Origin of the sequence: uncultured Microbacterium sp. (assembly GCF_947488465.1) — a bacterium.
Lineage (GTDB): Bacteria > Actinomycetota > Actinomycetes > Actinomycetales > Microbacteriaceae > Microbacterium.
The window spans coordinates 168,730-222,139 of record NZ_CANKZA010000006.1 but is presented as its reverse complement, the minus strand read 5'-3'; the positions used below and the strand labels follow the sequence as shown (position 1 = coordinate 222,139).

Genomic DNA, 53,410 nt, shown 5'->3' with positions numbered 1-53,410 from the left:
AGGGAACCTAGACAGCTCCAACTCGACTACGGAGGTCTCCCCTACGTCAACAACGATCCGGGTCAGTACACCTAGGCTGGGAGCATGCACGGCGAATTCAAGGTTCCTGGCGGCAAGCTCGTCGTCGTCGATCTCGAGGTGCGCGATGGCAAGATCGCCGATTTCCACCTCGCCGGCGACTTCTTCCTCGAGCCCGACGACGCGCTGCTGGACATCGACGCGGCGGTGAACGGCCTGCCGGTCGAATCGGATGCGGGAGCCATCGCCGCCGCCGTCCGTGCCGCACTGCCCGAGGGTGCGCAGCTGCTCGGGTTCACGCCGGAATCGGTCGGCACCGCCGTGCGCCGCGCGCTGGTCACCGCGCCGGGATGGCGGGACTTCGCCTGGGAGATCGTGCACGAGAAGGCCATGTCGCCGCGGATGAACCTCGCGCTCGACGAAGTGCTCACCACCCGCGTCGGCGATGGCCGACGCAGGCCCACGCTGCGGATCTGGGAATGGGATGAGTCGGCCGTCGTGATCGGCTCGTTCCAGTCGTACCGCAACGAAGTCGATCCGGAGGGGGCCGCACGGCACGGATTCGACGTCGTCCGCCGGATCTCCGGCGGTGGCGCCATGCTCATGGCAGCGGGGTCGATTATCACCCACTCGCTGTACGTTCCGGCATCCCTCGTCGCGGGGATGACCTTCGCCGACTCGTACGCGTTCCTCGACGATTGGGTGCTGCAGGCGCTGCGCTCGCTCGGGATCGACGCCGTCTATCAGCCGCTCAACGACATCGCGTCGCCCTCCGGAAAGATCGGCGGGGCCGCGCAGAAGCGGCTCGCCAACGGCGGGGTGCTCCACCACGCGACCCTGTCGTATGACATGGACGGTCAGGTCATGACCGAGGTACTGCGCATCGGCCGGGAGAAGCTGTCAGACAAGGGAACGACGTCGGCCGCGAAGCGCGTCGACCCGCTGCGGTCGCAGACCGGGCTGTCGCGCGAAGCGATCATCACCCGGTTCACCGACACGTTCGCGCGGTTGTACGCGGCCGAGCCGGGGCGCATCAGTGACGAGGAATACGCCGAGGCGGAAGCCCTGGTCGCCTCGAAGTTCGCGACCGACGCGTGGCTGCACCGCGTTCCGTGAGCTCCGGCCTCCCGCCCGCCGCTCATGTCCCCATTCCGGCGGGGCGTGTCCCGATTTCGGCAGAGCATGTCCCAGTTCTGGCTGCTTTCGCACCCGCACATCAGCCACAAGTGGGACATGGACCCGTGGCGCCAGGCCGCGTCGAAATCCACCACAGCGACAATCTCACTGTCGCGCGCGGCTTCGCCGACGCCTCGTTCACCCTGATCTATCTCGATCCCCCGTTCAACACCGGCCGCCGGCAGGGCAAGGCGATCGAGTCTGCCGCCCGCCCCTCGGACCGTATTCAGTCTGCACGCGGTGGCGATGAGCCTGCACCCGCGGAAACACGCGGCGACGCCGCCGCGGCGGAGGCGCGCAGACTGAATACGGCGCCCGGGGTGCCGAATACGGCACGGGGTGGGCGGGTGAAGACCGGCTTCCGCGGGACGGCGTATGAGCGGTTGCGCGGGGATCTGCGGCAGTATGACGATCGATTCGATGACTACTGGGACTTCCTCGAGCCGCGGCTGCGCGAAGCCTGGCGGCTCCTCGCCGACGACGGAACGCTCTACCTGCACCTGGACTACCGCGAGGCGCACTACGCGAAGGTGCTGCTCGATGCCCTATTCGGGCGTGAGTGCTTTCTCAACGAGCTGATCTGGGCGTACGACTACGGCGCGAAGAGCAAAAGCCGCTGGCCGACCAAGCACGACACGATCCTGGTCTACGTGAAGGATCCCACGGCGTACTGGTTCGACTCCGACGGTGTCGATCGCGAGCCGTACATGGCCCCCGGGCTCGTGACCCCCGAGAAGGCTGCGCGCGGAAAGCTGCCCACCGATGTCTGGTGGCACACGATCGTGCCGACCTCGGGACGCGAGAAGACCGGCTATCCGACGCAGAAGCCGGAGGGGATTCTCCGCCGGATCGTGCAGGCATCCAGCCGTCCGGGCGACCGCGTTCTCGACCTCTTCGCTGGCAGTGGGACGACCGGCGCGGTGGCCTCGGCGCTCGGCCGCGACGCCGTGCTCGTCGACGACAATCCCGAGGCGATCGCTGTCATGCAGCGCCGGATGCCGCACGCCACCGTCGTGGGGTGACTCCGACGCGTGGGCTCGACGCCCGCAGCACCCACCGTGCCGATATCACCGAGTGCGCTGGTTGCGCGCGTGCCGGGACCAGCGCACTCGACGCGAGCCAGCGCCTTCGGGACGCTGCCCCCGCTCACTCCGCGAGGAACGCCAGCAACGCCTGGTTGACCTCGTCGCCGTGAGTCCAGAGGAAGCCGTGCGGCGCGCCCTCAATCTCGATGTAGGTGGCCTCGGGGAGAAGCTCACGGAACTTCCGCGCGGTCTTGTCGATCGGCAGGATGTTGTCGGCGGTGCCGTGCAGGATGAGCACCGGCACCGTGATCGCCGGAATGTCGCCCCGGAAGTCCGTGGCCCACGTGAGCGGCGCGGCGGCGATGGCGGCATTTCCGGCCCGGCGCGCAGACGCGACGGACGCGTCGACCGCCTCTTGCGAGATCCGCTGTCCGAGTGTGTCGTCGAGGTTGTAGAAGTCACGGAAGAACCCGGTGAGAAACGCGTGCCGGTCGTCGCGGACGGCCTGCGCCGTGCCGTCGAAGAAAGCCTGGTCACCGGCGCCATCGGGGTGCGCATCCGTGATCAGCAGATACGGTTCGAGCGATCCGAGGAACGCCGCCTTCGCGACGCGGCCCGCGCCATACCGGGTCAGATAGCGCGCGATCTCACCGGTGCCCATCGAGAACCCGACGAGCACGGCGTCCTGCAGATCGAGGTCGTCGATCAGGGCGTGCAGGTCTGCGGCGAACGTGTCGTCGTCCGATCCGGATGCCGTTTTCGTCGATGATCCGAACCCACGCCGGTCGTACGCGATGACGCGGTACCCGGCATCCAACAGCGCGGCCTGCTGCTTCCCCCACGACTCCCCGTCGAGGGGGAAGCCGTGGATCAAGACGACGGGCTGCCCCGCACCCTGGTCTCCTCCCGGTCGCGGACGGATGCCGCGGCTCGCCCCCGACGTTACGACGGTCGCCTCCGCGACTCCACCCCGTGACAGCGCCGGCTACCCGACGTTCACCGAAGGCGCGGGTCAGGCGTCGCGGCGCGCGCCCCCGGAGGGATGCACGGTGAAGATGTTCGGCGCGGTGAAGCCGGCATCCGCGAACGCCGTCTCGACCGCGGCGCGCACCGCATCGACCTGCGCGTGCTCGACGAGTGCGATGGCCGAGCCGCCGAAACCGCCGCCCGTCATCCGCGCGCCGATCGCGCCGGCCGTGCGGGCCGTCTCCACCGCGAGGTCGAGCTCGGGAACCGAGATCTCGAAGTCGTCGCGCATGGATACGTGCGAGGCGTCGAGCAGTGCGCCGATCGCGCGGGGGCCCTCTTCTCGGAGCGTCCGCACCGTGTCCAGCACGCGCTGATCCTCGGTGACGACGTGGCGGACACGGCGGAACGTGACGTCGTCCATCAGCTCTTCGGCGCGTGCGAGGTCACCGACCGACAGATCGCGCAGCGCCGGCACGCCCATGATCGCGGCGCCCTGTTCGCACGACGCACGGCGCTCACCATAGCCGCCGGTGGAGTGCGCGTGGCTCACGCGCGTGTCGATCACGAGGATGTCGAGACCCGCGGCGGTGAAGCCCAGCTCGATCACCTGCGCCTCGAAGCTACGGCAGTCGAGGAAGATCCCGGCGTCAGCCTGGCCACGCATCGAGGCCATCTGGTCCATGATCCCGGTCGGCGCGCCGACCGCTTCGTTCTCGGCGCGCCGTCCGGCCTGCGCGAGCGCGATCCGGTCAAGGCCGAGGTCCCAGACATCGTTGAGGGCGGATGCCGTGGCTCCCTCGATCGCGGCGGACGAGGACAAGCCCGCACCCACCGGAACGTCGGACGCGATCGCGATGTCGACGCCGGCGAACGCCGCGGCGTCACGGCCGTCGAGCAGGGCCCAGGCGACGCCGAGCGGGTAGCGGGCCCACTCGACGATCTCGTCGCGGCGGGCGGGGAAGAACGCATCCAGGTCGGCGAGGGCGACCTCGACCGGCACCGGGTCGAAGGTCGAGACGACCCGGATGCGGCCGTCGCTGCGCAGGCCGAGGGCGACGACGGTGCGGAAGTCGATCGCGAACGGGAAGACGAAGCCGTCGTTGTAATCCGTGTGCTCACCGATGAGGTTCACGCGACCGGGGGAGGACCACCGGCCCGCGGGCTCGGTACCGGTCAGTTCCTGGAAGAGGCCCTCGGCCTGCTCGGCGGCGGTCACAGCTGTACTCCTTCGATGGCGACTCGCAGACGGTCTGCGGCGGTTTCGGGCGGGACATCGCCGATCCAGGCGCCCATGGCGGCTTCGGATCCAGCGAGGAATTTGAGCTTGTCGGCAGCGCGGCGGGGCGACGTGATCTGCAGGTTCAGGCGGACGGTGTCGCGCCCGACGTTGACTGGCGCTTGGTGCCAGGCGGCGATGTAGGGCGTCGGCGAGTCGTAGACAGCATCCAGGCCGCGCAGCAGGCGCAGGTAGAGAGGGGCGAGTTCGTCCCGCTCCTCGTTCGTGAGGGCGGCGAAGTCGGGAACGTGGCGGTGCGGCAGCATGTGGATCTCGATCGGCCACCGGGCCGCGAACGGTACGAAGGCGGTCCAGTGCTCGCCACGCAGGAGCACACGCGGGCCCTGTTGTTCGAACTCGAGGATGCGCTGGAACAGGTCGGGAGCGGTGCGGTCGATCGAATCGAGCAGGCGGGTCGTCCGCGGCGTCACGTACGGGTAGGAGTAGATCTGCCCGTGCGGGTGCTGCAGAGTCACACCGATCGCCTCACCACGGTTCTCGAACGGGAACACCTGCTCGACGCCGGGGAGGGCCGAAAGCGCGGCCGTCCGGTCGGCCCACGCCTCGATCACGGTACGGGCGCGGGTGACCGACTGCGTGCCGAACGAGCCTTCGCGCTCCGGGGAGAAGCAGACGACCTCGCAGCGACCGACGCTCGTGCGCGTGCGACCGAGGCCGAGGTACTCGAGATCGTTGAGCCCGCGCGGCGGGTCGGTGGCCTCCGGTGCATCCCCGACGGCCTCGGCGAGGGCGGGGCCGAACGAGGGCGACTTGTTCTCGAAGACGGCGACGTCGTACAGCGAGGGGATCTCGGAGGGATTTGTCGGCGTCTGCGGAGCAAGCGGGTCGAGCTCGGCCGGCGGCAGGAACGCGCGGTTCTGGCGGGCGGCGGCGATCGAGACCCAATCGCCCGTGAGGATGTCTTGCCGCATCGTGGCGGTCGCCGGGCGCGGCTCGATCTCCCGTGCGTCGACGGCGCGCTCTGCGCCGAGAGTGGTGTCGGGGTCATCGAAATAGATGAGTTCGCGGCCGTCGGCGAGGCGTGTGGTGCGCTTGATGACGCCGGCGCCGAGCGTCTGCACGTCGGCCGCCGTGGGGGCGGGGGACGGGGTGTCGGGGTGCATCGTTGCGTGCTCCTTCGCAGGTGGTGACGCCTCCAGGCTACCGCGTTTGCGTGTTATCGTCAACACGAGCGGAAAGACCGGATTCCTGCCCATAGGATGGCGGAATGACGCGACGTGTTTCCATGGCCGATGTCGCCGCCGTCGCCGGCGTCTCCGCACAGACCGTTTCGCGCGTCGTGAACGACAGCCCCCGCGTCGATCCTGCGACGCGAGCGAACGTCGAGGCGGCCATGTCGCAACTCGGCTATCGCATGCACCGTGCGGCGCGGGCGCTGCGCACGGGGCGTACCGACACGATCGGTCTGATCGTGGCGAATCTGTCGTCGGTCGGCAACTCGCGCATGCTGCAAGCGCTCGCTGATCACGCTGCCGAGCGGGGGTTCGCGCTCACGGTCGTCACGGCATCCGGTCGTGAGGCGGTCGCCGACGCGTTCGCGCGACTGAGCGACCAGGGGATCGACGGTGCCGTGATCCTCAACGAAGCCACGGCACTCGCTCGCGGACTCGACGTGCCGCCGGGGCTCGCCCTCGTCGTGGTCGATTCACCCGCCGATGACCGCTTCGCCGTTGTCCAGACCGACCACGCCGCCGGGGCACGCGAGGCGACTGCGCACTTGCTCGGTCTCGGCCGGGGGCCTGTGCATCACCTCGCTGGCCCCGTCGGGTCGTTCGCGGCAGCCGAGCGCGAACGCGGCTGGCGGGAGGCCCACGAGGCAGCGGGTGTCGCGGCGCCGGAACTGCTCCGCGGTGACTGGACCTCGGCATCCGGTCACGACGCCATCGCTCCCGTCGCGGGGGAGATCACGGCGCTGTTCGCGGCCAACGACCAGATGGCGCTCGGAGCGCTGCGCGCGCTCGCAGAGGCGGGACGGCGCGTGCCCGACGATGTTGCCGTGATCGGGTTCGACGACGTGGAGGATGCCGCGTCCTACTTCCCGCCGCTGACGACCGTCCGACAGGACTTCGACGAACTGGGCGGGGCTGCGGTCGCCTCACTCGTCACCCTGATCGGGCGCGGCGAGGCGACGCCGGTCGTGCTCACGCCGCATCTCGTACAGCGCGCGAGCGCCTGACGGGCTGGCTCAGAGCGCGGCGCGGCGCGCTTCCCAGCCGGTGCGCACCATCTCGTCGACCGTGTAACGGTTCTGCCACTCGAGGTCACGCGCGGCGAGTTCGCCGGTCGCGACGATCCGATCGGGGTCGCCCGCGCGGCGGGGCCCGCTCTTCGGAGTGAAGGGGATGCCGGTCACCCGGGCCATGGCATCCATGATCTCGCGGACGCTCAACCCGTTCTGGGAACCGAGGTTGTACGCCGCCTCGACGTGTTCGCCGGCCGCGAGGCGCTGGGCTGCGACGACGTGTGCGGCAGCGATGTCGCCGACGTGGACGTAGTCGCGGACGTTCGTGCCGTCCGGAGTCGCGTAGTCCTCGCCGTTGATCTGAGGGACGTCGCCGGCGAGGAGCTTCTCGAACACGATCGGGAACAGGTTGTGCGGGCTCGTGTCGTAGACCGTGGGATCGGCGGAACCGACGACGTTGAAATACCGCAGCGAGGTATGGCGGAGCGGATGCTCGGAACCTGCTGTCGCGATCGCCTGGTCGCGCAGCAGCCATTCGCCGATGAGCTTCGATTCGCCGTACGGCGACGCGGGACGCTTGGGCAGATCCTCGGTGACGAGGTCGACGTCGGGCGTGCCGTAGACGGCAGCCGAGGAGGAGAACACGATGTTGTGGACGCCGGCATCCGCCATCGCCTGCAGGACGATCCGCGTCGCGTCGACGTTCTGCTCGTAGGTGTGCAGCGGCCTCGTGACCGAGACGCCGGCGTACTTGAATCCCGCGACGTGGATGACGCCCGTCACGCCGTGGGTGCGCATGGTGTTCTCGAGCAGGGCACGGTCGAGGATCGTCCCCTGGACGAACGGCACGCCTTCGGGCACGAAGCCCGCGTGACCGCTCGACAGATCGTCGATCACGACCGGGTCGATGCCCGCCGACGCCAACGCGCGCACGACGTGCGCTCCGATGTATCCCGCTCCACCCGTGACCAGCCAACTCATCTTTCGCTCCTCGCGTCGGGACCACTCTACGCGGTCGGGTTTCCCGTCATGTTTACGTCAACATGGTAGTCTCACGACATCCCCAGCGGCGCGGAGAATCCCCGAGCGCCGACGCACGGCAGGAGCAGCATGACCAGTCACACGTTCGAGATCGGCGCCGAGGACTTCCTCCTCGACGGACAGCCGCACCGGGTGATCTCGGGGGCGCTGCACTACTTCCGCATCCACCCCGATCAGTGGCGCGACCGCATCCGCATGGGGCGGATGATGGGGCTCAACACGATCGAGACCTACGTCGCGTGGAACGAGCACGCGCCGACGCGCGGTGAGTTCGACACGACGGGGCGCTTGGACCTCGCGCGATTCCTGCGGGAAGTGCAGGAAGAGGGGATGCACGCGATCGTGCGCCCGGGTCCCTACATCTGCGCAGAATTCGACGGTGGCGGATTCCCCGCCTGGCTGCTCCGCGACCCGGCGGTCGGCGTCCGCACGCTCGAGCCCCGGTATATGGCGGCCGTGAGCGAATACCTGCGCCAGGTCATGGAGATCGTCGCGCCGCTGCAGATCGACCAGGGCGGCCCGGTCATCATGCTGCAGGTCGAGAACGAGTACGGCGCCTACGGGTCTGACCACGCGTACCTGCGTGCACTGAGCGACCTGTTCCTCGAGACCGGTGCCACGGTGCCCTTGACCACGGTCGACCAGCCGATGGCGGACATGCTCGCAGCCGGCAACATTCCGGGCCTCCACGCGACCGGGTCGTTCGGCTCGCGCGCGACCGAACGCCTCGCGGCGCTCCGGCGCCAGCAGCCGACGGGGCCGCTCATGTGCTCGGAGTTCTGGTGCGGCTGGTTCGACCACTGGGGCGCCCACCACCACACGACCGACCCCGCGGTGTCGGCCCGGGAGCTCGATGACCTTCTGGCCGCCGGAGCGTCTGTCAATATCTACATGCTGCACGGCGGCACGAACTTCGGACTCACCAACGGCGCGAACGACAAGGGAGTTTGGCTGCCGACGATCACGAGCTACGACTACGACGCGCCGCTGGATGAGGCCGGCCGACCCACCGAGAAGTTCTGGGCCTTCCGCGAAGTCATCTCCCGCTACGCTCCGGTGCCCGAGTACGCGCGGCCGGATCGCCCGCCGTTCACGGTTCCGGAGACCGCGCCGCTCCGCAGCGTCGGCACGCTCAGCGACGTCGTCGCCCCCGACTGGCAAGAGCACAACGAGGTGCCGACGATGGACACCCTGGGGATCTCGCGCGGGCTGGCCCGCTATCGCGTGCAGCTCGATCGCGGCCCGGCGGCGGGTGTCCTCGCGTTTTCCGAGGTGCGCGACCGCGCCTGGGTGAGCCTGGACGGTCAGCCGGTGGGGGTGCTCGCCCGCGAGGACCACGCCTGGTCGATCACCCTCCCGCGGGGCGAGGGGCTGCTCGAGCTGCTGGTGGAAGATCAAGGCCGGGTGAACTACGGCCCGCGGATCGGCGAACCGAAGGGTCTGATCGGCCCAGCGACGTTCGCCGGTGAGTCGCTTGCAGGCTGGAATGCGTCTGCGGTGCCGCTGGAGCCCTTCGAGAACGGGTCCAGCCTGCTTTCGTCACACGGGGAGGCGCCACTCACCGCCGGCGCACACGTGTTCGAGGCGACGGTGGCGCTCGAGGCGCCCGCCGACCTCGCGCTGTCGACCGACGGGTGGGGCAAGGGGCTCGTGTGGGTCAACGGCTTCTGCCTGGGCCGCTACTGGCGATCGGGGCCGCAGCGCACGCTCTTCGTGCCCGCTCCCGTGACCCGCGCGGGCGAGAACCTCATCACGGTGCTGGAGTTCGACTCCCTCGGCACGCCTACCGTGCGCTTCGCGCCCGACATCGACCTCGGCCATACCGAGTTCTGACCGCACTGCGGTTCGGTCGACAGGAGATTCTGCGCCGAAGGGGCCGTGACGACCGGAAATCGCCCTCCGCGTGCAGAATCTCCTGTCCGCGAGACGGGCTCAGCGGCTCAGGCGCGCGGCGATGCGCGCAAGGGTGAGAGCAGCGGCCGGCCCGTCGGGCCGGTTGAGGAAGCCGTGGTCGGTGCCGGGCTCGATGCGACAGTCGACCTCGCGCCCCGCCGCGGCGAGGCTCGCGGCGAAGACCTCGGCCGACACGCGCAGTTCGTCGACCTCGCCGTTGATGATGAGCGTCGGCGGGTAGTCGGCGAGCTCCGCCGCCGTGGCCAGACCCGGCGCAGCCTCGACGGACGCCGTGGCTGCCGGAGCGCCGAGGTAGTTCTCGTACATCTCGCGAACGACCTGCGGTCCGAACCGGTCGGCGACCGGGTGATCGTCGAGAGCCTGGCGGAGGGGGGCATCGGGCACGGGCTGAATCGCCAGCAGGGTCGGATAGGCCAACACCACGAGATCCGGTGCCGCCGCGGTTCCCGCCAGACGGAACGTAGCCGCCGCGGCCAGGTTGCCGCCCGCGCTCGCCCCGCCGATCGCGAGCCGATCGATCCCGAATTCTGCGCGGCGCGCGTGGGTCCACCCCCACGCGCTCACGACATCGTCGAGAGGCACGGGAAAGTGGATGCCGCCGACCGCCAACCGGTAGTCGACACTCACAACGGTGGTTCCGGCGGCGGCCAGGGTGCGGGCCACGAAGTCGGCCTCAGGCATGTCGAGGTCACCGCCGGCGAACCCGCCGCCGTGCGCCCAGACGAGACCGGAGCCGTTCGGCGCGCTGGCCGGATAGACACGCACGAGTTCCGTGCTCATGTGGGGTCCACCCGTCGCCAGCTGCCGCGCTCGCGGACGACGACGGCGTCGAGAGCACACAGTTGTTCCGTCCCGATGCGCGCTCGTGCGGCCGCCGGAAGCCCGATCGTCGTCCGCGCGGAGAGCGGGAGGACATGCAGCGTGACGTTGCTGCCGGGGTGGATCCCGGCATCCACGACCGACACCGACCACCGCTCGCCGTCCCAGAATCGATCGTCGACCGTGTGCCCGTCGACGCGAACCTCGGCGACATCCCCCGCCCAGTCGATGTCGATCACGGCGTCGGCGTCTGGCGAGAGGGCACCCTCCGGCAGATCGAGCGAATACACCGCCGCGAATCCATCGATCGTGGGGCGGCTCGGTGCGCAGTGGCGTCTCTCGCGGAACCCGTGGTCGGTTGCAACGGCGTGCGGGTCGGTGACCAGCCGGGGCGTGAGGGCGAGGGATGCGGGCGCCTCAGCGGCGGGGAGCGCGAGCGCGCGCCACGCTCCGACGGCACCATCGAACACCTCGACCAGACGAGCACCACGATGCAGCAGCGCATTGCTGGACCAGGCGAGTTCATCAGCCGTGCGCAGCAGCGCGCGGCCCTCGGGCGCATCGCGCACCCACAGCAGGCCGGCGTCCGATTCCGGCAGGACGAGGATGCGTCCGCCCTCGGCGTCGAACATGCCCACGCCGGTATGAACGTCACCGTCGATCGAGACCCGCGGCTCGATCCCCGACTCAGCGACCAACACCAGAGTCGGGACGGCTCCCGGTAGCTCGGTCAGGAGCGACGCCGTCGCCCACTCGATCCGTGACCCGCCGACGCGCCACGCCACCGGCCACCGGGCGATCGTCCCGCTCGGAATCGTGACCGGCGGAAAGACCACCTCGGCGGAATCCAGGGTGACCCGCAGGGCGGCATCCACCGCCGAGACGGGCTCGTGCGGCTGATGCTGCGAGATCACGACGACACCCTGATCGCCGTCGGATCGTAGAGCCCACCGCAGGGTCGACCGGTCCGATTGTCCGTCCGGAAGCTCGTCGGGGAGCGTCGAGGTCATCTCGGCGAGCCGGTCGCCGAACGCGGCGAGGAAAGCGTGCTGCGCGCGCAGCGGCGCGGCCGAGGCGTGCAGGTCGCCGGACTGTCCGATGGGCGCGTGGAAGTCATACCCGAACTCGGGCATGTCGTTGGGGTACGCCGTCGCATGGCTTTCCTGCAGGTCGGGAGCGGGATTCACGCCCCCGACGTACATGAAATAGCCCTGCCACGCCGAGCCGTTGCCGATCGTCACATTGGCCAGCGCCGCGATATCGTTCGCGTCGAGGACGGGGCGGCGGTGGTAGGCCGTCGCCATCCCCGAACCCAGCTCGCAGGTCGCCGGCGGAAATCCGTGCAGATCGGTCTCGATGGCTCCGCTGTCGGCGAAGCCCTGCGTCGCGCGGACGTCGGCACCGACACCCGGGTCGTCCCATTCGTGCGAGAAGAAGAAGTGCGCACGAAAGCTCGGGTGCCAGTCGTCCTCCGGGTCGGCCCAGAACCCGTCGGCATAGCCGCTGAAGAGCGGGAACACCTCCCCGTCCGGCAGTTTCGCTCCTCCCCACGCCGTCGCTGTCCACAGCGGCGCCGACATGCCGGCCTCCCGGGCGAGCCGTTTCAGAGTCACCAGGTGCTCGGGCCGGTCGTAGAGCTCGTTCTCGAGCTGGATGCCGACGATCGGGCCGCCGGGTCGGGCGCGCCCGGCGAGGGCGCCGGCCAGCTGGTCGAACCACTCCGTGACGAGCTCCAGGTAGGCCGGGTCATCGCTCCGGTGCTCGATCGCGGCATCCTGCACCCAGTCGGGGAATCCGCCGTTGCGGACCTCGCCGTGCACCCATGGGCCGATCCGGAGGATGAGCTCGAGTCCCGCAGCCTCGACCTCGTCGACGAACGCACCGACGTCGAGGTTGCCGGCGAAGCGCGCGTCTCCCCGCGCGGACGAGTGATGGTTCCAGATGACGTACGTCGACGCCAGAGTGATGCCCGCGGCACGCACCTGTCGCAGCCGCTCTCCCCATCGTGCCCGGGGGAGTCGGCTGTAGTGGAGCTCCCCGGAGACGGGGACGAATCCGACGCCGTCGCGCAGCACCGCGCGATCGGTGACGGTCAGACCGCGAGCGGCTTCGCCCGGGGCGGGCATCGCTGCAAGCCCTGCGGGAGAGGTCCAGCCGCGATGCCGGACAGTGGTGCTAGACGAAATGTTCACGATGCCATTCTCCCCGCCGACACCACTGCGTTCGCGCGTGCGGTGTCGCTCACCGCTCTCGCGGGGAGCCCTGAAGCCTCGCTCGCAGAGCCCGCCCGCTGGCTCACCGAAGCCGGCGCCGCTCTGGCCGCATCATCGGGACTGGCACACCGGGACCATTGACCGGCCCGGGAGAACCTGCTCCGGCGTACCGTATTCAGGACCGTCGCCCGCGCGGGCGCGCTCTTACCGCGGAATACCGCGGAAGTGCGGCGCCGCCTCCGGCGTGCGTCCTGAATACGGTACGCGATCGTCGGCGCAAGGCCGGATGCCCGCACGCCGGACGGTGGGGGCATCGACCTGTGTCGGCGGACGCGTGGATGGCGGGCCGGCGGGGTCAGATCTCGCTGACCTGCACAACTCCTGCAGCAGCGAGAACCTCGCCAGCGTGCCACCGCGCAGCTCGGCGGATCGAGCGCCGTGGGACGCGAGCCGCTCCCCCCTCGCGCAGGACGTATTCAGGTCGCCGCCGATGTCGCCGCCGATCCCGCCGCCGGTGGGTCCGGATCACACCCCGCCGAGCGCCTCCGCGACGACGGCGCGCGCCTCGGCCTGCACCTCGCGCAGATGCTCCTCGCCGCGAAGCGACTCGGCGTACAGCTTGTACACGTCTTCGGTGCCGGACGGGCGGGCCGCAAACCACGCGTGCTCGGTCTGCACCTTGAGCCCGCCGATCGCCGCGCCGTTCCCGGGCGCGTGCGACAGCTTCGCCGTGATCGGTTCGCCGGCGAGCGAGGTGGCGGTCACCGCATCGCCCGAGAGCTTCCCGAGCGCTGCCTTCTGGGCTGTGGATGCCGGGGCATCCACCCGCTGGTACGCCGATGCACCGTAGAGCTCCTCGAGCTCCGCATACCGCTGCGACGGCGTTTTGCCCGTCACCGCGAGGATTTCGGAGGCCAGCAGGCACAGCAGGATGCCGTCCTTGTCGGTCGTCCAGACCGAGCCGTCCCGTCGGAGGAACGAAGCGCCCGCCGACTCTTCGCCGCCGAACGCCACCGAACCGTCGATGAGCCCCGGCACGAACCACTTGAAGCCGACGGGAACTTCGACGAGGGTCCGCCCGAGAGCGGCCACGACCTTGTCGATGATCATCGACGACACCAGGGTCTTGCCGACGCCGGCATCGGCGGGCCAATCCGGGCGGTGCGAGTACAAGTAGTCGATCGCGACCGCGAGGAAGTGATTCGGGTTCATGAGCCCGGCATCCGGGGTGACGATCCCGTGCCGGTCGGCATCCGCATCGTTGCCGGTGAGGATGTCGTACTCGTGCCGGCGCGCGACGAGCGACGCCATCGCCGAGGGCGACGAGGGATCCATCCGGATCTTCTCGTCCCAGTCGAGCGTCATGAACCGCCAGGTGGGGTCGACTTCGGGGTTCACGACCGTGAGGTCGAGACCGAATCGTTCCCCGATCAGCGCCCAGTACTCCACCGACGCCCCGCCGAGCGGGTCGGCGCCGATCCGGACGCCCGCCGTGCGGATCGCGTCGATGTCGATGATGTTGACGAGGTCGGCGACATATCCCTCGCGGAAGTCATAGGAGCCGTACGAGCCGGTCGGGATGTCGGCGAAGCGCGTGCGCGTGACGCCCTCCAGGCCCGCCTCGATCAGCGCGTTGGCCCGATCGGCGATCCATCCGGTCGCATCGGTGTCGGCCGGGCCCCCGTTCGGCGGGTTGTACTTGAAACCGCCGTCGCGCGGCGGATTGTGCGACGGCGTCACGACGATGCCATCGGAGCGGCCCGGGTCGGCCTCGCCGAGGAGCCGGTTGTACGTCAGGATCGCGTGCGAAAGCGCCGGAGTCGGCACCCACGCATCCCGTGAATCGACGCGCACATCGACGCCGTTCGCGACGAGCACTTCGATCGCGCTGCGCTCCGCGGGCCGGGACAGGCCGTGCGTGTCGCGGCCGAGGAAGAGGGGACCGGCGATCCCCTGCGCCGTGCGGTAATCGACGATCGCCTGCGTCGTCGCGAGGATGTGATCCTCGTTGAAGCTCGTCGACAACGACGACCCCCGGTGCCCGCTCGTGCCGAAGGCGACGCGCTGATCGGGGATCGCGGCATCCGGCTTTCGGTCGTAGTAGGCGGCGATCAGCTCATCGATGTCGATGAGGTCGGATGCTTCTGCGGGCTGTCCTGCGCGGCTCATGAGCCCAGTCTGCCCCGTTCGGGCCTCTGTGTCAGGTTGATGTCAGCGGTGCAGGGTCGTCGTGACCGGTGCGTCGCCGACAGAGCTGGTCAGGACGAGGGTCGAGGGAGAGCAGGTGAAGGTGGCATTCGCCAGCGGAGCGCCGCCGATCTGGTCACCGATCGTGCCCGGGTCGGTGGCGACACCGGCGATCGTCGCGGAGATCTGCAGATTTTCGGTGGAGTCGTTCTGCGTCGCGATCGTGTCGCCCCTGACGGTGTACGACCCGTCGATGGAACCGGCGATGTCGATGAGGATCTGAGTTCCGGCGACATCGGCCGTCAGTTGCACGTCAGGCAGCCAGGAATAGGTACCGTCGGCGCGCATCGACAGGCCCGCGCTGCCGACAGGGGTGAAGGTCGCGCCCGCCCCGGCGAGCGCGGCGTTGACCTGGTCGTAGTACGCGACCAGGTCGGCTTCGCTCGTCGTCCAGTCTCCGATGACGCAGTCAGCGGCGGATGCCGGGGCGCTCGCGCTGGGTGTCGCGCTCGGCGTCGCACGTGCGGTTGCAGAAGCGGTCGCCGACGCCGATGCGCCGGGCTCCGGCTCGGGAACGCAGCCGGTGAGTGTGAGGGCGCCGAGGGCGAGGAGTGCCGCGACGGTGCGGCAGGTGCGGAACGCGGGCATGAGGGGCTCCTTCGTGCGGGGGCAGGCGGTGCACGGCCAGCGTACGCGACGGCCCGCCGCCCATCCGCCCGCACTAGGCTTGTGCCCCGTGAGCCTTGATCCCGGTGTGCCCGTTCGTCGCACCTACAGCTATTTGGGCCCTGCCGGCACGTTCACGGAAGCGGCACTGAGCCAGGTGCCCGAGGCGCGGGATCAGATCTGGCGTCCCGTCCGCAATGTGGGCGAGGCGCTCGCCGACGTCGTCGAAGGCCGGTCGGATGCCGCCATGATCGCGATCGAGAACTCGGTCGACGGCGGAGTCTCCACGGCGCAGGATGCCTTGGCCACGATGCCCGGGCTCCGCATCATCGGTGAATATCTCGTGCCGGTGAATTTCGTCCTCGTGGGGCGGCCGGGCACACGCCTCGCGGACGTGTCGCTCGTCGCCGCCCACCCCGTCGCCTACGGCCAGTGCTTGCAGTGGCTCTCGTCGAATCTGCCCGAGCACGCGCACCTCCCGGCGGCGAGCAATGTCGCTTCGGCGGTCGGGATCGTCGACGGGGTGAGCGAAGCGGATGCGGCCATCGCCCCGCCCGGCATCCTCGAGCACTACGACCTCGAACTGCTGGCCGAAGATATCGGCGACAACGCGAAGGCGGTCACGAGGTTCGTGCTGGTCAGCCGCACGGTCGCGGCCCCTGCACCGACGGGCGCCGACAAGACGTCGTTGATCGTCGAGCTTCCCGAGGAGTATCCGGGCGCACTGCTCGAGCTGCTCGAGCAGTTCGCGACCCGAGGGATCAACCTGTCGCTCCTGGCCTCTCGTCCGATCGGCGACGAGTTGGGCCGCTACCGTTTCGTCATCGACGCGGATGGACACGTCGAGGATGAGCGCATGGCCGATGCCCTGCTGGGCCTGCGGCGATTCAGCCCCAAGCTGATGTTCCTCGGGTCATACCCGCGCGCGGACCGCGCAATCGTGCGGTACCCGGATCGCTATTCCGATGACGTGTTCGTTGAGGCTCGCGATTGGCTGCGCGGCCTGATCTCGGGCGAGCCCGAGGTCTGATCCGTCCGCGGCTGTTCCCTCGGGGTCCGTGCGATCCCGCGCACCTGAACAACTCCTGCGGCTCGCCGCGCGCTGACGCCGCGACGCGCACTCGGACCACGAAATCGCGCGGCTCCTGCGGCGGCCGGATGAGCGGCTTCAGGAGTTCCTCAGGACGCCGCGCGGACACCGTGAGCCGGGGCGCCCCTCAGGCGACGAGATGCTCCAGCGTCTGGATGCGGCTGTCGGCGCGGTCCATCGGCTCGGAGTCGTACGCGCCCGCGACCGGCGAGACCATGATCTCGTCGACGTTGAAGCGTGCGGCAAACGTCGCGAGCTGTGCGCGGACATCAGGGCCGGTCCCGACGAACGAGCGCGAGCGCATGCCGTCGAGCACCGGTGCGGCCAGTCCGTCGTTCGCCTCGGCGGCCGCGGCCTGCTCGACGGTTTCGAGCGCGACGAGGGGCCGTCCGCCGCGCAGGCGCGCCATCATGCGGGCTTGCGGCAGCATCCGCTCTTCGGCTTCGGCGTCGGATGCCGCGGCGATGACGTTCGCCGTGAGGAACGTCCGCGGTGCGGCCAGGTGCTCTGACGGCTGGAACTGAGTGCGGTACAGATCGACGGCGCGCTCGAGTCCCTCGCCCGAAAAGTGATTCGCGAAGACGTAGGGGAGTCCGAACGCGGCCGCGAGTTGCGCCGAGTAGTCGCTCGAGCCGAGCAGCCAGACCTCGGGGGTGCCCGTGGCGGCCGGCGTGGCGTGGACGTCGTAGGTGCCTCCGGACGTGAACCTCAGGGTCGCACCTTCGCCCGAGAGGAGTCCGATGATGTCGCGGATGTGCTCGGGGAACTTGTCGACGTCGCTGGTGGTGCCGCTCATCCGGAGGAGCTGCGTGATGACGGGGTCGCTGCCGGGAGCGCGGCCGATGCCGAGGTCGATGCGTCCGGGGGCGATCGCCTCGAGCGCGGCGAACTGTTCGGCGACGACGAGGGGGGAGTGGTTCGGGAGCATCACGCCGCCGGATCCGAGGCGGATGCGGGTAGTCCGCGCGGCGGCAGCGGCGGCGAGCACCGGCGGCGTCGTCGACGCGACGGCGGGCATGTTGTGGTGCTCGGCGAACCAGTAGCGGTGATACCCGAGGCGGTCGGCGCGGACCGCGAGGTCGAGCGAGGCTGCGACGGCCTGCACACTGGTCTGCCCCGTGCGCACGGGAACGAGGTCAAGGACAGAGAGTGCGGGGGAGGTGCTCATCCCCTACCCCAACGCCCATTCCCTCTCGCCCATTCCCTCTCTGCCATTCCCTCTCTGCCATTCCCGCGAGTCGCCCCTTCCGCGCGCCCCCACCGCCGCGTCGCCCTCTCCCCCGACCGCCACCGCCACCTCCCCGGCTTGCTCCCGCCCACCCGGTCCGTATTCAGTCTGGCCGCGTCGGCTGGCGCGGCCCCGCCGCGAGATTCCGCGGCCCGGCTCGCGTCAGTGCGCGCTCCAGACTGAATACGGCACGGGGGTGTGCCGCGCTTCCTCGTGGACCGCGCGGGCGCAGCCGGCCTCCGTACCGTGTACAGGATCGCTGCTGCGGTCCGCGTGCGCACGCCGCGTGATTTCAGGGCCGCACTCGCCTCGGCGAGTGATTCATCCTGCGCACGGTACGGTGGCGCGTGGCCACACGCCCCCGATTCCCGCAGGAGGGCTCACGCCAGCCGGCTCAGGACCGGCCGCCCGCCTTCACGGCCTCGTAGGCCGCGAGCGCAGCGCGTCGCGTCTCGCCGAGGTCGACGACCGGCTCGATGTTCGCCGAATCGGGCGCCCACGCCCCGATGTACTGCCCGTCACCGTCGAACTTCTTCGCCTGCAGCTCTGGATTGAACACGCGGAAGTACGGCGCGGCATCGGCCCCGGAGCCGGCGACCCACTGCCAGTTGAAGGGATTGCTGGCCGAATCAGCGTCGACGAGCGTGTCCCAGAACCATTCCTCGCCGCGGCGCCAGTCGATGAGCAGGTTCTTGACGAGGAAGGATGCCGTGACCATGCGCACCCGGTTGTGCATGAAGCCGGTGTGCCAGAGCTCGCGCATGCCGGCGTCGACCAGCGGCACCCCGGTCTGCCCCCGCTGCCACGCGTGGAGGCGGTCCTCGGCGAGCGGTGGCCAGGGGAAGGCGTCGAAGGCCGGCCGCAGATTCTTCGCCGCGAGCTCGGGAAAGTGGAACAGGGTGTGCCACGCGAACTCGCGCCACCCGATCTCGGAGAGGAACCCGCCGATCGGTGCCTCCGACGACATCGCAGCGTCCCACACGGTGAAAGGGCTCAATTCACCCCAGCGCAGGCGGGGCGAGAGGAGCGACGTCGCGCCGGCGGCCGGTTCGTCGCGCGCCCGGTCGTAGGTCGCGGCGTCCTCCTCGAGGAACTCGCGGAGCCGAGCTCGGGCGGCCACTTCCCCCGGGGCCCACCGCTCGCGGAGTCCGGCTGCCCAGTCCGGTCGGGTCGGCAGAAGCCCCCACATGGCGAGGTCGTCCCCGTCGAGCACCGGCCCGGGAAGCGCGCGCGGTTCGGCGAGCGGCGCGCGCGGCGCGGGCAGCTGCCGGCATGCCCGCCAGAACGGGGTGAACACGCCGTAGGGCGTTCCGGCTCCCGTCTTCGCCGTCCACGGCTCGAAGAGCAGCGACCCGGCGAACGAGGCGACGTCGACCCCGTCGCCGCGCAGTCGGGCCTTCAGATCGGTGTCGATCTCACGCTCGGGGCCGCCGTAGCGGCGGTTCCAGAACACAGCGGTGGCGCCGGCATCCCGCGCGACGGAAGGAACGACGTCGGCCGCCGGCCCTCGCCGCAGCACCAGCGTCCCGCCCTTCGCGGCGATGCGCTCGCCGAGCTCGGCGAGGCTGTGGTGCAGCCACCAGCGCGCGGCTCCGCCGAGCGGGCGGATGCCCGGCGATTCCTCGTCGAGGACGAACAGCACGACGATCGGTTCCCCGCGGTCCGCCGCGGCGCGCAGCGCGGGGTTATCGGCCAGGCGAAGATCGTCGCGCAGCCAGACCAGAGAGGTCACGTGGCGGCTCCGGGGTGTCCCTTCGGGACCGCGATGAGGAGTCCGCCGGCGACGATCCGGCAGGTCATCGCGGTGCCTTCACCGAACTCGTCGCCGTCGAGCTGCACGTGCTGGGGCTCGTCGGTCGAGAGCTCGAGCCCTCTGCCGCGGGCGTAGCGCACCGAATTGTCCTTCGTGCGCAGTCGCAGCACGCGCCGCCCGGCGCGCGTCTTGTTCAGCACGCTGTTGTCCCACGCGACGCGTCGCCACACGGCGAGCCAGCCGAACGCGCTCTTCGGCTGGAAGATGACGACGTCGAGCTCTCCGTCCGACACCGACGCCTCCGGGATGAGTTCGAGTCCGGCTGGCAGTGAGCCGCAGTTGGCGACCAGCACGCTCTGTACGCGCGCCCGGTGGAACCGGTGCCCGGGCACCCGGTAGTGCACGAGAAACGGCTTCGCGCCGACGAGGGAGCGTGCGGCGCCGCCGATATACGCGAGCCATCCGACCTTCTTCTTCAAGTCGCCGCTGGTGTTCGCGATCATGGCCGCATCGAGCCCCATCCCGCCCATGACGACGAAACCGTGCTCGGCAGACTCACCGTCGACCCGGGTGATGCGCGCGAAGCCGATGTCGATCGGGCGGTGCTCGCCGGTGAAGGTCGCTTCGACCATCGCGTCGGGATCGGCGAGGGGAAACCGAAGGTTCCGCGCGAGGAGATTTCCGGTGCCGCTCGGCACGATCGTCAGCGGGATGCCGGACCTGCTCATCGCCTCGCTCACCGCGCGCACGGTCCCGTCGCCGCCGGCGACGAGAACGGCGGTCGCGCCTTGCGCGAGAGCCTCGCGGGCCAGGCCGTTGCCGGGCTCCTCGACCGTGGTTTCGAAGAAGAGGGGTTCTCCCCATCCGGCGGCGGCGCTGGCGTCGGTGACCGTCGAGCGGAGGGCCTCGGCATCCACTTTGATCGGGTTGTAGACGAGCGCGGCGCGCTGCGAGGCGGGGGAGTCGGTCATGAGGCTGAGGATACCCGGCGCTCTAGACTTGACCGGTGATCGATCTCGCCTTCCTCCGTGACCAGCCGGACCTCGTCAAGCGCTCGCAGGAGGCCCGCGGCGAGTCGCCCGACACCGTCGATGCCGCCCTCGCCGCCGATCGGGAGCGCCGCGCAGCCATCACCACGTTCGAAGAGCTCCGTGCCGCACAGAACGCGCACGGCAAGACGGTGGCTCAGGCTCCGAAGGAGCAGAAGGCTGCGCTCGTCGCGGAGGGCAAACAGCTCAGCGAGCGGGTCAAGCAGGCGCAGGCGATCGCCGCTGCCGCCGAGGAGGTCGCCGAAGCCGCGCTCAGCAAGATCGAGAACATCGTGATCGACGGTGTTCCCGCCGGCGGTGAAGAGGCTTTCGTGACGCTCCGCACGCACGGCGAACCGGCATCCTTCGATTTCGAACCGCTCGACCACCTCGAGCTCGGTGAGAAGCTCGGCGCGATCGACATGGAGCGCGGCACGAAGGTCTCGGGGAGCCGCTTCTACTTCTTGACCGGCATCGGCGCGCGTCTCGAGTACGCCCTCATGGCGCTCGGGTTGCAGAGGGCGGTGGATGCCGGGTTCATCCCGATGATCCCGCCGACGCTCGTGCGGCCCGAGGTGATGAAGGGGACCGGGTTCCTCGGTCAGCACGCCGATGAGGTGTACCGCCTGGAGGGCGAGGACCTCTATCTCGTCGGCACGAGCGAGGTGCCCCTCGCCGGCTACCACATGGGCGAGATCATCGATCTCGAGGCCGGACCCAAGCGCTACGCCGGATGGTCGACGTGCTACCGCCGCGAAGCCGGCTCGTACGGCAAGGACACCCGCGGGATCATCCGCGTGCACCAGTTCAACAAGCTCGAGATGTTCGTCTACACGGCCCCGGAGGATGCCGAAGAGGAGCACCTGCGCCTCGTCGCCCTGCAGGAGCAGATGCTGCAGGATCTCGGTCTCAGCTACCGCGTGATCGATGTCGCCGCCGGTGACCTCGGCTCGAGCGCCGCGCGGAAGTACGACGTCGAGGCCTGGGTGCCCACGCAAGGTGCGTATCGTGAGCTGACCTCCACGAGCAACTGCACGAGCTACCAGGCGCGCCGTCTCGATGTGCGCTACCGGCCGGACGGGGGCAAGACCGCACCGGTCGCGACCCTCAACGGCACGCTCGCGACGACGCGCTGGATCGTCGCCCTGCTCGAGACACACCAGCGTGCCGACGGCTCGGTCGTCATCCCCGAGGTGCTCCGCCCGTACCTCGGCGGCATCGAGGTCGCGGAGCCGATCGGATGAGCTCTACCCACCTCCCCGCCACCGGGTCGATCGAGATCGTCCCGGAGGCTCAGGCTGCCGCGCTGGTCGAGGACCTCGCCGACGAGGCGGAGGATGCCGGGGCGCCCATCGAGCGGTTGCTCATCGCGCTCGATGTCGACGGCACGGTGCTGCTCGAGGACGAGACCTTGAGCCCGGGCGTCGTCGAGGCGATCGCCCACGCGCATCGCGCCGGCCACGAGGTCATGCTGGCGACCGGCCGGGCGTGGGAGAGCACGCGCGGCATCCAACGGGTGCTCGATCTCGCGCCCGACTACGCCGTGTGCTCCAACGGTGCCGTGATCATGAAGCGGATCGACGGGGACTTCGCTGAGGAGCTGCGCTACGAGCGTTTCCACATCGAGACGTTCGACCCTGCCGAAGTGCTGACCCTCCTCGGGGAGCACCTGCCGGACGCCAACTACATGGTCGAGCTCGCCGACGGACGTCGCCGCTACACCGGTGAGATGGACGACTGGAATCTCGCTCACGCACAGCGAGTGAGCTTCCACGAACTCGCCTCGCAGCCGGTCTGCCGCGTCGTCGTGGTCTCGCCGGAGGACACCGACGAGGACTTCGTCGACCTGGTCGCCCGCATCGGATTGAACAAGGTGTCGTACGCGGTGGGCTGGTCGGCGTGGCTCGACATCGCCCCGCAGGGTGTCGACAAGTCCACCGCGCTCGAGCGAGTACGCACGTGGTTGGGCGTCGATCCTGAACATGTGCTCGTGATGGGCGACGGTCGCAACGACGTCGGGATGTTCCGCTGGGCGCGCGAGCACGGGGGGCGCGCGATCGCCATGGCGCAGGGGCCGGACGAGGTGCGAGCTGCGGCATCCGAGACGACAGCATCCGTCTACGCGGGCGGAGTTGCGGAGATTTTGCGAGGTCTATAGGGGTTTTCAGCCGGTCCACAGGCGCTTTCCGTGACAATGGGGAGAACGCGGTCGACTAGACTCAGCGCTGTTCGACGGATGCTTCGGCCTCTGTCGGGAGGGTTGTCCGAGCGGCCGATGGACCTGGTCTTGAAAACCAGTGGGCAGCAATGTCCCGTGGGTTCGAATCCCACACCCTCCGCTGGTTGGGAGGGGGCCCCGGAGGGGGCCGCCTCGCAACCAATTGGGGCTGAGGTTCGAACCTTCAGGTGGGCCCACGCCGTCAGAGGCTCCGATGAGCGCGCAGCGATCATCGGAGAGACGGTGGGGACGAATCCCACACCCTCCGCTTTCGAAAGGATCCCCCGTGAGTTCACGCCCCGAGGGTAAGGCGTCTTCGCGCCGTCAGCCCGTCGCGCGTCACGGAATCCTGCGGTCCCCGAACCCGTTCGTGCAGATCCTCACGATGCTCGGCGCGATCGTCGCCGTCGTCGTGGTGAGTGTCGCCGCGGTGGGTGGCTTCTACCTGTGGGATGCCGCGCGCGCCGTCGCCGATTCCGGTGTCTCGATCGGTGAAGACGAGGCTGCTCTGCCGCCGAGCATCGGCGAGATCGAGGGCGGCGTGAACATGCTGCTCGTCGGAACCGACTCGTGCGAAGGGCAAGACCTCGCTCTGTTCCCGCGGTGCGCCGCGGCGGATGCGGAGGGCGAACGCAACGATGTGACGATGCTGATCAACATCAGCGATGCTCCGCGACGAGTCACCGTCGTCTCCTTCCCGCGCGACATGATCGTGTCGATCCCGTCGTGCACGGGCGAAGACGGCACGCAGTATTCGGCGATGAGCGCCCAGATGATCAACGTGTCGTACATGTATGGCGGGCTCGCCTGCAGCGTGCTGACGGTCGAGAAGCTCACCGGTGTCGACATCCAGTTCGCCGGCGCGATCCGGTGGACAGGCGTCATCAACATGTCCGACGCGATCGGGGGTGTCGACGTCTGTCTCTCCGATGACATCAGCGATATCCACACCGGTCTCGATCTGGCCGCGGGGCAGCACACACTCGTCGGCGCCGAGGCGCTGCAGTTCCTCCGCATCCGCCACGGCATCGGCGACGGGTCCGACCTCGGTCGCATCTCGAACCAGCAGCAGTTCATGAGCTCGATGGTGCGAAAGCTCCAGTCGGACGGCGTGCTGGCGAACCCCGGCACGCTTCTCAACCTCGCAAACACCGCCGTCAAGCAGGTCACGAGCGGGCAGTTGGTGCTCAGCGACACGCTCGCGAATCCGCAACGGATGGTCCAGATCGCGATGGCGGTGCGGAGCGTGCCGTACGAGGACATCGTCTTCGTCCAGTATCCGACGGCGTACGCCGAGGGTGGGCTGCGGGTGCTTCCCGTGACCTCTGATGCGGATGTGCTCTTCGCTGCGCTCGCCGCAAATCAACCGCTGCAACTCACCGGATCGACGAGTGACGGCAACGGCACGGAGGTCGTCGGCGAAGCCACGGCTCCCACGCCGACCCCGACAGCGACGCCGGCGCCGGGATCAACCGAGGCGCCGCCGGTCGAGCCCGCACCGACCGAGACCGCGGTCGCGTTGCCGAGCACCGTGACTGGCCAGACCGCCGCGCAGGTCACCTGCACGGTCGCCGAGCGGTAGGCCGGCTCGGTTCGGCAGATCCCGCCGAAGCAGTTATGATTGCCGAGTGCATCCGCGCCGTTTCGCGCGGATGTTCTGGAGACGTCGCATAGTCCGGCCTAGTGCACCACCCTGCTAAGGTGGAGTTCCCTTTTGGGAACCGAGAGTTCAAATCTCTCCGTCTCCGCCACTCAGAACATGGCTCGAAACCCGCGGAATTCCGCGGGTTTTCTGCTAGTTCGGCGATGCGCTGAAAGCGCTTCTGCCACATTTCTGCCACGAAACAGTCAAGACCTCCCGCCGCAGCTCGCGGACAGCCTCCCCGGCATCATTCGGGACGCGACCCCATGCGAGGATGACGATAGGCATTTCGACCGCCCGAGGGCGGGTGCCGAGTCGCCGGCCGGCGTAGGTAAGTTCAAGGAGGAACCAGTAGTGGGGCTGATTCAGGGAAAGACATCATCACCTCCGGGCCGTTCGATGAGCGAACCGTGGTGGCGCCCGGACTTTTCCGTCAGAGCAACACGGGTCGCGGGGTAAACCGCCGCGGTTCCGCCGATGTCATCTCAAACGGGTCGAAGATCTTTGTTCCAGAGAACACTGCGGCGCTGATCTTCGGCGAGGGCGGGGTCGAGGAGATCGTCACCGAACCGGGTGGATACGAGTACCTGTTTGGCCAAGCCAGCGTTTTCGCGGGAGACGGCGTCGTCGAGTCCGTCTTCCGGCAAGCCGCCGAGCGCTTTGGCTACGGTGGCCAGACAGCCGATCAGAAGTGGGTCTCGTTCGTCAACCTTCGTGAGTTGCGCGGATTGAAGTTCGGAACTCGGGCGCCGATGGCGTATCACGACCTGTTCTACAACGCCGATCTCGAGCTCACCGCCTTCGGCTCGTTCGTCCTCCAGGTCGTCGATCCTGTGACCTTCGTGCGGAACTTCTTGCCCGCCAATAGTCGGCACTACAGTTTTGACAGCCCAGGTGCTCAGGAACAGATCTCGGCGGAGTTCCTGCAAGCGTTCATCACCGCCGTCAACGCGCTTTCGCGAACGCGTCGACTTCCCGAGATGCCCGCGCACGCTGGAGAGATCGCACATGCGATGGCGGACGACAGTGGCGTGCTGGGCTCCTGGATCACCCGATACGGACTCGACCTTGTCAACGTCGGCATCGAGAACATCGAGTTCTCGACGGCTTCGCGAGAGCTCGTCCGGCAGTTCGCATCCAACCGCCTAAGTGTGTCTGCGTACGAAGGCGTCTCCCAACAAGCGTCGAACGTCCTGGCCCAGCAGAAGATCGCCCAGGGCATCCAGGATCACGGGTTAGGAGACGCCGCGGGACTCGCGGTCGGACTGGGGGTAGTGACTGGACTCAACCCCATGAACGCCGCGCCGGTCGGGTCGCCCGTTGACTCCGGGGCAACCTCAGCTCCTGCGCCAGCGTTGTCAGTTGATGAGCAGACTGAGACCGTCAAGAAGCTGAAAGAACTCGCCGACGCTGGGGTCCTCACCGATGATGAGTTTCAGGCAAAGAAGAAGCAAGTCATGGGCTTATGACGCGGCTCGCCGTTTACGCGGGCAGAGGCTGAGTGCAGTACGGACATGCGCGAGTAATGCCGACGATCACTTCAGAGCGGGCGCCGCAACTTGGACAGGTCGCAACAGTCTTGTGGGCACGCTCTGGCGTGAACTTCTTACCGACCTTGGCTCAGAGGTCGCATCCATCGAGCGAGGCCCGCAGGCGCGGACCGTCGCCGAGTTGACGGATTTTGCCGTCGAGGTGAATGAGCCCAGACGCGCTGCATTCTCGATCCGCGGCGGGGCTCGGAAGCGCAAGTTCCCCGCGATGGCAAACATGCCCGCGTTTGTGAGCAAGATACCCGAGTGGTCCACCAAGTTCGTCGCGCAATGGGGAGCGGGCCAGGGGAGAAACCTCGCGGACTCTTCGGGGACGTTTGGACATACCGCTGTAAAGGGGCTCGCATCCCGACTGGGGATCAAGTTGAAGCCGTGGCAGGCCGTGAAGACTGCGGACAAGGTGGGGCGGGTCGCCAAGCACGCGAACAAGATCGGCGTGGCGCTAAACATACTCGAAGGGGGCAAGGTCGCTATTGACGAGATTGCCCAGCTCCAGGCTGAGCGCCGGCGGCAATCGCGCCGCCGGACTGTCGTGAACGGGGTCATGTCAGAGGCCGAGCGCGCGGCGACAGACCTGCACGCTGATGTTCGTGCCCAGATTGACGCAGAGTTTCGGCCGTACATCGCGGAGATTGACGGGCTACGAGGCCAGGTAGTCGCAGCGCAGGAGAACCGTAGTGCGGCGTCTCTCGAACTCGAGCAGATCAGCCGCGCCGCGAGGGATCTGCTCGATGCGTCGAGTTGAATTACTCGATCGGGATGGCAGGTTATCGCATCACCCACTCGTTTAGCAGCCGCGGGTGGTTTGCGAGCGCTGTTGCCCGACTACTGAGAGTCTGCGGCTTCGACGCGGTTGAGCAGCTCTCGATATCCGACAACGGATCCAACAGGTAGTAGGTGCTCGCGCTCGGCATTCCATTCGATGGCCGCAACGCAGATGTCGCTGTCGTTCGACGACAGGTGAAGTGGGGCGGTCGATCCCGTCGTGTGTCGCGCGTATACCGCTAGATCAATCGTGCGTGCCACTCGCTTGAGGTCGCGCTTCCAGATGTGTGATCGAAGTCCAAATGGCAGGTGGTGACTAGCAACCACGGCCACCGCCGTCCGTGCCAACTCTAGGTCGCCAACGTCGTCGAGTACGAGATGATGTTGTGTCTCGTTCTCTCCCAAGCTCATCACCTTTTCCCCACGCAGGTCGACGAAACATTCTACGCTGGCCACCGCCGTTCGCTCCAGAGTTACACGGATGTAGTTTGCGCTTCGCCTGGCGCTATGCTAGCGATCTGAGTGAATGGCCACGTGGAGGACTGGGGGTGTGTCACTGGTGGGGAACCGCGAATCCGAAGCGGCAGCACTAGCGGCGGCAGTGCACGGACTCCAGGAAGCAAGATCCATGCTCACTGGTCTTTGGCAACGCAGCGCGCAGGTCAGCGATGGACCCGAATGGCGGGCGCCTGACGATGTCGACTCCTACTTCGACAAGTTGGTCATCAAGGTCGCCCCTTGCTGCGCCAAGATCGTTGATCGCTATCGGGGTGCCTTTCGAGCGGGGGCAAGTCTTGATGCTTGTTACTCCGTCTTGAAGCGCGAACACCTCAGCGGCGAAGCTTGGCGCGACGAGGTAGATATATTCGCGGAGCTTTTCCCTCACCGTAAGCATGATGTTTGGCGTGTCCCCGGCCGTGCGCGCAGGTCAATCCGTAAGCGCACGCGTCGCGGGCTCGATCGAGTTCCCATTGAGACCAGCGAGGAACTCATTGCGACTCTCGATTGGATTCGGAACGAGATCAAAATCCATCTCGGCGAGCGTAAGTCACGTCTTCGCAAGAAGCGACTCCGTCCTGCGGCCCGTGCGCTCGATGGGGTGCTCATTCTCGTTCGGAACGGGAGCGCGCCAGGCGTCGGGACGTTCCGCTTCTCGTACTCCATCATGGCGGGCCACGTCGTGGGCGCCCGGGCTATCGAGTGAACTTTGATCCGGCCGTCTTCGGCTCCGTCGCCGCTTACCTCGCCGTAGCAGTCTCGCTGTTCAACACGTTTTGGTTGGTGAGGAACCAGAGACTCGACAATCGACGTGCAATTGCGGCGGCTAAGCATGCGGTCCTCGTTGAGGAGGGGGCCTCCACCTTCGCCGTCCAAAATCACGGAGAACATGCGATCAGTAAGGTGCAACTCCTGGATCGGAGAGGTCGTTCCACAGAGTTTTCCTATATTGCCGTGCCGAGCGGGGGCCGCCACACATTTCAGGTCTCTTGGGCGGCGCTGGAGGACGATCGGCGGCCCGCCGGGCTGCGCTACGAGGACTATCAGGGTGTGAGTTGGGTAAAGATGGTTGACGAGGACCCGCGTCGTGTCAGGGACTTCTATAACCGGCTGGAACGCACGTGGCATATCCTCAAGAGGCGGGTTGGCATGGGAGGTCACTAGTCATCTTGTAGGATGGCGCCGTTTCGGGACCATGGACGCGGGGGCCGTGCGTGAAACCCGGTCGTCGATAATCCGGTCGAGCGGGCAGCATACGGGCTGCCACGTTTCTGCCACGAATCGAATCGAACTCACCTGATCGAGGAGCACATCCGCGACTTCAGAACCTGCGGAATCATGCGGTTTCGATCAGCTCGATTGGCATCGGCGCGATTTCAAATCCCTCCGTCTCCGCTCTGAAAATCCCTGATCAAGGGCTAATTTCTTCCGCTTCTGCCACCAAATCTGCCATTTCTGCCACGTTTGCGGCGTGGTTGGCGTTGGGCAGTCTTGCGGTTGTGCGGGAGTCCGCTGAGCGTTCTGCTCGCTTGGCGCGTGCCGGTCGCGTGGTTGCAGCCGCATGAACGGAGGACCGAGAGCGCAAATCCCTCCGTCTCCGTTGGTGCCGCAGCCCGCGTCTTCTCCTCCACAGGGAGAACCTCACGCGAGTTGTCCCCAGGCGGTCGCTGAGCGTGAACATGAACATGCCCCGACCTCGATGCTTGAGACATGGGAATCCGCTACTACGCATATGCCTTCGACGCCGAGCGTGCTCAGCAGGCCATCGATGACCCAGACAGCATCTTGTCGAGCGATCCGCTCGCGGACGCCTGGGGGATGGAGCCTCACGCGAGCGTGAGCGTCGCCACTTTCGAGCAGGTGTCGCCGAAGAGCGACATGCTCTACCTCGACAAGGCGTGGTCGGCTCTGCAATCGCTCACCCGTCCGATACCGGATGCTCGCGAAGAGGCCCCTGCTTACAGCATGTTCGAGGGACGCGTCACGATGCGTGGCATGGGCTGGGACCCGTGGGTCAGGACGGTCCTCCCCGAGGAGATCCCGGCGATCCGCGACGACCTCTGTGCGTTCGACGAGCCAAGGGTACGCGCGTGGGCGGTCGGATGGCGAAGCCCGTTCGGCGCGGACGATGGGGATGAGATCCGCTACGTGCTCGACTTCCTCGAGCGCGCCAAAGAGTTCGTCAAGGCGCTCGCCGATGACGGGCGGGGAATGGTCTACATGATCGGCTGAACCTGCCGAAAGGTCGCCGCGGGTCACGATGTCGTCTGATGTCGGGGCACTCATACAGAATGGACCCGTGCCCGCCGTCGCTCAGGTTCTCGAGCTCGCCCAGCTCGTCGAGCGCGACGCTGCGTGGAAGCTTCTGCGAGCGGACAGCGCGCCCACCATCGCTGGTCTTCTGGGCATTCACCTGGGCGGGGATGAGCGTCGCGTCGATGCCGAGGAGTTGTACGAGCGGATCGACGCCGACCTCGAGCGACTGCGCGCGCAGGGCATCGCCCTGCCGCTGACGGCGAAGGGGTACTGCGGGCAGTGGCGGACGGCCGGATTCCTTGTGCGTCGGCCGTCGTCGGAAGCCCGAGGTGAGACGCTCGAGCTGTCGCCGGACGCGATTGCGGGCATCCGATTCCTCCAGGGACGCGCCGCGCCGCGTTCGAGTGTGACCGAATCGCGGCTTGCGAGCCTCGCCGCGCAAGTGCGCCGCCTCGCGATCGACACCGATCCGGACGTCTCAGCACGCATCGCACTGCTCGAGGAGGAAATCGAAGCGATCGAGCGCCGGATCGAGAGCCTCCGCTCGGGCGACGAAGCGGCGATCGATGAAGACCGGGCGCTCGAACGCGTTCGCGATGTGCTGGCGCAGGCTGCGGACGTTCCTGACGACTTCGCTCGGGTGCGTGCCGAGTTCGAGACTCTGAACACGTCGCTGCGGGCGAAGATCGTCGAGTCCGATGTCTCTCAAGCATCGGTCGTCGACGAGGTCTTCCGCGGCATCGACCACATCTCCGATTCGGACGCCGGCCGCAGCTTCGCTGCCTTCTCCCAACTCGTCCTCGACCCTGCGCTCGGCGCAGCCTTCGCGGCCGACGTCCGCCGAATCCTGGATCGCGGATTCGCTCGCGACCTCACCTCGGATGAGCGCCGGGTGCTGCGCTCCTTCCTCACGACGCTCAAGGGCCGAAGCGCCGAGATCCACGATGTCATCACGCTCTTCGCGCGGGCGCTTCGCCGCTACGTGCAGTCGCAGGACTATCAGCGGGACCGGGTCTTGAGGACACTGCTGCGCGACGCTCAGCACGCAGGCGTCGCAGCAGCCTCGCAAACGCGGCCATGGCAGTCGACGTCGCTCACCCTGGATCTCTCTGCTGTCGCCTTGTCGAGTGTCGGTGCGATCGACCTTCATGATCCCGCCGAATTCGCCGCCACCGAAGAGGTCGTCACGCAGACAGCCTCGCTTGCGAGCCTCGAAGAATTGCGTGCGATCGCTCGCGAGACGGAGATCGACTTCGACGAACTCACTCGCAACGTGAACGACCTGCTCGCAGAGGTAGCCTCGTGCACCGTCGCGGAGGTCCTTGCTCGACACCCCGCGACGCAGGGGGTCGGAAGCGTGATCGGGCTGCTGTCGATCGCCGCCGAACAGGGAACCATCGACGATGAGCCGGAGATTCTGGCGTGGCAGGGCGCCGACGGAGTTCCGCGCGCGGCAATGGTCGCCGCGCACCGATTCACAGGAGCGGTGATATGACCGAACCGTTCACAGCGGATGTCATCGACGATGAGCACATCGGACTCTGGCGTGGCGACGTCGGTGAACTTCCCGATCGCACGCGCCGCGTCTTGCTGCGTCTGGTGCGCGGCCCGTATCTTTCCGGAGCGCGCGAGGCGCAGCTGTGGGGTGTGTTGCTCACCGACGAGGCCGTCATCCGATCGCGGCTCGCCGATCTTTTCCTCGAACTGGTCATCGATCGTGACAACGAGTTCGCGTTCGTCCGCAATGCGCCCGCCGACGACGCACCGAAAGCCGTACGGTCCGAGTCGCTCACGTTCCTCGACACCGCGATGCTGCTCATCCTGCGCCAGACCTTGCTGAGCGAGGAAGGGAGAGGCCGCGTCATCGTCGGGCAGGTGGAGGTGTTCGAACAGCTCGCCGTGTTCCGCACCCCGGATCGGGACGAGAAGGACTTCGCGAGCCGCGTCAACTCATCGTGGAACAAGATGCAGAACAAACTGCGCGTGCTGCACGCCGTCGGCGACGACCGCGCCGAGATCTCACCTGTGTTGCGTCTGCTCGTCGACGCCGACCAGATCCGCGCGATCGCGGCGGAGTACCAGCGGATCGCGCGCGAGGGTGCGGGCGATGTCGCCGCCGTATCGCAGGATGACGAGGACGAAACCGAATGACGATGCTGAGCTTCCCCGTCGACGAGCCGGAGACCGATCCGACCAGGCTCGGACAATGGCGCCTCGCCCAGATTGAAATCGTCAACTGGGGCACGTTCGCCGGCCACGTCGCCGTGGGCGTCGCGCGTGCCGGACATCTCTTCACGGGCGCATCCGGCTCGGGCAAGTCGTCGCTCCTCGACGCGATCGCCGCCGTCTACACCCCGGACCGGTGGCTGAGGCTCAACGCCGCCGCTCAAGACGGCGCCTCTCGGAACAGCGATCGCACCCTCATGAGCTACGTGCGCGGCGCGTGGAGTAAGGAAGCGGACGAGACCGCCGATCGGGCCGCCACGAGCTATTTGCGAGCAAAAGCGACGTGGAGCGGAATCCTGCTGCGATACGAGAATCTCCGTGACGAACCCGTCTTACTGATGCGGGTGTTCCATGCCCCCGGCACCCGCACCGAACCGACCGCGCTGAAGGATGCGCGGATCTTCGCTCGCGGTCAGGTGCGGCTGCTTGACATGAAGCCGCACGTCGAGGGCGGCATCGACGCTCGCCGCATGTCGAAGGCCTTCCCAGATGCGCTGATCACCACGGGTGGTCGGCACGGGCGCTTCCATGAGCGAGTCATCCGCGAGTTCGGGTTCCGGGGGGACGCCACTCTCCAGCTTCTGCACAAGACCCAGTCGGCGAAGAATCTCGGTACCCTCGACGCCCTGTTCCGGGGATTCATGCTCGACCAGCCGGGCACCTTTGCGCGCGCCGAGACGGCCGTCGAGCAGTTCACGGAGCTCGACGCCGCACACCGGCACGTGGTCGATCTGCGGAAGCAGGCCGATTCGCTGCGCAGGGTGGACGAGGCGATCACGGCGTTCGACCTGGCCGGTGCGGAGACAGCAGCGATCTCTGAGCTGCACGATGCCGTGGAACCGTTCACTTCGGTACTCAAGCTACGGCTTGCGAAGGATGCCGAGGCGCCGGCGCGGGCCGGGCTGGCGCGCGCCGACAGCGAGTTGAGCGACGCTGTGCGGGAACAGCGACTGGCCGCCGAAGCGCTGGAGAGCGCAAAGGCGCGCGTCCGGGACGAGGGAGGAGCGCGGGTCGAGCTGCTGCAGGAGCGGATCGAAAGCGCGCAGCGCGACGAGGACATCACCGGGCAATACCGAGCCCAGCTCGTCGCCGAACTGGCGCGCATCGGAGCCCCGCTGCCCGAAGACGCCGAGCAGTTCGCGGAGATGCTCGCGGCCGCCGTCACAGAAGCCGCGCGTGACATCGCAGCAGTACCGCATGACGTGCGCGACGCCGCAAGCCAGACGCGCAAGGCGCTGGAGCACGTCACGAAGCAGATCCAGTCGCTGAGAGATCACCGAAGCAACATCGACGAGAGGCTGTTGAGCGCCCGGCGGTTCATCGCCGATGCGATCGGCGTTCCGGCATCCGCGCTGCCTTTCGCGGGCGAACTGATCTCGGTCGCCGAACAGCACTCTGCCTGGCGTGGCGCAGCCGAGCGTGTGCTGGCTTCGCTCTCGACAACGCTGCTCGTCCGCGACGAGCACCTCGCAACGGCACGCCGCGCTGCCGACTCGCGCACACTCGGTGTGCGGCTCGTCATCGAAGCGGTGCCGCACACCGTCGACGAGCCGCGCCGCCCCAAGGATGCCCGGTCGCTCGTCCACCGGCTCGCGGTGAGCGACGGACCGTTCGGCGCCTACCTCCGCAGGCGCCTGGCCACCGAGTTCGACTACGCCTGCGTCGTGCACCCCGACGAGCTCGAGGGCATCGAGCGCGGTGTCACGATCGGCGGCCTCGTCAAGCGCAACTCGCGCAGGTACGAGAAGGACGACCGTCACGATGTCGGCGACGCCACACGATGGGTGCTGGGCGGCGACACCGAAGCGCGGCTCGGCGCGCTGCTCGCGCGTCATCGCGACGCGACGGCCGCGATGGAGCGGGCGGCAGCCCGGGATGCCGAGGCCGACACTCGTCGGCAGGACGCACACATCCGCCGCGATGTCTTCGCGCGCGTGTCGTCCTTCACCTGGACGGACATCGACCTCGGATCCGCCGCGGCGGTCACCGCCGCCCGGCGCGACGAGCTCCGAGCGCTCACAGAGGAGTCAGTCACCCTCCGCGAGGCGCAGGAGGTCGCAGAACGGGCGACGCAACGGCGGGAGGACGCGAACGCCGCTCACGCCCGGGCTGTCGGCGACCACGCGGTGGCTCGCCAGCGAGTGGAGGCCATCGCGTCGCAGATCGCGGAGCTCCAGGCGACCGCGCCCGAGGCGGTCGATGAGGTGACCGTAGATGCCCTGGACGCTCGCTTCCGAGCCGAGCGGCGCTCCGTGAGCCTTGAGACGGTCGACGAAGTCGCACGAAAGGTGCAATCGGCGCTCTCGAAGGAAAAGGATGCCGCGGCAGCTCGCGCAGCGGACGCGGAGGCGGGGTTCGCCGGACGCGCCGCCGAGTTTCGGCTCGGGTGGCCGGCGGCATCCGCCGAGCTCACCGCCGACATTCGCGATCGCTACGGCTACCGCGATCTGCGCGACGGCATCCTTGCCCGCGGGCTGCCGGAGAAGGAGACCGAGTTCCGGAAGCTCTTGCGCGAGCGATCACAGGACGTCGTCGCGCATCTGCTCAGCGACCTCCGTGACGCCCCGGGACTCATCCGCGAACGGATCCTCCCCGTCAACGCCTCGCTCGGGCGGTCGCCGTTCGAGGGTGCAGACCGGTTCCTCGAGATCGATGTGAAGACGATGCGCACCCCGGAGGTCGAAGACTTCCTCGGCGACCTCCGCCGCATCGTCGAGGGCAACTGGTCGGACGAGTCGGCCGCCGGTGCGGAACAGCGCTTCGCCGTCCTGCAGCGGGTGATAGGCCGACTTGGATCCAAAGACCGCGTCGACGCCGACTGGCGGGTGCGGGTGCTCGACACGAGGCTTCATGTGAGCTTCCTCGCGAGGGAGAAGGACGTCACCGGCCGCGTCACACGCGTGTACGACTCTGCTGAGGGTTTGTCGGGCGGCCAGCGGCAAAAGCTCGTCATCTTCTGCCTCGCCGCAGCGCTGCGTTACCAGCTGACCGAAGAGGAGGACGACGTCCCGAAGTTCGGGTCGATCGTGCTCGACGAGGCGTTCGATAAGGCCGACAGCCACTACACGCGAAACGCGATGGAGGTGTTCCGCGAGTTCGGCTTCCACATGATCCTCGCCACACCGCAGAAGCTGCTGCAGACCCTCGAGCCTTACGTGGGCGCGATCACGTCGGTGTCGAACCCCGACCGCAGGGCATCGCGGCTCGCAAACGTCGTGTTCTCCGTCGAAGAGCCTGACACACAGGCCTCACCGCACGCGGAGCTGCACGCGTGACCACGTACGTCTCTCCGTCGGATGTGCGCGCGCGAGCGAAGAAGCTCTTCGACCGTGATGCGCGCATGTGGGCTGCTGAGCAGCAGACCGCCGTCGTACTCGACGTTCCGCTGCGTCCGCCGACCGAACGCGAGGCGCTGGGTGACCTCGAGCGGGTCCGCGAGTGGGTGGACGCCTGGCGAGGCCTGGATGAAGGCTCAGGGATAGAACTCGAGTGGGTCGTCCGCAACTGGTCGCGCATCGGGTCGCAGGAAGTCCCCGTCCGTGCGGTGCTGCGCGGGGCGGAGGCGATCGCTCGCGTCGCCGGCGAGACGGAAGGCTGGCGCGTTCTGGTGGCGAGACTCCATGCGCTGCGGGAGTCCATTGGATTCGACGTGAGCGGCGTTCTGCGTGCACATGCGCGCGCCATCGCCGACCTCGACGATGACGACTTCGGGCGACTCGTCGATGTGCTCGCGTGGTTGCGCGAGCATCCGGGATCGGGTCGCCTGGTCCGCGAGCTGCCGATTCGGGGAATCCACACCAAGTGGATCGAGACTCGTCGCGGGCTCGTGGAGTCCTTGCATCGAGCGGGAACCGGCGCGCTCAACCTCGGCTTGCGTGAGTCGTCACCGCTCGTACGGGTCCGCGTACTCGACCCGTCGCTGTCCTTCCACGGACTCACCGATGTGTCGGCGCCGGTCGACGACCTTGCAGCGAATCTGATCCGTCCCGAGCGGGTGTTCGTCTTCGAGAACCTCGCCACCGTGCTCGCGATGCCGGACGTCCCCGGAGCAGTCGCCGTCCACGGAGGTGGGCACCGCGTCGATCTCGTGGCTCGCCTCCCCTGGGCCCAGGCGGTGATGTACTGGGGGGACCTGGATTCGCATGGGTTCGCCATCCTCAACCAACTCCGAGCCGCGGGAGTGGACGCGACGTCGGCGTTGATGGATATGGATACACTGTTCGACCACCGCGACCTGTGGGGCATCGATCCAAGTCCGAACGTCGGCGTACTCGATCAACTCACGCGTGGTGAACGCGCGACGCTCCAGTCGCTGAGCGCCGAGGGGAACATACGCCTCGAGCAGGAACGAGTCCCGTGGGACTACGCACTCGCGCGGCTCGGGGTTCAGCGACTCCCGGATGACGCGGATCATTGAGCAGCCGACAGCGATGTAGCGACGACCTCAAAGTGGGGCAAAGGATAAGGGGCCTCGGCTTGCGCCGGGCCCCTTATGTGTAAGCACCGATCCGCGAAGCGTCCGGTGTTTGTGCGTCTAGTCTAGCCTGTGTGTCGCCGATCGAGCCTGTGAGTTCCCGATTCGTCGGCGACGCTCGACTGCAGCGGATTCTCGATGACGCCGGTGGTGACATCACTCGCGCGCACGAACTGTTCGAGTGGAATGTCCGCGCATCGGGCGCTGCGATGGAGGCGATCCACGTCTTCGAGCTCGTCCTGCGCAACGCCATCGATCGCGAGCTGCGTATCTGGAACGACGGGATGGCCGGGACGCCGCACTGGCTGTTGCGCCCGCACCCCTACCTGCTGCGCGCGCTGAACCAGACTGAATTGTCGAAGGGGGCAACGCGAGCTAGACGCATCGCCGCGGACCACGACCGGCCGGTGAGTCACGATGACGTGCTGGCGCAGATGTCGCTCGGCGTGTGGCGCTACCTCCTCCCGTCCAAGGCGAACAAGTCGAAGCAGAAGCTCTGGACCGTCGCCATCAAGAACGCGTTCCCGGCCTGGCCGGGTGACTGGTCAGCCGAAAGCATCGTCGCCCGCGTCGCCAACGTTCACGACCTCCGCAATCGAGTCGCCCACCTCGAACCCCTCCATCGATACGATCTCCGCAAGGTTCGTCGAGACATGCGGAGCGTGTGTCACGCGATCGGCCCCGATGCGGCTCGCTTCTTCGTCCAGATCGAGAGGTTACTGCCCGTGATCGAGGCCAACCCCGCGATCCACGAGCTGTGAGGGCCTGAAGATTTGTGCCACGTTTCTGCCACGAATCGAACCGGATCGACCTGATCGGAGCGGATGTCGGCGACGTCAGTACCCTCGGAATCGCGCGGTTTCAGTTGACTTCGATTGACAACGGCGCGATTTCAAATCCCTCCGTCTCCGCAGAAAAATCCCCGGTCAGCCGGGGGTTTTCTCGTTGGGCTCAGTGGCAGGAATCGCCTGGGAGATGTGGCTAGGGTCCCCCAGGGGTCCCCCGCGGGGACCTCTGGGGGACCCCTGAGTCGGTTTCGACGCTCCCGCGAAGGCGCATGACGCCTGGAATTCCGCGTGATTCCGCGGGTAACGGGCGTTGCGAGTTCGCGGAGGACTCCACCCCGCGAAGGTGGAGTCCTCCGCGGCCAATGAACGGCGCTGGTGTTCGTCGTTTAGGTGGCCGCCATCGTGCACTTCATCGCGCCGGTCCAACCGACGTCTACGGGGTGCCCCCGGCAACCTTGGCGGCCTTCGACGTCGCGTCGGCGCCCCTGGAAACAAGATCGACAATCTGGTTCAGCTGTTCGTTCGTGGGACCAGCATGCTTCGCGGCGTCGCGGCTATTGAATCGCGACAGCGTGTTCTTGATGAAGACGGTGTCTCCGAGAGCGCGACGCACTTCCGCTCGCTCGTCGTCGGCCGCGCCCGCGTAGAAGGGCTCGAGGGCGGCAAGCGCGAGCTTTACGTCTTCGGCGCTGTCGGCCCCGCGGAAGTGCCTGCGCGCTTCGATCGTGAGAAACGACCCCACGCCAGCGAGTGCGAGGACGAGGGCGCCGCGGAGAACGCCATCTCCGACCGTCAGGGTGAGGTCCTTGTCGATCGCGATCCATAGCACCCACGCTCCAACGACCACAGCGAGTGCGAAGAAGACGAACGACGCCCAACGCAGACCGTGGGCGTTCCATCGCTCACGCTTGGCACGCCCAGCCCAGTCGGCGGCGGTGAGATGACCCGCTGCCTGCTCTACCAAGCGGCGGCCCGTCAAGGCAGCGGTCGCGAGCAACTGAATGTGGGTAGCCATTTCCTCATCAAGTGATGCATCGCGGGTGTCTCGGTCTTTCTTCCACGCTGTGAGGTCTGCCTCCCACTCCCTGCGAAGCTGCTCGTCCGCTGTGCTGACGACCTGGCTGATGGTCGCGGCGTCGGCTGTGAGCTTGTCGTGCTGTGCGTCGACCTTCTTGGTGAGGGTCGCCAGCTCGGTCGTCTTCGCCACGACTTCATCGTTGAGCGCCGACACAGCCGACTGAAGTTCAGCGAGCTCATCTTGGCGGGCCTCGATCGCCTTGTCGAGCGCCACAACATAGCTCTCGTTGACCTGGCGAGGTGGCGGGCCAGGTAGATCACGTACCCGGGCTCTCAAGTCGTTCATGTACGACTGCTGCGACCAGGATCGGAACTACTGCTCGTCCGTGGCGAGCTGATTCAAGTTGTCGCGGATGATGTCGAGAATGTCGTCGTAGAGCGTCGGTTGTGGGTTCGACCTAGACCGTGCTGCGGCCTCGAGCATGGTGATGACCTCGAGGCGGTGCTGCTCGAGGGCCTGTTGGGAGTACTTGACCGTCTCGAGCGCGCCGCGCTTGAGATCGATCACGTCCCACACCTCATGCTGTCGATACCGCTCGATCTGCGTCTGTGCCATAAATGGAATGTATCGGCCGCCACCGACGCCACGAGCAGGCCGTGTGGGCAAACGGCTTGCATCACGACCGGAATTTCTCTGCGCACGTGGAATCTCTCTGTGCACGGCAACGTCCCTCAATCGCGCAGTACCCGCATGGGGATCGGGCGCAGTCGCTCACCGAGTCATTCTCGTCTGGTGGATACCGGACGTCGTGGCGAGGAATGCCGCTGCATCGGACGTCTCGATCGCAGTGAGTGCCAAGTCGCCGCGCAAGTTCGCTTTGAGGCCTAATCCAAGAGGCCGCAGTGCCGCCGCCGCTACTCTCGAACCGTGACAGATAGGGACCTTAACGAATCGCCGCGTCCACGAGTACTGGTAATGCTGCCTGGGGGTGATCCCGAGGCTGCTGTATCCGCGCTTGAAGGGCTAGCCGGGAGTACGCGAGTCATCTCGTCGATTGATGAAGTGCACGCAAGCGAGTGGGACGCAATCGTGCTGTCCTCGCACCTCGGGCGGCGCTTCTTCGGAGGCTCGGGGGATGGGTTCACCCGTCGAGACGCTCCTGTGCACCTCAACGCAATTGTTCTTCTGACAGGTGACGGAAGCTTCCAGGACGTCCTGGAAGACGGGAGCAAGACGTACATTCGAGCACTCGGACCACACTTCGCGAAGGGCAGGAGGGCGACCATTTCAGACGGCCTCGCGGACGAGCTGGAGTTCCTAGTCCGGCAACAGCTGGTTCCGGCAGTCGCTGCGCGTGACGAGCAGCACGGGCTCAAGACGACGGGCTCCGGACCAGGTCTCGGCGGCGACGAGGACACCCTTCAGCCCTTCTTGATCGGCCCCGACGATATGGTGTACGCCGCCAAATACGAGCGCGTTCCTGGCTCCTCAGTGTGGGTCGTACCCGATGACGTACCAGACATTCGCCCGTGGTTCCGGTTGGCATTCGCCGAGTGGCACCGACTCGACCCGGAGACCTACTTCGGTGCGCCCGACTGGTTCGACGCCGACAAGTGGTTCACTCCCGCGGAAACGACGAAGTCCGCGCAGATCGCAGCCGAGCTGGACGATTTCGCGGCGGCGCAGTTGGCACACGAGGAGCGCCTGTCGGCGCTGGAGCGCGACCTGGCTGCTCTGCGCGCGGCCACTGCGGAAAACGAGCGTCTATTGATAGCTGGCCAGAACCTCGATCTTCAGGCGCAGGTCCGCGACGCTCTCGTGGAGCTCGGTTTCGATGTGGAGGACATGGACCTTCAGTGGGACCCGCGTGAGCCTCGGGAGGATTTCCGCATTCGAGACTCCGCCGATGCGACCTGGATGGTGATCGGCGATGCGACCGGCACAACGAAAGGCGTCAAGGGCGTCAAGCTGATGACGACGGAGCGTTTCGTGACCAAGTATGTCGCGGACAACCCCGGTCAGCCGATCCCGAACTTCTGGCTGATCGCCAACCACTTCGCGGAGCGCGATCCGGACTCCAGACCTGCTGACCTCGTCCGCGGCGACGAACTCGGGCTGGTCGAGGCATCCGGAAGTCTCGTCCTCGACACAGTCGCCCTATTCCACATGCTTATGGCAGCACGCGTCACCCCGACCCTCAAGGCCAGCATTCGAGGAGTGCTTCGCTCGGCGAGGGGCCAGTTCACAGCAAAAGCTGCGCTGGACTGGATCGAGGCCAACGCCGCAGAGTAGCCCCGGTCCGCGTGGACCACCCGCGCGTTACTGGCGGGGCCCGCGATCCTTCCAAAGCCGCATACGTTGACGTCACCCGGTCCTGAGCGGCGGTTTCTCGTTTAGGTATCTTCACCGGGCAGCGCGCGTAAGAGGGATCGCGGTGAGCACGAGCCGCCCGGTGATCTAGGTTGGTCGGATGACCGAAGTCGCGCTCGCCGGCCAGCTGGTATGCGCCTCGCCCGCGGAATCGGAAGTCGTGGAGGCCTTGCTTCCTCAGCATGTTCTGTTGACCCGCGCCGAACCTGGATGTCTCCTATTCGAGGTCACGCGCCGCGGGTCGTCGCCCGTGTGGGATGTCGCAGAGCGATTCGACAACGAAGACGCTTTCCGCGCGCACCAGGCGCGAGTAGCGGAGAGTGTGTGGGGAGCGGAGACCGCCGCGATCAGGCGGGTCTACACCGTCACTGGCCTCGCCGCTGAGTAGGCGGAGCAATGCGCGCAAGTCCGTGCCGCTTGCGGGAATTGCTCGTACGGGGATCCGCTGGCGGGCGCCCCGGTCCACCCTGGTCGTTGCGAACGGTGCGCGCCTAGAATGGTGGGGCACAGCGTTCTATCGGAGGTGAGTGGGCATGGCGAAGCAGGTTACTCGTGAGGCGCTTCGTCGTGCCGTGGAGAAGTCCACTCGTTCCAGTGCTGCGCTCGAGCGTCGCTCGGTTCCGGCAGGTCACGTGCGTTCGGAGAAGGCGGCGCGGTTTCTCGCGGCGCGCCACTCTGCGTGACTTCTCTCGACCCTGGGTATGGGGAGACTCCGCTCGAACCGGACGAGGCCGACGCGCTGACACCGACTGCGCGCGCCCTGTTGGGTGATGACCCTCAGCGTGCCGACGTGTACGACGTCGAGCAGGAGATCAGTGACGAGGTGAGCCTCGCTCTGGCTGCCGTCGTCGTCGAGGGGCGGGTGGCGTTGTCGGAGCTACTCACGGACGGGTTCATCCGTGAGGTTCATCGCCGACTGTATGGAGACATCTGGACCTGGGCGGGCGTGTATCGACTCACGGAGAAGAGCGTCGGCATCGACCCGGTCCAGATCGCCGTCGAGTTGCGGCAATCTCTGGACACCATCGTGTATCGATGGGAGCACACCGAAGATTGGTCGGCTCGTGAGCTGGGTATCGCCGTCCACGCGGAGGCGGTCCGGATTCACCCCTTCGTAGACGGCAATGGTCGCGTGACCAGGCTGCTGGCGGATCTGGTGTTCTTTGCTGCGCAGGATGCCTCCGACGGGCTTCTCACGTACGACTGGAACGTCGAGAAGCGTCAGTACATCGACCTGCTCCGCGCGTACGATCGGACTCGTGACCCCAGAGAACTCGCCTCGTTCATCCCTGTTATGGAGGTGGACTGACGTGGGCGATCTGATCGACGACCAGGGGTCCCCCAGGGGTCCCCGAGCACTCGGGGCAGGGGGTATTCCAGCGCAGATGGAGTGAATAGAGTGCGTCACGTGCGACCGGCCGGGGGGCAGGAATCGCCAGGTAAAGCAGGAGATCCGCGGTATTGCGCGGCGGGACCGTCGTCGGAGTATCCGGGTCCCAGAAGGCCAATTTGACCCTGCTAAGGTGGAGTTCCCTTTTGGGAACCGAGAGTTCAAATCTCTCCGTCTCCGCCACAAAAGCCCTGACCGGGAGCTATTAGCTTGATCCACCTTCGATGGTGTTCGCGTCGCTCAGTGGTTCCGCTTCTGCGTCAGGTGACCCCCAGGTGACCCCCGGCTGATTCAGTTGCTCTTCTCGCGCTAGCCGATCAACGTGGGCGCGACGCTGACCCTCGCCGAGAATGAGGTTGACCCCTGATTCCGGACACTGACCAGGCGGGATCCGCGTGATTGCGGTCTTGCCGGGGAGGATGTCCGTGATGGGCACGAAGAGCAGGAAGACGTATACGCCGGAGTATCGCCGTGAGGCGGCCCGGCTGGTAATCGACACGGGACGGCCGGTCGCGGTCGTCGCGCGCGAGATCGGGGTCGGTGAGCAGCTGCTGGGCCGGTGGGTGCACGCGGAGCGTGCGCGCACCGATCCTGGGGAAGCGCCGCTCGGGTTGGACGAGCGTGCCGAGCTGGAACGGTTGCGCCGCGAGAACCAGGAGCTGCGGATGGATAACGAGTTACTGGGAAAAGCGGCGGCCTTCTTCGCATCGAAGCAGAACCCGAGGAACGGTTCGCGGTGATCGAGGCGGAGAAGGCCAACGACACGATGATGACGATCAGCGGCATGTGCCGGCTCCTCGGCGTCGACCGACGCCGGTTCTACGAATGGCGTGCCCGACTGGCTGCGGGCCCGTCGCTGCGGCAGCAGCGGGCCGCGGAGCTGACCGTTCAGATTCGTGGGTTTCATGCCGCCTCTGACGGCACGTATGGGGCCCCGCGGATCCTGGCGCAAGACGGTCGCGAAACTTATGCGGTCCGACGGAATCACGGGCATCAGCCCGCGTACCTGGCATCCGCCGACCACCGTGCGTGGCGCCGATCCGTTCCCTGTTCCCGATCTCGTCGAGCGTCAATTCGACCAGGGCGGGCGGGATCTTGCCTGGTTCAGCGACATCACGTATCTGCGGACCGGTGAGGGGTGGGCGTACCTGTGTGTCGTGAGGGACGGTCATACCCGTCGGTTACGGAGGCCCTTCGCCGGTGGCTCGCGTGCGCGTCCGCCCCGTCTGATGCGCCCAGATGGCGATTTCGACGCGGTTGCGGGCGCCGAGCTTGGTCATGAGGCTCGCAATGTGTGTTTTCACCGTGCTGAGGGTGATGTACAGCTCGCTCGCGATCTCGCTGTTGCTCAGGCCGAGCGCGACTTTCGTGAGCACCTGCTCCTCACGGTCGCTGAGAGGCTCGACCGGCTGCGGCGGAGGTGCGGCGGGCTCCGCTCCGGCGAAGGCCGCGAGCAGCCGGAGCGTGACGTTCGGGGCGATCAGGGCATCACCGCTCGCGGCAGCGCGGACCGCTTGGGCAAGCAACGCCGACCCGGCGTCCTTGAGCAGAAAGCCCTTCGCGCCCGCGCGCAGCGCCGCGAAGACGTACTCGTCGAGGTCGAAGGTCGTGATGATCACGACCGCCATCGGGTCGGCCACGCCCGGGCCGGCGAGCACCCGAGTCGCCTCGATGCCGTCGAGATCCGGCATCCGAATGTCGAACAAGCAGACGTCCGGTCGCAAACTGCGGGCGAGGGCGACCGCTTCGTTGCCGTCGACTGCCTGACCCACGATCTCGATGTCCGGCTGCGCGCCGAGGATCATGCTCAGCCCGGTGCGCACGAGCTCCTGGTCGTCGGCGATGAGCACGCGGATGGTCACGGTGCCCATCCAACACGAGGGAGCACCGCGGTGACGGTCCAACCGCCGCCGGGTGCCGGGCCGGCCTGGCAGGTGCCGCCGAGCAGGGCGGCACGCTCCATCATGCCGATGATGCCGAATCCGGGCGCCTGAGACGCCGCGACGTCTCCGTCGTTCACTACGCTCAATCGCACCCCGCCCTCGTCCGCCTCGACGAGCACGTCGACACGGGTGACATGCCGCGCGTGACGGAGGGCGTTGGTCACCGACTCCTGCGCGAGACGGAATACCGCGGCGGCCACGGGGGGCGGGATGCCGGCGTCGTCGCCTGCGACCTTCACCGTCACTGTCGCGCCGTCCGGCCTCGATCCGGCGAGTTGCTCGATGTCACCCAGACGCGGGCTCGGTGCCAGCTCCGCCGTCTCGCCCTGCCGCAGCACCCGAACCATCGACCTCAGCTCGCTGAGGGTCTTCGCTGCTTCCACCTCGATCACACCGAGGGCATTCTGCGCTGCGCGCGGGTCTCGCTCCGCCACCGCGAGGCCCGCCTGCGCGCGGATCGCGATTGCCGAAACGTGGTGGGCGACGGTGTCGTGCAGGTCACGGGCAAGGTGCTCGCGTTCCAGCATCCGGATGCGATCGAGCCGACGTTGCTGAGAGCCCGCGCGGTAGCGAAACGCGATGCCGAGCAGCGACACCGTGAGCAGCAGCGCAAACCCGCCGATCAGGTCGTCGAGACCGCTTCCGCGAACGAAGAACAGTCCGAGGCTCGCGAGAAGAATGGCCGACGCGATCACCAAGTCGCGCCCGGAACCCCATCGAAACAGTGCGTAGATGATCACTGTGACGAACAGGCTCGTGTAGAGAGTCGAGTCGGGCAGGAGCACGTCGGTCGGCACCGTCACGACGAACACGATCACGAGCATGAGCAGCGGCCGGGTGCGACGCCACAGCACGGTCGGCACCACGGCGAGCAGCGGGATCACCGCGAGCATCGGCTGAGAGTGGTCGGTTCTGAGGATGCCCTCGACGACCGCCAGCACCGCGAGGAGTGCCACGAGAACCCAATCCCGCCAGACGCGGCGGGGCGGAGGGGGCGCGGCACTCGGCGCATTCCACACGGAAAGCCAGAGCCCGGTCACCCCGTCAGAGTACAGGCGCACCCCGGCGCACGACTCCGCTCATCCGCCGGCGGGACCGCCGCCAGATGAGCGATTCGGCGACGACACTGTTGATGACGAAGGCCGTGGCAACAAGCCATGTCTCGCCGAACGCGTCGACCTCGCCGATCGGGATCGTCCACAGCGCGAAGACGAGAGCTTGGGTTCCGCCGGAAACAGCGACCGCGTAGGCGCGCGTCATCCATGCTCCGTGCGCGACGAAGTCGCGACGAGTGATCGCGATCACTCCCCGCACGAGAAACACCGTCATCCCGACGGCGAAGACGAGGCGGACCATCGCAAGTGCGAGCTCATCAGCCGGGCCACCGAAGAAGACCGCGAGCCAGACGGCGGACAGTGCCGCGAGGAATCCCGCGGGGATCAGTGCACGGCCGGCGATGCGGTGCCAACCACGCCGAGTTCGCAGTACCGGAGAGAACTGGAATGCGCCGAGAAGGCAGTACACGCTCATCGCCACGATGTGCGCAACCATCGCCACCGCTGAGGCCGAGAGCAGTGTGCTTTCGGAGCCGGCACTCACCTCTCGCAGGCTGAGCACACCGCCGAGCACAGGGAGTGCACTGAGCAGCAGGAGACCGGTGATCGCGAGCCATCCGCTCCTCGGTCGATGCCGCTCCTTCTTCTGCTCGGCAATCGTCCCCGTGTCCGTCCTTTGATGCGACATGCCTCGATGCTCGCCTGACCGAGCGCCCCACACATCGGTCCTCAGCACGGATTCAGAGCGGTACTTTCGGCTGACCCAATCCGGGCCTCCTGGCCGATGACGCGCATCCCCGAACCGGCGAACATCGAGTTATGACAACCCACACGACCATGACCGCGGCCGTCGACCGCCGCTTTGGCGCACCGAATGTCGTGTGTTTCGGGCAGCGCGGCGGTCGCAGCCGGCGACCGCGGACAAACCAATCCTCACTACATCGAAGGAGTATCCGATGAGAAAACGTCAACCCACCACCGCACTGCTGGACCAGGGTGTGCCGGTTCAAGCCAAGCTCGCCGCCGCGTGGACGAGCTTCGTGTTCCTGTACGTCTATGTCGACATCCTCGCCTTCTACAAGCCCGGCGTAGTCGATGACATCCTTATCGGCGTCGTCTGGGAGTTCGACATCACCCCGACGTGGGCGATCACGGCGCTGACTCTCCTGGCGATCCCGATCTTCATGGTCGTGCTGTCGATGACGCTGCCCGCCCGGGCCAACCGCATCACGAACCTCATCGTGGCCTCGCTACAAGTCCCCTTCGCCGCCTTCAACGCAGTGGGCCAGCTGGGCGAGTCGTGGATGTACTTCTACCTCCTGGGTGTCGCACTGGAACTGATCCTTCTCGCCCTCATCCTGAGATACGCCTGGACCTGGCCCCGCACCGCACCGTCGGCGATCATGACGACCAGCCCGGACCGTGAGGCCGCTCGGACCCCGCAGTAAGCGTGAACTCAAGAGCAGTCCCTGGCCCGTCCACAGTCATACGCGTGGCGCGCGGACACGCTCCCTGATGCGAGACACAGACGACAACTGCGCCGACCGGTGGGGCCTTCCACGGCCCCACCGGTCGGTCTGGCTGATCGGCCGGGTGGCCGGTCGCGCACACTCCGTCGTGACCCGGGGTCACGCACAGCAGCAGCTGGAGAGCCCGCTCGCTCCTCAAATCGTCACTCGTCGGCGGCGCAGTCGTGTCGCCTGAAAGAAGCAAACCGTGAGATCCACAGATCAGGCTGAGTCAGTCTGTCGCGGCGCCGGGTCCGCTGGAATCGAGAATCCGATACCGCAGCTCACCCTCGTCGGCGTGATCGGAGTCTGGTCGGCGGCTGCTTTTCCGATGGCCGTGCTTGCGTGGCTGATCGCGCCGTGGCTCGCAGCCGGCTGGGGCTCACCCCTCGCCCTCGCGCAGACCCTCATCCTGCTGTTGACCGCGGGACTGGTCTGGCAGTTCGCGCTGGTTCTGATCCTCGTCTACCGAGAGCAGCGAACCCTGAAGTGGTCCGTCGTTCGAGACGTTCTCTGGCTGCGCGCACCCCGTAACCCCAAAACCGGCCGCCGTGGGGGGCGCGCCTGGCTCGTCGTCCCGATCGTCGTCGTGGCGTTCGCTCTAGAGGAGTTCCTTCCGTTCGAGATCGCCCCCGCCGAGGGACGCGACTTCGGTGACTTCCTCGGCTCCCCCGACGGGCAGGCGACCCTCTCCGGCTCCTGGCTCTGGCTTGGCGTCCTGCTGGCCTTCTTCGTCTTCAACACCGTGCTGGGTGAGGAGCTGCTATTCCGCGGGTACTTGCTCCCTCGCATGCAGGGCGTTTTCGGGTCGTGGGACTGGATCGCCAACGGAGTTATCTTTGCCCTCTACCACCTCCATGTCCCGTGGATGATCCCGATCACCCTGATCGACACATTCATCCTTTCGCTACCATCTCGCCGGTACCAGAGCGCCCTCATCGGGATCATCGCGCACAGTGCACAGAGCGTGTTCCTGATCGCTCTCGTCCTCATGCTTTTCCTGACCCCATAGCGCCCCGACCACGATCGGAGGGAGCGGACATGAGGCTCGTGTCGGCGACGAGTGAGAAGTAGGCCAATACGACGGGCGAAATCTAGGCCACTTGTTCGTGTTTGTCAGTCTGCTGGATCTTGAGTTTTGATGCTGGGGAGACTGTCGAGGCCTCGGCCGCGGAGTCGGTAGCTGGCGCCTTTGAGGGTGAGGACGTCGGCGTGGTGAACGATGCGGTCGATCATCGCGGCGGCGACGGCTTGGTCGCCGAAGACGCCGCCCCAACCGCTGAACGGCAGGTTCGAGGTGAGGATCAGCGACGCGTGTTCGTAGCGACTCGAGACTTCTCGTTCGAGGACGGCGGCGAGGTAGTCTTCGAACGACCATCCCGCATCACGCGCTTGGTCCGCCATCCGGGTTGCGGCCTCGGTGATCCGGGGCGCCTTCAAGGCGCCGGCGAGGTAGGTGATCTGCTTCGCTGACTAGGTGCTCTTCGCGGCCATCAGGCGACCCCCTCAATCCCGAACGCCCGGTCATAGTCCGCGAGATCCCGACTCAGATCATCAGCCGCGGCCAGCGCCGGCCGGGGCTGCTGGAATTGCTGCCGCAACCGTTTCGCGTTCTCGAGATGGGCGGGGTCGGTGATCGTGGAGCCGCGCGCCCAGACCCGGGCGTGGTCCGCGACGATCCGCCCATCCAGGCGAACCCTTTCCGCCAGTGCCGACCGCCTGGCAGCGGGCGGTTCGCGTCTCGCTCAGCGAGTGAGCGTGAGGCTCGCCACCGAGGCTTGAATCGCCACCGCCGCGGCTCCTCGCGCCCATGCGTCGAAACCGGATTCGTCGACGTAGAGCTCGATGGGGTCAGCGAGGGGATCGCGGTCGGCCGCGATCGCGGCGCGGATCGTCGGTTCTGCGACGGCGAACAGCCCGATCCCGTCGCCGGCGAGCACGGTGGCAGGTTGCATCGTGAGATTGGCGGCGAGAGCGATGAAGCGGCCCAGTGCTTCGCCGGCAGCGGAGGCGACGGTGCGTGCGGCCGGATCTCCGGAGGCTGCCAGAGCGAGGAACTCCGCGTAGTCGACAGGGCGCTGGAGCGCTCCGGAGACCTGGGCGGTGAGCGAGCCGATCGTCAGCATGGCCTGCGCGCACCCGCGGTGCCCGCGCTCGCACAGCGGTCCGTTGCCCCCCGAGAGCGGGATGTGCCCGCCGAGCCCGGCGCCGACCTCTCGCGTGCGCACCACTTCGCCGTGGGCGACGACGGCGTAGCCGATGCCCTCGCCGATCGTGATCACCGAGAACCCGGGCAGCCCGCGACCCATACCGAACCAGCGTTCCGCCTCGGCGAGCGCGACAAGATCGTTCTCGATCGTGACCTGCATTCCGGTGGCGTCCGCGAGCATGGCTCCGAGGTCGACGTGTCGCCAGCTCAGGAACGGCGCGTACTCGACGATGCCGTGATCGACGAGCCCACCGAGGCTCACGCCGAGACCCCGGATATCAGCGTCGAAGCCCGCGATGCAGTCGCGGATGGCGGAAACGACAGCCGCGGGTTCGCGTCCGCTCAGCGGGCGTGCGTGGGTGGCGACCAGCTCCGCGCGCACGTCCGTGAGGGCGGCATAGAGAGTATCGCCGGTGAGTTTGATGCCGAGATATCGGGCATCGCTCGGCGCGACGTCGAGGGGGCGGGTCGGCCGGCCGACGGATCCGTCGGACACATCATCCAACTCGACGAGAAGGCCACGGTCGAGGAAGGGTTTCGCCAGACGAGTGAGGCTCGCCGGGGAGAGTCCGAGTCGTGTCGTCAGCGCGGAGCGTGAGATGGGCCCGTGAATGAGGACGGCGCGCGCGAGCGCAGCTTCACTGTCCGTCAGCATCACGACCTCCTTTGATTCCATCTTGGCACTTACTTCGCGCGCAAGGAGGGATGCCCACGGAAAAACCAGACCCTTGTGGGGCAGATTAATTCCGTGCTAAAACTAATGCATGCGATTCAATGACGAAGGTTTGCAGGTGACCGCACCCCGAGAGCCGGGGCCGATCTCATCCGACGTGAGTGTGCTCCACCTCCACCGCGGCGGCACCAGCGTCGTGATCGATCTGGCATCGGAGTCGGTTCCGGCCATCGTCCACTGGGGCGAGGAGCTTCGCGAGTCGACACCCGACACACTGCACGGCCTCGCGGTCGCCGCTCGCCCGCAACGCGTCTCGGGTGGGCTTGACCGCACACCGCGGCTGAGTGCTGTCGCCACCGAAGCCTCCGGGTGGCTCGGTACGCCGGCGGTCGCCGGACACCGGCGCGGGGCGGGCTTCAGCATCCACCCGGAGGTCGTCGGCGTCGCGGCGACCGACGACCGCGCGACGATCTCGCTCTTCGACGCCGAAGCGGCGCTCGCACTGCAGTGGGAGGTCGCGGTCGGGGAGTCCGGTCTTCTCCACCAGCGCATGACGGTGCGTAATGCGGGCGAGGGCACGTACTCGTTGGATGCCGTCCACCTCGTTTTCCCGACGCCGTGGGATGCGACCGAGCTCCTCGACACCACCGGGCATCATCTCCGGGAGCGCGCCGCGCAACGCCACGCGTTCACGCTCGGAACGCACGTGCGCGAGAGCCGCCGGGGCCGCCCCGGCGCCGATGCGACCGTGCTGATGGCCGCAGGGCGACCCGGGTTCGGCTTCGAGCAGGGCCGCGTCCACGGCATCCACGTCGCGTGGAGCGGCAACCACCGCGTTCTGGCGGAGCGCGTCGTCACCGGCGAGGCGTTCCTGGCCGGTGGGGAACTGTTCGTCCCCGGCGAGGTTGAGCTTGCCGCCGGAGAGACCGTCCGTTCGCCGTGGGTCATCGGTTCGTGGGGCGACGGTCTCAACGAACTCTCGCATCGCTTCCACACCGAATGGCGCGGGCGCGCGCAGCACCCGACCCGGCCGCGTCCGACCACGCTCAACACGTGGGAAGCGGTGTACTTCGACCACTCCTTCGAGCGTCTCGCGGCGCTCGCCGAGACCGCGGCGGAGGTGGGCATTGAACGCTTCGTCCTCGACGATGGCTGGTTCACCGGCCGTCGCGACGATACGCGCGGGCTCGGTGACTGGGAGGTGGATGCCGATGTCTGGCCCGACGGCCTGCATCCGCTCGTCGACAAAGTGCGCTCGCTCGGGATGGAGTTCGGCCTCTGGGTCGAACCCGAGATGGTCAATCCCGACAGCGATCTCGCGCGCGCACACCCCGACTGGATCCTGCGGGGCCGCATGTCGCTCCCGCCCTCGGCGCGTCAGCAGCAGGTGCTCGACCTCGCTCATCCCGCCGCGTATCGGCACATCGCGGATCGGCTGCACGCACTGCTCGACGAGTACCCGATCGCGTACCTGAAGTGGGATCACAATCGAGACCTCGTCGACGCGGGGAGCGGTCCTGGCGGCGTGCCGCGCGTGCGGGAGCACACTCTCGCTCTCTACCGCCTGCTCGACGAGCTGAAGAGCACGCACCCCGGTCTCGAGATCGAGAGTTGCGCCTCCGGTGGAGCCCGGGTCGACCTCGGGATCCTCGATCGCACCGACCGCATCTGGACGAGCGACAGCCTCGACCCCCTCGAGCGGCTCGAGAACCAGCGTTACACCGGCTTGGTCGTCCCTCCGGAAATGATGGGGATGCATCTCACCAGCCCCGTCGTCCACTCGTCGGGACGTACGGTCTCGCTCGAGCTGAGCGGCGCGGTCGCCCTGCTCGGTCACTTCGGAGTGGAGTGGGATCTCACCGCGGCCGACGCACCCACGCGTGCGCGCGTCGCAGAGTGGATTTCGCTCGCCCAGCGCCTCCGTCCGCTGATCGCGCGCGGCGCGGTCATCCATGTCGATGGCGTCGACGCGGGGCTCGATGTCCGCGGGATCGTCGCCGCAGATTCCGCGTCGGCGGTCTTCACCATCACGCAGACCGCCACGAGCGCCGCCTATCCGGCCGGCCGAATCCGCTTTCCCGGTCTGGATGCCGCGCAGCGCTACACGTTGCGGGCGGTGTCGCGTCCCGCGCACGATGCCGCGCAGTCGGAGCTCGAGTGGGCGGCATCCCCGATCACGATGACGGGCCGCGAACTCGGCAGCATCGGCATCCGTCCCCCCGTCCAGTTTCCCCAACAAGCGACCGTCGTCGAGATCGTCGCTGAGTCCTAACCGATGCACGACACGCGCAAGGAGGCGCACAGATGAAAATCAGACAACGTGGTGTGATCCGAACGGTGGCCGCGATCGCGGGCATCGGGACGATCGTCGCGCTGAGTGGGTGCTCACCCTCGGCGGGCACTGAGGTGACGACGCTCAGCTTCTTCCAGTTCAAGGGCGAAGCACTCACCGATTTCGCCGAGATCATTGAGGACTTCGAGGCCGAGAATCCCGATATCAAGGTGGTGCAGAACCAGGTCGCCGACTCGGAGACCGCGATCCGCACCCTGTTGGTCAAGGACAAGGCGCCCGACGTCATCACCCTGAATGCCAACGGCGGTTTCGGCAAGCTGGCGCAGGCCGGAGTGTTCTACGACTTCTCCGACGAGCCGGTGTTGCAGACCATCAACCCGGCCGTGCAGGAGATCCTCGCGCAACTCGGCACGAAGGACGGTGAGATCAACGGACTCGGCTACGTCAACAACGCCAACGGCGTGATCTATAACCGCGACATCTTCGAGGAGCAGGGGCTGGAAGTACCCGAGACGTGGGACGAGTTCATCGCGGTGTGCGATGCGCTGCAGGATGCCGGTATCGATCCGTTCTACGGAACACTTGCCGACTCATGGACGGGCATGCCGTCGTGGAACGCGCTCGGGGCGTATCCGTCGCAGGACGGGTTCTTCGACGAGATGCGTGCGCAGGGCGAGGACGTGGGTCCCGATTCGCCGGTGTCGTTCGAGAAAGACTTCGCCGACGCGATGGCCCAGCAGGGTCAGCTCTTCTCCTATATGCAGGACGGTTACCGTGGTCGCACCTATGACGATGGCAACGCTGCCTTCGCTGCGGGGGGAGCAGCCATGCTCCTGCAGGGCATCTGGGCGCTGAGCCCGGTGAAGGGCATCAACCCCGACATCAACGCGGCGATCTTCCCCTACCCGGTCGCCGACGATCCCGACGACCGCCTCCTGGTCTCCGGCGTCGACGTCGTCGTCACGATGGCCAAAGAGACTCCCCACCGGGAAGAAGCGTTGCGCTTCATCGACTACCTCTTCGAGGTGGGCGTCATCGAAGAGTTCGCCGCGTCTCAGAACATGATTCCCTCCGTCGAGGGAGCGGAGCTCAGCGATGATCCCGCGCTGCAGTCGGTGAAGCCCTTCTTCGATGAGGGGAAGATCACCGGCTTCATCGATCACCAAGTACCAGCCAGCATTCCACTCGTGTCGATCGTGCAGCAGTTCTTGTTCGACGGCGATGTGGATGCTGCACTCGCCACCCTCGACAGCGAGTGGCGCAAAGTCGCTGCCCGCACGATCCCCGTGACGGGAGACGGACAATGACTTCTCTGACGAGCGCCGTGCGCACCTCGACGGCCGGGCCGGGCGCGAAAAAGCATGCCACGCGCGTGGGTTCCAGCCGTGATCGCGCGTTGCCGGCCTTCTATTGGATGGTCTGGCCGGCCGTCATCGCCTTCGCGGCGTTCCACACCATTCCCGTGATCGTGGGTGTCTTCTTCAGCTTCACGAACTACGCCGGGTACGGCGAGTGGAACTTCGTCGGCCTGTCCAATTACCTGAATCTGTTCAAAGACGACCGAGTGCTGAAGGCCTACGGGTTCTCGTTCCTCTTCGCGATCGTCGCCACGATCCTGACCAACGCGATCTCCCTGGCGATCGCGATGGCGCTCAACGCGAAGATCAAAGCACGCAACTTCTGGCGCGGCGTGTACTTCGTTCCGTACGTCCTGGCGATCCTGGTGATCGGCTACGTGTTCCAGTTCCTCTTCTCGAACTCGCTGCCGAAGATCCTGTCGGACATCCCGCTGTTCCGCGACAACATCCTCACCAATCCCGATTGGGCATGGACGGCGATCGTCGGGCTCGCGGTCTGGCAAGCCTGTGCGTTCTCGATCATCATCTACCTGTCGGGACTGCAGACGATTCCGGCGGAACTGTACGAGG

At 67.2% G+C, this 53,410-nt stretch carries 45 protein-coding genes and 3 tRNA genes (1 of these 48 cut by a window edge); 30 read left to right on the top strand and 18 right to left on the bottom strand.

Annotated elements, in window-relative coordinates; translation table 11 throughout:
* Window positions 1-84: 84 nt before the first annotated feature.
* Together Q0653_RS13620 and Q0653_RS13615 are read left to right on the top strand one after the other, a co-directional pair.
* Window positions 85-1,134 carry a biotin/lipoate A/B protein ligase family protein gene (locus tag Q0653_RS13620; RefSeq protein ID WP_298945211.1) on the top strand — a complete coding sequence of 350 codons (1,050 nt, stop codon included), beginning with the start codon at window positions 85-87 and terminating at the stop codon, window positions 1,132-1,134.
* Between the two features lie 110 nt (window positions 1,135-1,244).
* Complete coding sequence (locus Q0653_RS13615; protein WP_298945209.1) at window positions 1,245-2,216, top strand: site-specific DNA-methyltransferase; 972 nt, start codon at window positions 1,245-1,247, stop codon at window positions 2,214-2,216.
* Between the two features lie 124 nt (window positions 2,217-2,340).
* On the opposite strand, the gene Q0653_RS13610 is transcribed toward Q0653_RS13615, so the two are convergent.
* The 3 genes from Q0653_RS13610 to galT all read right to left on the bottom strand — a co-directional run bounded on the left by Q0653_RS13610 (window position 2,341) and on the right by galT (window position 5,588).
* Entirely contained in the window at window positions 2,341-3,141 is an 801-nt protein-coding gene (locus Q0653_RS13610; RefSeq protein WP_298945245.1) for an alpha/beta hydrolase, read from the bottom strand.
* Window positions 3,142-3,231: 90 nt separating this feature from the next.
* Entirely contained in the window at window positions 3,232-4,404 is a 1,173-nt protein-coding gene (gene galK, locus Q0653_RS13605) for a galactokinase (protein ID WP_298945207.1), read from the bottom strand.
* Entirely contained in the window at window positions 4,401-5,588 is a 1,188-nt protein-coding gene (gene galT, locus Q0653_RS13600) for a galactose-1-phosphate uridylyltransferase (protein ID WP_298945206.1), read from the bottom strand. Before galT ends, galK begins: the two co-directional genes overlap by 4 nt.
* Window positions 5,589-5,692: 104 nt before the next feature.
* On the opposite strand from galT, the gene Q0653_RS13595 reads away from it, so the two are divergent.
* Window positions 5,693-6,661 (top strand): LacI family DNA-binding transcriptional regulator, encoded by a 969-nt coding sequence (locus Q0653_RS13595; protein WP_298945202.1) that lies wholly within the window; start codon window positions 5,693-5,695, stop codon window positions 6,659-6,661.
* Between the two features lie 9 nt (window positions 6,662-6,670).
* On the opposite strand, the gene galE is transcribed toward Q0653_RS13595, so the two are convergent.
* Window positions 6,671-7,648, bottom strand: a complete 978-nt coding sequence (gene galE / locus Q0653_RS13590; protein WP_298945200.1) for a UDP-glucose 4-epimerase GalE — start codon at window positions 7,646-7,648, stop codon at window positions 6,671-6,673.
* A 129-nt stretch (window positions 7,649-7,777) separates the two neighbouring features.
* Between galE and Q0653_RS13585 the strand changes: the two genes are divergently transcribed.
* Window positions 7,778-9,541 (top strand): beta-galactosidase family protein, encoded by a 1,764-nt coding sequence (locus tag Q0653_RS13585; protein WP_298945197.1) that lies wholly within the window; start codon window positions 7,778-7,780, stop codon window positions 9,539-9,541.
* Between the two features lie 99 nt (window positions 9,542-9,640).
* Here Q0653_RS13585 and Q0653_RS13580 read toward each other — a convergent pair whose 3' ends face one another.
* The 4 genes from Q0653_RS13580 to Q0653_RS13565 form a co-directional block, all read right to left on the bottom strand.
* On the bottom strand, window positions 9,641-10,402 hold the full coding sequence (locus Q0653_RS13580) for an alpha/beta hydrolase fold domain-containing protein (protein WP_298945195.1): 762 nt from the start codon (window positions 10,400-10,402) through the stop codon (window positions 9,641-9,643).
* Window positions 10,399-12,633, bottom strand: coding sequence for a beta-galactosidase (locus Q0653_RS13575; RefSeq protein ID WP_298945193.1), 2,235 nt, complete (start codon window positions 12,631-12,633; stop codon window positions 10,399-10,401). Before Q0653_RS13575 ends, Q0653_RS13580 begins: the two co-directional genes overlap by 4 nt.
* 546 nt (window positions 12,634-13,179) lie before the next feature.
* A complete protein-coding gene (gene pgm / locus Q0653_RS13570) occupies window positions 13,180-14,823 on the bottom strand; it encodes a phosphoglucomutase (alpha-D-glucose-1,6-bisphosphate-dependent) (RefSeq protein WP_298945191.1) in 1,644 nt (547 codons plus the stop codon).
* Between the two features lie 42 nt (window positions 14,824-14,865).
* Entirely contained in the window at window positions 14,866-15,489 is a 624-nt protein-coding gene (locus Q0653_RS13565) for a hypothetical protein (protein ID WP_298945189.1), read from the bottom strand.
* Between the two features lie 88 nt (window positions 15,490-15,577).
* Here Q0653_RS13565 and pheA point away from each other — a divergent pair, with 88 nt between their 5' ends.
* Window positions 15,578-16,537, top strand: coding sequence for a prephenate dehydratase (pheA, locus tag Q0653_RS13560; RefSeq protein ID WP_298945183.1), 960 nt, complete (start codon window positions 15,578-15,580; stop codon window positions 16,535-16,537).
* A gap of 187 nt (window positions 16,538-16,724) precedes the next feature.
* Here pheA and Q0653_RS13555 read toward each other — a convergent pair whose 3' ends face one another.
* From Q0653_RS13555 to Q0653_RS13545, 3 genes are all read right to left on the bottom strand, one after another.
* On the bottom strand, window positions 16,725-17,765 hold the full coding sequence (locus Q0653_RS13555; protein WP_298945181.1) for an LLM class flavin-dependent oxidoreductase: 1,041 nt from the start codon (window positions 17,763-17,765) through the stop codon (window positions 16,725-16,727).
* Between the two features lie 454 nt (window positions 17,766-18,219).
* Entirely contained in the window at window positions 18,220-19,557 is a 1,338-nt protein-coding gene (locus Q0653_RS13550; protein WP_298945179.1) for a deoxyribodipyrimidine photo-lyase, read from the bottom strand.
* Window positions 19,554-20,549, bottom strand: a complete 996-nt coding sequence (locus Q0653_RS13545) for a diacylglycerol kinase family protein (RefSeq protein ID WP_298945177.1) — start codon at window positions 20,547-20,549, stop codon at window positions 19,554-19,556. The genes Q0653_RS13550 and Q0653_RS13545 overlap by 4 nt, the downstream gene beginning before the upstream one ends.
* Window positions 20,550-20,584: 35 nt before the next feature.
* On the opposite strand from Q0653_RS13545, the gene serS reads away from it, so the two are divergent.
* The 15 genes from serS (at window position 20,585) to Q0653_RS13470 (ending at window position 36,996) form a co-directional block, all read left to right on the top strand.
* Window positions 20,585-21,850 carry a serine--tRNA ligase gene (gene serS, locus Q0653_RS13540; protein ID WP_298945175.1) on the top strand — a complete coding sequence of 422 codons (1,266 nt, stop codon included), beginning with the start codon at window positions 20,585-20,587 and terminating at the stop codon, window positions 21,848-21,850.
* Window positions 21,847-22,764 carry an HAD family hydrolase gene (locus Q0653_RS13535; protein WP_298945173.1) on the top strand — a complete coding sequence of 306 codons (918 nt, stop codon included), beginning with the start codon at window positions 21,847-21,849 and terminating at the stop codon, window positions 22,762-22,764. The genes serS and Q0653_RS13535 overlap by 4 nt, the downstream gene beginning before the upstream one ends.
* Before the next feature lie 96 nt (window positions 22,765-22,860).
* Window positions 22,861-22,945 (top strand) — tRNA-Ser (locus Q0653_RS13530).
* Between the two features lie 165 nt (window positions 22,946-23,110).
* Complete coding sequence (locus Q0653_RS13525; protein WP_298945171.1) at window positions 23,111-24,406, top strand: LCP family protein; 1,296 nt, start codon at window positions 23,111-23,113, stop codon at window positions 24,404-24,406.
* 77 nt (window positions 24,407-24,483) lie between these two features.
* A tRNA-Ser gene (locus tag Q0653_RS13520) sits at window positions 24,484-24,575 on the top strand.
* Window positions 24,576-24,876: 301 nt separating this feature from the next.
* Window positions 24,877-25,935, top strand: a complete 1,059-nt coding sequence (locus tag Q0653_RS13515) for an SPFH domain-containing protein (RefSeq protein WP_298945169.1) — start codon at window positions 24,877-24,879, stop codon at window positions 25,933-25,935.
* A 112-nt stretch (window positions 25,936-26,047) separates the two neighbouring features.
* The gene (locus Q0653_RS13510; protein ID WP_298945167.1) at window positions 26,048-26,761 is read left to right on the top strand and encodes a hypothetical protein; all 714 of its coding nucleotides are present in this window, start codon (window positions 26,048-26,050) and stop codon (window positions 26,759-26,761) included.
* A 648-nt stretch (window positions 26,762-27,409) separates the two neighbouring features.
* Entirely contained in the window at window positions 27,410-27,985 is a 576-nt protein-coding gene (locus Q0653_RS13505; protein ID WP_298945164.1) for a hypothetical protein, read from the top strand.
* A complete protein-coding gene (locus Q0653_RS13500; protein WP_298945162.1) occupies window positions 27,982-28,443 on the top strand; it encodes a hypothetical protein in 462 nt (153 codons plus the stop codon). Before Q0653_RS13505 ends, Q0653_RS13500 begins: the two co-directional genes overlap by 4 nt.
* 546 nt (window positions 28,444-28,989) lie before the next feature.
* Window positions 28,990-29,511 (top strand): DUF1877 family protein, encoded by a 522-nt coding sequence (locus Q0653_RS13495; protein WP_298945160.1) that lies wholly within the window; start codon window positions 28,990-28,992, stop codon window positions 29,509-29,511.
* Between the two features lie 67 nt (window positions 29,512-29,578).
* Window positions 29,579-31,030 carry a DUF3375 domain-containing protein gene (locus Q0653_RS13490; protein ID WP_298945158.1) on the top strand — a complete coding sequence of 484 codons (1,452 nt, stop codon included), beginning with the start codon at window positions 29,579-29,581 and terminating at the stop codon, window positions 31,028-31,030.
* Window positions 31,027-31,686, top strand: a complete 660-nt coding sequence (locus Q0653_RS13485; protein ID WP_298742125.1) for a DUF4194 domain-containing protein — start codon at window positions 31,027-31,029, stop codon at window positions 31,684-31,686. Before Q0653_RS13490 ends, Q0653_RS13485 begins: the two co-directional genes overlap by 4 nt.
* Window positions 31,683-35,036 carry an SbcC/MukB-like Walker B domain-containing protein gene (locus tag Q0653_RS13480; protein WP_298945156.1) on the top strand — a complete coding sequence of 1,118 codons (3,354 nt, stop codon included), beginning with the start codon at window positions 31,683-31,685 and terminating at the stop codon, window positions 35,034-35,036. The genes Q0653_RS13485 and Q0653_RS13480 overlap by 4 nt, the downstream gene beginning before the upstream one ends.
* Complete coding sequence (locus tag Q0653_RS13475; protein WP_298742127.1) at window positions 35,033-36,178, top strand: DUF3322 domain-containing protein; 1,146 nt, start codon at window positions 35,033-35,035, stop codon at window positions 36,176-36,178. The genes Q0653_RS13480 and Q0653_RS13475 overlap by 4 nt, the downstream gene beginning before the upstream one ends.
* Window positions 36,179-36,327: 149 nt before the next feature.
* Window positions 36,328-36,996, top strand: coding sequence for a hypothetical protein (locus tag Q0653_RS13470; RefSeq protein ID WP_298742128.1), 669 nt, complete (start codon window positions 36,328-36,330; stop codon window positions 36,994-36,996).
* Window positions 36,997-37,456: 460 nt separating this feature from the next.
* On the opposite strand, the gene Q0653_RS13465 is transcribed toward Q0653_RS13470, so the two are convergent.
* Window positions 37,457-38,314, bottom strand: coding sequence for a hypothetical protein (locus tag Q0653_RS13465; RefSeq protein ID WP_298945154.1), 858 nt, complete (start codon window positions 38,312-38,314; stop codon window positions 37,457-37,459).
* A 99-nt stretch (window positions 38,315-38,413) separates the two neighbouring features.
* Window positions 38,414-38,656, bottom strand: a complete 243-nt coding sequence (locus Q0653_RS13460; RefSeq protein ID WP_298742130.1) for a hypothetical protein — start codon at window positions 38,654-38,656, stop codon at window positions 38,414-38,416.
* 546 nt (window positions 38,657-39,202) lie between these two features.
* On the opposite strand from Q0653_RS13460, the gene Q0653_RS13455 reads away from it, so the two are divergent.
* The 5 genes from Q0653_RS13455 (at window position 39,203) to Q0653_RS13435 (ending at window position 42,541) form a co-directional block, all read left to right on the top strand.
* Complete coding sequence (locus tag Q0653_RS13455; RefSeq protein ID WP_298945152.1) at window positions 39,203-40,333, top strand: hypothetical protein; 1,131 nt, start codon at window positions 39,203-39,205, stop codon at window positions 40,331-40,333.
* Between the two features lie 178 nt (window positions 40,334-40,511).
* Window positions 40,512-40,799, top strand: coding sequence for an antibiotic biosynthesis monooxygenase (locus Q0653_RS13450; protein WP_298945150.1), 288 nt, complete (start codon window positions 40,512-40,514; stop codon window positions 40,797-40,799).
* A gap of 291 nt (window positions 40,800-41,090) precedes the next feature.
* Complete coding sequence (locus tag Q0653_RS13445; RefSeq protein WP_298742134.1) at window positions 41,091-41,720, top strand: Fic family protein; 630 nt, start codon at window positions 41,091-41,093, stop codon at window positions 41,718-41,720.
* Between the two features lie 173 nt (window positions 41,721-41,893).
* Window positions 41,894-41,984, top strand: a tRNA-OTHER gene (locus Q0653_RS13440).
* A 245-nt stretch (window positions 41,985-42,229) separates the two neighbouring features.
* Window positions 42,230-42,541, top strand: a complete 312-nt coding sequence (locus tag Q0653_RS13435; protein ID WP_298945149.1) for a transposase — start codon at window positions 42,230-42,232, stop codon at window positions 42,539-42,541.
* A 441-nt stretch (window positions 42,542-42,982) separates the two neighbouring features.
* Here the strand turns inward: Q0653_RS13435 and Q0653_RS13430 are convergent, their stop codons facing one another.
* From Q0653_RS13430 to Q0653_RS13420, 3 genes are read right to left on the bottom strand one after another with little or no spacing between them, the layout of a single operon-like run.
* A complete protein-coding gene (locus Q0653_RS13430) occupies window positions 42,983-43,663 on the bottom strand; it encodes a response regulator transcription factor (RefSeq protein WP_298945146.1) in 681 nt (226 codons plus the stop codon).
* The gene (locus tag Q0653_RS13425) at window positions 43,660-44,784 is read right to left on the bottom strand and encodes a sensor histidine kinase (RefSeq protein WP_298945145.1); all 1,125 of its coding nucleotides are present in this window, start codon (window positions 44,782-44,784) and stop codon (window positions 43,660-43,662) included. Before Q0653_RS13425 ends, Q0653_RS13430 begins: the two co-directional genes overlap by 4 nt.
* Window positions 44,785-44,788: 4 nt before the next feature.
* Complete coding sequence (locus Q0653_RS13420; protein ID WP_298945143.1) at window positions 44,789-45,487, bottom strand: DUF2306 domain-containing protein; 699 nt, start codon at window positions 45,485-45,487, stop codon at window positions 44,789-44,791.
* A 268-nt stretch (window positions 45,488-45,755) separates the two neighbouring features.
* Here Q0653_RS13420 and Q0653_RS13415 point away from each other — a divergent pair, with 268 nt between their 5' ends.
* Window positions 45,756-46,247: a DUF6326 family protein gene (locus tag Q0653_RS13415; RefSeq protein ID WP_298945140.1), complete on the top strand. Its 492-nt coding sequence runs from the start codon at window positions 45,756-45,758 to the stop codon at window positions 46,245-46,247.
* Window positions 46,248-46,515: 268 nt separating this feature from the next.
* Complete coding sequence (locus Q0653_RS13410; protein ID WP_298742140.1) at window positions 46,516-47,319, top strand: CPBP family glutamic-type intramembrane protease; 804 nt, start codon at window positions 46,516-46,518, stop codon at window positions 47,317-47,319.
* A 104-nt stretch (window positions 47,320-47,423) separates the two neighbouring features.
* Here the strand turns inward: Q0653_RS13410 and Q0653_RS13405 are convergent, their stop codons facing one another.
* Together Q0653_RS13405 and Q0653_RS13400 are read right to left on the bottom strand one after the other, a co-directional pair.
* Window positions 47,424-47,747: an ATP-binding protein gene (locus tag Q0653_RS13405; protein ID WP_298945137.1), complete on the bottom strand. Its 324-nt coding sequence runs from the start codon at window positions 47,745-47,747 to the stop codon at window positions 47,424-47,426.
* A gap of 305 nt (window positions 47,748-48,052) precedes the next feature.
* The gene (locus Q0653_RS13400; RefSeq protein ID WP_298945135.1) at window positions 48,053-49,171 is read right to left on the bottom strand and encodes an ROK family transcriptional regulator; all 1,119 of its coding nucleotides are present in this window, start codon (window positions 49,169-49,171) and stop codon (window positions 48,053-48,055) included.
* Window positions 49,172-49,307: 136 nt separating this feature from the next.
* Between Q0653_RS13400 and Q0653_RS13395 the strand changes: the two genes are divergently transcribed.
* The 3 genes in view from Q0653_RS13395 to Q0653_RS13385 are tightly spaced (at most 32 nt apart) and all read left to right on the top strand, a layout consistent with a single transcriptional unit that may run on beyond the window.
* Window positions 49,308-51,461, top strand: coding sequence for an alpha-galactosidase (locus Q0653_RS13395; protein ID WP_298945133.1), 2,154 nt, complete (start codon window positions 49,308-49,310; stop codon window positions 51,459-51,461).
* 32 nt (window positions 51,462-51,493) lie between these two features.
* Window positions 51,494-52,789, top strand: coding sequence for an ABC transporter substrate-binding protein (locus Q0653_RS13390; RefSeq protein WP_298945131.1), 1,296 nt, complete (start codon window positions 51,494-51,496; stop codon window positions 52,787-52,789).
* A protein-coding gene (locus tag Q0653_RS13385; protein WP_298945129.1) for a sugar ABC transporter permease crosses the window boundary here: on the top strand, window positions 52,786-53,410 show its 5' portion. 314 nt of this gene lie beyond the right edge of the window; 625 of the gene's 939 nt are visible here — the first part of the coding sequence; the start codon lies at window positions 52,786-52,788; its stop codon lies beyond the right edge, outside the window. The genes Q0653_RS13390 and Q0653_RS13385 overlap by 4 nt, the downstream gene beginning before the upstream one ends.

Excerpts from the sequence above, each read along its gene's own strand:
- Q0653_RS13435 (WP_298945149.1), top strand. The coding sequence starts at position 42,230 with ATGGGCACGAAGAGCAGGAAGACGTATACGCCGGAGTATCGCCGTGAG.
- Q0653_RS13495 (WP_298945160.1), top strand. The coding sequence starts at position 28,990 with ATGGGAATCCGCTACTACGCATATGCCTTCGACGCCGAGCGTGCTCAG.
- Q0653_RS13620 (WP_298945211.1), top strand. The coding sequence starts at position 85 with ATGCACGGCGAATTCAAGGTTCCTGGCGGCAAGCTCGTCGTCGTCGAT.
- galT (WP_298945206.1), bottom strand. The coding sequence starts at position 5,588 with ATGCACCCCGACACCCCGTCCCCCGCCCCCACGGCGGCCGACGTGCAG.
- Q0653_RS13555 (WP_298945181.1), bottom strand. The coding sequence starts at position 17,765 with ATGAGCACCTCCCCCGCACTCTCTGTCCTTGACCTCGTTCCCGTGCGC.
- Q0653_RS13400 (WP_298945135.1), bottom strand. The coding sequence starts at position 49,171 with ATGCTGACGGACAGTGAAGCTGCGCTCGCGCGCGCCGTCCTCATTCAC.
- pgm (WP_298945191.1), bottom strand. The coding sequence starts at position 14,823 with ATGAGCCGCGCAGGACAGCCCGCAGAAGCATCCGACCTCATCGACATC.
- galE (WP_298945200.1), bottom strand. The coding sequence starts at position 7,648 with ATGAGTTGGCTGGTCACGGGTGGAGCGGGATACATCGGAGCGCACGTC.
- Q0653_RS13390 (WP_298945131.1), top strand. The coding sequence starts at position 51,494 with ATGAAAATCAGACAACGTGGTGTGATCCGAACGGTGGCCGCGATCGCG.
- Q0653_RS13505 (WP_298945164.1), top strand. The coding sequence starts at position 27,410 with ATGCTCACTGGTCTTTGGCAACGCAGCGCGCAGGTCAGCGATGGACCC.
- Q0653_RS13535 (WP_298945173.1), top strand. The coding sequence starts at position 21,847 with ATGAGCTCTACCCACCTCCCCGCCACCGGGTCGATCGAGATCGTCCCG.
- Q0653_RS13450 (WP_298945150.1), top strand. The coding sequence starts at position 40,512 with ATGACCGAAGTCGCGCTCGCCGGCCAGCTGGTATGCGCCTCGCCCGCG.
- Q0653_RS13585 (WP_298945197.1), top strand. The coding sequence starts at position 7,778 with ATGACCAGTCACACGTTCGAGATCGGCGCCGAGGACTTCCTCCTCGAC.
- Q0653_RS13460 (WP_298742130.1), bottom strand. The coding sequence starts at position 38,656 with ATGGCACAGACGCAGATCGAGCGGTATCGACAGCATGAGGTGTGGGAC.
- Q0653_RS13580 (WP_298945195.1), bottom strand. The coding sequence starts at position 10,402 with ATGAGCACGGAACTCGTGCGTGTCTATCCGGCCAGCGCGCCGAACGGC.
- Q0653_RS13545 (WP_298945177.1), bottom strand. The coding sequence starts at position 20,549 with ATGACCGACTCCCCCGCCTCGCAGCGCGCCGCGCTCGTCTACAACCCG.
- Q0653_RS13415 (WP_298945140.1), top strand. The coding sequence starts at position 45,756 with ATGAGAAAACGTCAACCCACCACCGCACTGCTGGACCAGGGTGTGCCG.
- Q0653_RS13420 (WP_298945143.1), bottom strand. The coding sequence starts at position 45,487 with ATGTCGCATCAAAGGACGGACACGGGGACGATTGCCGAGCAGAAGAAG.
- Q0653_RS13480 (WP_298945156.1), top strand. The coding sequence starts at position 31,683 with ATGACGATGCTGAGCTTCCCCGTCGACGAGCCGGAGACCGATCCGACC.
- Q0653_RS13595 (WP_298945202.1), top strand. The coding sequence starts at position 5,693 with ATGACGCGACGTGTTTCCATGGCCGATGTCGCCGCCGTCGCCGGCGTC.
- Q0653_RS13565 (WP_298945189.1), bottom strand. The coding sequence starts at position 15,489 with ATGCCCGCGTTCCGCACCTGCCGCACCGTCGCGGCACTCCTCGCCCTC.
- Q0653_RS13485 (WP_298742125.1), top strand. The coding sequence starts at position 31,027 with ATGACCGAACCGTTCACAGCGGATGTCATCGACGATGAGCACATCGGA.